Origin of the sequence: Bacteroides faecis MAJ27 (genome assembly GCF_900106755.1) — a bacterium.
GTDB lineage: Bacteria > Bacteroidota > Bacteroidia > Bacteroidales > Bacteroidaceae > Bacteroides > Bacteroides faecis.
The window spans coordinates 173,014-230,684 of record NZ_FNNN01000006.1; the positions used below are offsets into that span (position 1 = coordinate 173,014).

Sequence of the window (57,671 nt, forward strand, 5' to 3'; positions counted from 1 at the left end):
ATAGGCGGAGGCATCAAAGGTGGAAAGAAATTCAAAGCCGTACAAACAGGTGGTCCGTCGGGTGGGTGCCTGACGGAGAAACATCTGGATACTCCTATCGATTTCGACAACCTACTGGTAGCCGGCTCCATGATGGGATCGGGAGGGATGATCGTCATGGACGAAGATGACTGCATGGTATCCGTTGCCCGTTTCTATCTCGACTTTACGGTCGAAGAATCCTGTGGCAAATGTACGCCCTGCCGTATCGGTAATAAACGTCTGCTGGAACTGCTGAATAAGATAACGGAAGGGCGAGGTACAGAAAAAGACCTGGACACGCTTTCCACTCTCGGAAAGGTGATAAAGGATACGGCACTCTGCGGATTGGGACAGACTTCCCCGAATCCGGTTTTATCCACATTGGACAACTTTTACGACGAATATCTGGAACATGTCAGAGACAAAACCTGCCGCGCCAAACAATGCAAGTCGTTGCTGACCTACACCATTAATCCGGAACTTTGTATCGGATGCCATCTGTGTGCCAAGAACTGTCCGGCAGATGCCATCAGTGGTTTAGTACGCAAGCCTCACGTTATCAATCCTGAGAAATGTATTAAGTGCGGCATGTGCATGGCACGCTGTAAATTCAAAGCTATTCTTGTCTGCTAAAATCTATTGCTATGGAAGAAAAACAAATCACCCTCCAGATAGACGGTCACTTTATTACCGTACCCGAAGGAAGCACGATCCTCGAAGCCGCTTGTAAAATCGGCATCAACATCCCCACACTGTGTCACATCGACTTGAAAGGCACTTGTATCAAAAACAATCCCGCTTCCTGCCGTATCTGCGTAGTCGAAGTGATAGGGCGTCGCAATCTGGCTCCCGCCTGCGCTACCCGTTGCACGGAAGGGATGGTAGTAAAAACCAGTACGCTGCGTGTGATGAACGCCCGGAAAGTAGTAGCCGAACTTATCCTGTCCGATCATCCCAACGACTGTCTCACCTGTCCCAAATGCGGAAACTGTGAACTCCAGACACTGGCACTGCGCTTCAACATCCGTGAGATGCCATTCAACGGTGGCGAACTTTCTCCCCGCAAACGGGAAGTGACCTCCTCCATTGTACGCAATATGGACAAATGCATCTTCTGCCGACGATGCGAAAGCGTCTGCAATGATGTACAGACAGTCGGAGCACTGGGAGCTATCCGTCGTGGATTCAACACAACGATAGCACCGGCATTCGACAGAATGATGAAAGACAGTGAATGTACCTACTGCGGACAGTGTGTAGCCGTATGCCCTGTAGGAGCATTGACCGAACGCGACTACACCAACCGCCTATTGGATGACCTGGCCAATCCCGATAAAGTCGTAATTGTTCAGACAGCTCCCGCCGTACGTGCCGCCTTGGGAGAAGAATTCGGGTTACCTCCCGGCACGTTGGTAACCGGAAAAATGGTTTACGCCTTGCGCGAACTGGGCTTCGACTACGTATTTGATACAGACTTTGCCGCTGACCTGACCATCATGGAAGAAGGTTCTGAGATTCTGAACCGACTGACACGCTACTTGGATGGCGACAAATCCGTTCGGCTACCAATCTTGACTTCCTGCTGTCCGGCATGGGTGAATTTCTTCGAACATCATTTCCCGGATATGCTGGATATCCCTTCTACCGCACGTTCTCCCCAACAGATGTTCGGCTCCATCGCCAAGTCTTACTGGGCAGAGAAAATGGGAATCCCCCGCGAGAAACTGGTAGTCGTCTCCATCATGCCCTGTCTGGCTAAGAAATATGAATGTGACCGTGACGAATTTAAAGTGAACGGCATCCCCGACGTTGATTATTCCATCTCCACCCGCGAACTGGCACGACTGATAAAGCGTGCCAACATCGGTTTTACCCTCGTACTGGACAGCCCGTTCGACAATCCTATGGGAGAATCTACCGGTGCCGGTGTCATCTTCGGTACGACAGGTGGTGTAATGGAAGCCGCCCTGCGCTCCGTTTACGAAATCTATACCGGAGAACCGCTGAAAAATGTAAATTTTGAACAGGTACGCGGACTGAGCGGTGTGCGGCGTGCTACCATCCATCTAAACGGATTTGAACTGAAAGTAGGCATCGCCCACGGACTAGGCAACGCACGGCATTTGCTGGAAGATATACGAAACGGACAGAATGAATATCATGTAATCGAAATCATGGCATGCCCCGGCGGCTGTATCGGAGGTGGCGGACAACCGTTGCATCACGGCAATTCAGACGTTCTTTATGCACGTGCCAACGCCCTTTACCGTGAAGATGCCAACAAACCTTTACGCAAATCTCACGAAAATCCGTATATTCAAAAACTGTATGAAGAATATCTCGGCAAACCACTGGGCGAGAAATCGGAAATGCTGTTACATACGCATTATTTCAATAAATCGATCGATTAACTTTAAACAAGTAGTATTATGTCAGATATAAAGCTAGCCTGTGATGTGGTGGAACAAGTCAAAACGATTTGCGACAAGCATGGAAACAATCCGGGCGAATTAATAAATATTTTGCATGAAGCGCAACATCTGCACGGCTATTTGCCTGAAGAGATGCAGCGTATCATAGCCTCGAAACTCAGAATTCCCGTATCCAAAGTCTACGGGGTAGTGACATTCTATACCTTCTTCACTATGACTCCGAAAGGAAAGCATCCTATTTCCGTCTGTATGGGCACGGCATGCTACGTACGGGGGTCAGAGAAATTATTGGAAGAATTCAAACGGGTACTTGGCATCGAAGTCGGAGAAACCACTCCCGACGGAAAATATTCATTAGACTGCCTGCGCTGCGTAGGCGCCTGCGGATTAGCTCCGGTAGTGATGATCGGTGAAAAGGTGTACGGACGGTTACAACCGGTAGACGTAAAGAAAATCATTGAGAAACTGGAATAAAACAAAAAGAAGGTCATCTCAAGATAAAGCTCTCACTTTGAAAATTTTATCTTGAGATGACCCTTTGCTTTTTATCTATATCATCTATCTAAAACCGGACTTTTTTAGCTCAGCTTTTTTCCGTCATATCCCCACTTCACGTAAACGGCTCCCCAGGCAAATCCTGCTCCGAACGCAGTGAAAATCAGCTTATCGCCTTTTTTCAGTTTATTTTCAAAATCCCAGATACAAAGCGGAAGCGTGCCGGCACTCGTATTGCCATAACGCTCAATGTTGACCATAACCTTTTCCGATGGCACTTCCAGACGCTGTGTTACAGCAGTGATTATACGTTGGTTGGCCTGATGAGGAATCACCCAGTCAATATCTTCCTTCGTCAAATGATTTCTTGCAATAATGGCCTCGCATGCATCCGACATATTGGCTACAGCATACTTAAATACAGTACGGCCTTCCTGATAAATATACTGCATATGATTATCCAAAGTATAATACGAATGCGGACATACAGACCCTCCGGCTTTTATATGCAGGAAAGGTAGCCCTTTACCATCCGTCCGCAAAACGGAATCAATGATTCCTACATCTTCTGTCGTTGGTTCCAGCATGAAAGCAGCCGCACCGTCACCGAAGATAGGACAAGTTGCGCGGTCTGTATAATCAATGATAGAAGACATCTTATCAGCCCCCACTATGATTACCTTTTTATACTTCCCCGAACGGACAAAATTCGCTCCTGTCTCCATTGCATACAAGAAACCACTGCAAACAGCCTGCATATCAAAGGCAAAAGCATGTTTTAATCCCAGTCTTTCGCAGAGGATAGATGCTGTAGAAGGAAAACGATAATCAGAAGTAGTAGTGGCAACAATAATCAGGTCAATATCATCCGGATTGGTATTCGTGCGTTGTATCAACTGCTTTACAGCCTTACGAGCCATGTAAGAAGTCCCGAGTCCTTCCTCATTCAAAATGTGTCGTTCTTTGATACCAATACGCCCCATAATCCATTCGTCAGTGGTATCGACCATTTTAGAAATTTCATCATTAGTCAGCACATAATCGGGCACATATCCTCCGACTCCAGTAATTACCGCATTTATTTTATCCATCAAGTCTATTTTCAGAATTACAAAAATGTGATATCTCAAAAATATCGGGCGCAAATATACAGAAAAGAGAATGATATACAAGAAAGGATTACTAAAAATACCAGTCTCTTTTACCTATGAAAAGAACTTTTGGCTAAAGACCGAGAAGTTTTGACTAAAATTCAGATAAGTACATAATTGAAAAACAAACGAAAAGAACCCCGCATAGCATAAAATGGTTTCATATTCTGCGGAGAGAGCGGGATTCGAACCCGCGATACACTTTTGGCGTATACACGCTTTCCAGGCGTGCCTCTTCAACCACTCGAGCATCTCTCCTTTCAAAACTCAATAAAAACATTGGAAACACCCCGTTTCCGTTTCAGAATATCGGAGTCATCACCCTCCATAAAAACAAAAAAGCAGCCGAACAGCTGCTTTCCAGCGGAGAGACAGGGATTCGAACCCCGGGTACCTCGCAGTACAACGGTTTTCAAGACCGCCGCAATCGACCACTCTGCCACCTCTCCAGAACTTCCTTATCAGAAGTGCTTTTCGTTAAAAGCGGTGCAAAGGTACAAAGATATTTTAAACTTGCAAGAGTTTTCTCTCAAAAAATAATCGAATCTTTTCCTAAGGATAGCAATTAATAGGTATTTTATGTTGAAAAGCATAAAAGAGAGCATATTTATGCTGATTATATGAAAAATGATTGTAACTTTGTGCGCTCTAAAGAAAAGGATAACTACAACCTCTAATTTTATCATTTTATGGAATTAAACAAGATCTTTAAAGACGGTCTTTGGAGCAGCGAAATCAACGTTAGAGATTTCGTAAGTCACAATATCACTCCGTATTACGGAGATGCTTCTTTCCTCGAAGGACCTACTGAACGTACAAAAGCCGTATGGAACCGCTGCCTCGAAGCATTGGCAGAAGAAAGAGCAAACAACGGTGTCCGCTCGCTAGATAATGTTACCGTATCTACTATCACATCTCACAAAGCCGGATATATCGACAAGGAAAACGAACTGATCGTTGGTCTGCAGACAGACGAACTTTTGAAACGTGCCATCAAACCTTTCGGAGGTATCAACGTAGTAAGCAAGGCTTGCCACGAGAATGGCGTAGAAGTAGACGATCGTGTAAAAGATATCTTCACTCATTATCGTAAAACCCATAATGACGGAGTATTCGACGTATATACCGAAGAAATCCGCTCGTTCCGTTCACTGGGATTCCTCACGGGACTTCCCGACAACTACGCTCGCGGACGTATCATCGGTGACTACCGCCGTATGGCTCTTTATGGTATCGACCGACTGATTGAAGCTAAAAAAGAAGACCTCCGCAACCTGACTGGTCCGATGACTGATGCCCGTATCCGCCTGCGCGAGGAAGTAGCAGAGCAAATCAAGGCACTGAAAGACATGAAGGTAATGGGCGAATACTACGGACTCGACCTGAGCCGTCCTGCCTACACTGCGCAGGAAGCTGTGCAATGGGTATACATGGCTTACCTCGCTGCCGTAAAAGAACAAGACGGTGCTGCCATGTCACTGGGCAACGTTTCTTCTTTCCTCGATATCTATATGGAATATGAATTGAGCAAGGGAACCATTACAGAATCTTACGCACAAGAACTGATCGACCAGTTTGTCATCAAACTGCGTATGGTACGCCACCTGCGTATGCAATCATACAACGACATCTTTGCCGGCGACCCGACTTGGGTGACCGAATCTCTGGGCGGACGTCTCAACGACGGACGTACCAAAGTGACAAAGACTTCTTTCCGCTTCCTGCAAACACTGTACAACCTCGGTCCTTCACCAGAACCGAACCTGACTGTACTGTGGAGCCCGGAACTGCCGGAAGGATTCAAGGAATTCTGTGCCAAGGTTTCTATCGACACTTCATCTATCCAATATGAAAATGACGACTTGATGCGCGAAGTACGCCAGTCTGACGACTACGGAATCGCTTGCTGCGTATCTTATCAGGAAATCGGAAAACAGATCCAGTTCTTCGGCGCACGTTGCAACCTCGCAAAAGCCTTGTTGCTTGCCATCAACGGCGGACGTTGCGAGAATACAGGCACCGTGATGGTGAAAAACATTCCTGTGCTGACAAGCGACACGCTGAAGTTTGAAGAAGTAATGGACAACTATAAGAAAGTGCTGACAGAAATTGCCCGCGTATATAACGAAGCAATGAACATCATCCACTACATGCACGATAAGTATTACTACGAGAAAGCCCAGATGGCTCTTGTAGATACCAACCCGCGCATCAACCTGGCTTACGGTGTAGCCGGACTTTCCATTGCACTCGACTCATTATCGGCTATCAAGTATGCAAAAGTTACTGCCCGCCGCAACGACATCGGCCTGACAGAAGGTTTCGACATCGAAGGCGAATTCCCATGCTTCGGTAATGACAATGATAAGGTAGACCACTTGGGTGTTGACCTGGTATACTTCTTCAGCGAAGAATTGAAGAAACTGCCGGTTTACAAGAATGCGCGTCCTACCCTTTCCTTGCTGACCATCACCTCGAACGTCATGTACGGAAAGAAGACCGGCGCTACTCCTGACGGACGTGCCAAAGGTGTCGCCTTTGCTCCGGGTGCCAACCCGATGCACGGACGTGACAAGAATGGTGCCATCGCCTCTTTGAGTTCTGTAGCGAAACTTCGTTACCGTGACTCACAAGACGGTATCAGCAACACCTTCTCTATCGTTCCGAAATCACTGGGAGCTACCGACGAAGACCGTATCGAGAACCTCGTAACGATGATGGACGGCTACTTCACCAAAGGTGCACACCACCTGAACGTGAACGTTCTGAACCGTGACATGCTATACGATGCGATGGAGCATCCTGAAAAATATCCGCAGCTGACAATCCGTGTTTCCGGTTATGCCGTAAACTTCGTGAAACTGAGCCGCGAACACCAACTGGAAGTTATCAGCCGTAGCTTCCACGAACGTATGTAATCTTATATACTCTTATGATGATAAACGTACATTCATACGAAAGTATGGGAACATTCGACGGGCCGGGCTTACGGCTCGTCGTTTTTCTTCAAGGATGCAACTTCCGTTGCCTGTATTGTGCCAACCCGGATACGATAGCAGGAAAGGGAGGTACGCCTACCCCACCGGAAGAAATTGTCCGCATGGCAATGAGCCAGCGTCCCTTCTTTGGCAAACGCGGGGGAATCACTTTTTCGGGAGGAGAACCGACCTTTCAGGCAAAGGCACTGGTACCATTGGTTCGCGAACTGAAAGAAAAGGGAATCCATGTTTGTCTGGACAGTAATGGAGGAATCTGGAACGAAGAAGTGGAAGAACTGTTCAAGCTGACCGATCTCGTACTGCTGGACATAAAGGAGTTCAATCCCAACCGGCATCAAGCGCTGACCGGAAGAAGCAACGAACAGACACTACGCACCGCTGCCTGGCTGGAAGAACATGGGAAACCTTTCTGGCTACGCTATGTACTAGTGCCCGGATACAGTAGTTTTGAAGAAGATATCCGCGCATTGGGAAAAGCATTGGGAACGTATAAAATGATTCAGCGTGTAGAGCTTCTGCCCTATCACACCTTAGGAGTACACAAGTACGAAGCCATGGAGCAGGATTACAAACTGAAAGATGTAAAAGAAAATACCCCCGAGCAAGTAGAACAAGCTGCGGAGGTATTCAAGGAGTATTTCACTACTGTAGTAGTCAATTAGAACGGAAATTCGTCACTTACTTCAAAACAGGGACATTCCTTGATCCGTTCCCAAGGATCTACAATCCCGTTGTAGTTAGTATCCGGACTCAAATCGCGGTGCCCTACCACCTTTGCTTCCGGATAACGCTGCAACAATTCCTTTACCAGATGATGTAACGCCTCTTTCTGACGGGGTGTACGTGTATCCGCAGCCTTACCGTTCTCATCCAGTCCGCCTTCGTAGCACACTCCCAGACTAATCGCATTATAGCCTCTCGCATGCGCTCCCGCTGTATCCTCATCCCGCATCGGTTCCACTTCTCCCGACTTGCGTATATAATAATGATACCCCCAGCACGAGAATCCACGATACCGATGTGCAGTATCCACATCTTTTGCCGTAAAGTCACGGTCAACACGAGTAGCCGAACAATGAATCACAATCAAACTAATCTTTCTCATCGTCTTTCTCCCTTTCAGTAGTTTTCACTTCACATACCTCCTTACAGGAAGCATTATAACGTACCTCTCTCACCACCCTATTCCGTTTCCTCTTACCGAAGAAAGGTATAAGATACATGATCACATCCAAAATCTTGCTTACTAATTCTTTCATTTCACATCTTCATTTAATTGCTTACCACTAAAAAAATCACACTGTAGGGTCCGGAGCCTCATCGTCATCCGATCCGCTGCCACCGGAACCTTTGTCCGGATCATCCCCGCTGTCGCCTCCTGCACCGGACTGTGCCACAGCGCGGGTCAAAACCTGCTGATAACTCAAAATCTTCATCAGCTCCGCCAAAGTTTTCCCCGGACGGAAAATGATATGCGCCCCCTTGATCAATGAACCGGTAAATTCCTTCACCGATGTAGCCCCCTCACTATTCAACCCGATCTGCAAACTGCCCAAATCGCCCAAGCGAACAATGCGTCCGGCTTTCAACGCACGTTTTACCTCATAAAGAATACCTGAAATAGCAGCACGCACATCTGTCTCCGTACAAGTGGAACGACTCGTAATCGCCTCACATAACTCTTCAAAATCCAATTCACCCGATGCTTGCGCTTGCGCATAGTACTTTGCCGGTTCACTCTTCTTTGCCGGGTTCTTACGCGGCACTACTGAATAAGAAACTGTCATTGCCATAATAAAATAATTTTAAAGTTATAAACATTAAGAATGCATTCCTCTTTTGTTAACAGTACAAAGATACACAACTATCAACAGTCCACATTCTCCAACGAAGTTCACTGATTTTCAGCGAATAAAAGTGAAGTTATTTCTTTGTCAAGTCCTCTTTTTTCAGTAACTTTATAGCATAAAACAAGAAAAAAGAATCATGAACTACAACGAAAATTATTTTATTATCCGCACGTATACCAAAGCGGAATTGGCCCATCTCTACAACCCCAATGTTTGCCTCAAAGTCGCCTTACAAATTCTGCGCCGCTGGATTGTCTGTAACCTCCCGCTGCTGAATGAACTCGAACATGAAGGCTATCGTGCACGAAACCGCCTGCTCTCTCCGAAACAAGTGGCGACCATCGTACACTATTTAGGCGAACCATAGTAACTTATTGCCATTACAGACAAAGTTCCTTTACAACTTTTCAAAAACAAGTTCTTTTGCACCGACAAATAACAACTACAATCAATATGAAACATTTCACCATATTCCAAAACTTCTATTATGTAATAGCAGAAATGACTGAAGAAGAAATAGTATCGGCCATCGCCAGTTCCACCTACCGGAAAAGAGTCGAAGAGATACGTCACATCTTTGCAGAGCAAGGAGAAAAGGCTGCCAATGAAAAGAAAAAAGAGTTGCCGGCCATCGCCTTTTCTGCCTGTTACAGAGGCAGGCGTACCAAAGAGAATCTCGTCAAATACCTGGGACATATTGTGATAGATATCGACCATCTCAGTGAAGAAGAATTAGCGCGGATTCTCCCTATAATCAGAGGATGCAGGTACACCCGCATCGTTTTCATCAGTCCCAAAGGGATGGGAGTGAAAATTGTAGTGCGTGCATGCCATCCGGATGAAACCTTGCCCGAAACCCTTCAGGAAATAGCAAACTTCCACCATGCAGTTTACACCAAGCTTGCCTCTCTGTATGCCCAGCTCTGTCAGATAGAAATCGATACCTCCGGTCAGGATGTGGCGCGTACCTGTTTGTTCTCCTACGACCCGGACATTTATTTCAATCCGGATGCCGAGGCTTTCCTCATGGCACAACCTCCTATGTCCTACAAGACTTCAAAAAATAAAAGTGCCTCCGCCCCCAAACAACAGAATCATCCGAAGGACAACCCGATGAATGAGGAAACAGCGCTCAACTCCCATTCCGACAACGCTTCTCTGGTATTGACTTTAACCTACTATCACAACAAGTCCGAAAAATACACAGCAGGAAACCGGAACAATTACCTGCATCATCTCTCATGCATATTCAACCGTTACGGCATTCCGCAGGAAGAAGCGTCCGTTTTCATCAAAAGCCAGTTTACAGACTTTCCGGCGGACGAAACAGACTCTTTGATAAATAGTGCCTACTCTCACACCGATGAATTTAAGACCTATAAGTTGAATAGTACACAGAAACGGATATTACGGATAGAGCAGCATATCAGCGAAAACTACGAGACACGCTACAACGAAGTGCTGCATATTATGGAATATCGCAGAAGGCATCCCGCCTCAGAGCAACCGGAACCTTTCCGCATTCTGGATGAAATGATGGAAAACAGTATCTGGATAGAAATTAATGAGCTGGGATATTCCTGCACTGTCAAAACGATCGAGAATCTGATCTACTCCGATTTCAGCCAGACGTACCACCCTATTCGCGAATATTTTGAATTATTGCCCGAATGGGACGGAACCGACTATATCCGTATCCTTGCAGATAGTGTCCAGACGAATCATCAGGAGTTCTGGGCAGAATGTCTGGAGCGTTATCTGGTAGCAATGTGCGCAGCCGCTACTCAGGAGAACATTGTCAATCACACGGTACTTTTGCTATGCAGCGAGATACAGAACATAGGGAAAACGACTTTTATCAACAACCTCCTGCCTCCCGAACTGCGTGCTTATCTTTCTACCGGATTAATCAATTCGAACAATAAAGATGATTTGGCAAAAATAACACAGGCTATGCTGATCAATCTCGACGAGTTTGAAGGCATGAGTGGTCGCGAACTGAATGCATTCAAAGATTTGGTAACACGCAAAGTCATCAGTTTCCGTCTGCCTTATGCACGCCGTTCGCAAAATTTTCCTCATACGGCTTCTTTTGCAGGAACATGTAATTATCAGGAAGTGCTTCACGACACGACAGGTAATCGTCGTTTCCTTTGTTTTCATCCCAATTCCATCCAATTTATTACCATCAATTATCCGCAGCTCTATGCTCAGATCAAATATCTGCTGAACAAACCGGGATATCAGTACTGGTTCACGCAGGCGGAAAATGAACGTCTTGAAGAGAATAACGAGGCTTTCGTCTTCCATTCACCGGAAGAAGAATTGGTACTTACGCATATCCGCAAGCCGGACCGTTTCGAGAAGATTCATTATCTGACTGTCAGTGAGATTGCGGAACTGATACGTGAGCGTACCGGTTACCAGTATTCCATCGGGTCAAAAATACAGTTGGGAAAGGTGATGACCAAACACCACTTTGAGTCAAAAAAAGGAAATAACGGGCGCCGCTATGCTGTGTTTATTATAGATATCGAACAGGTAAAATCAAACAGACTGTATGAGTAGAAGCGGGAAAGACCTATGAATTATGAATATAGCAAAATGCAGAGTCATCTTGACGGATACTCTGCATTTATTGTTTTTACAAAATCTTTGAAAATTCTATTTTACAGCCTAACGCATTCATTATGCGATAGAAAGTAGATACTTTAGGTTCCGTCTGACCACTTTCTACTCTTGAAATATAAGAACGGTCAGAACCGATACGCCGGGCTAATTCAGCCTGAGTGATTTTAGCCTTTTTCCTCGCGTCTCCGATAATCTGCCCTGTGTAAAAGGCGTATGCCTTTTCTTCTGCCTCTGCACGTTCGGAAGTACCTTCTGCACCAAATTTGGCATCAAGGACAGCATCATAATCTACTATTTGATGATTGTTTATCTGCATAATATTCCTCCTTTATCTTTACTGCTTTATCAATTTCATGACTGGGTGTTTTTTGTGACTTCTTTTGAAAGCCATTGAACAACACGACAATATTACCATCATCAAAGATGAAAAAGACCCGGTATATATTGTTATTATACTCTGTACGAAGTTCGAAAACTCCATCCCGAATAAACTTCACAAATTTAGCGGAGAGTCTTTCTTGTGTTTTCAACAAGAGTAATCCATATTGAATTTTATCTTGTTCCTTTTCGGTTAAAGTCTCCATGAAAGCCTCAAAGTAACCTCCGTATGTACGGATCTTACGTTTCTTTTCCATAACGCAAATATACGAAACGTTGTTCAACTATACAACACATTTTTTCGTTTTATATTATTTTTCATCATCTTCACCTACAAAAGTGAGAGGAGTGAGAGAGGAATTGAAACTTTTTCTATTTTATTTCTTTATTTCTACTTTCTATATTTCTCTAAAAAAAATACGAATGTTAGAAATCCTCTCTCACTCCTCTCACTTTTTGCCTTTTCTTCCTCCAAAAAGACGGCGGGAAATCAGAAAAACACAACTGTCTTTTTTCGATTTCTCACCGCATTTTCAAATCAGCCTGTCAATTGAAGCAGACTTCAGGAAATATTTGTTATCTTTGATGTGCAAAAGATCAAAAGAATCAGATATGGACAACTTGATGCGTAAACTTCCTATTGGAATACAAACCTTTGAAGATATACGAAGGAAGAATTATCTTTATGTAGATAAGACTGCATTGGTATGGCGGATGGCTAATTTAGGAAAACCTTACTTCCTGAGCAGACCGCGCCGATTTGGCAAAAGCCTGCTGTTATCTACCTTCGAATCCTATTTTCTAGGTAAAAAAGAACTATTCGAAGGTCTTGCTATCGAACAAATGGAAACAGAATGGACAGAACATCCGGTACTCCATCTTGACCTGAATGCAGAAAAGTATGATAAGCCGGAGAAACTAAATGATATTCTCAGCAATCATCTCACCCAATGGGAACTTCAATATGGAAAAGGTCTTGACGAAAAGACTCCTTCCGCACGTTTCGGAGGCGTCATTCGCAGAGCATGCGAACAGACCGGACATCAAGTAGTCGTGCTGGTTGATGAATACGATAAGCCACTACTGCAAGCCATCACCAACCTCGAACTGCTTGAAGAATATCGTCAATCGCTGAAAGCTTTTTACGGAGTACTAAAAAGTACGGACCGTTATCTGAGATTTGTATTCCTGACCGGAGTTACAAAATTCTCACAAGTCAGCGTATTCAGCGATCTGAATCAACTGAATGATATTAGCCTGGACTACTCTTATGCAACACTTTGCGGCATCACCCGTGAGGAACTGATTGCAACATTTAAACCCGAAATAGAAACTTTCGGGCGGAAAAATCATCAGACTCCGGAAGAAGTAGTAACTGCGATGGAACGCAATTATGACGGTTACCATTTTCACCCGGATGGCGATGGGGTATTCAATCCATTTAGTGTATTGAATGCTTTCAGCAAACTGGAATTGGGAAATTACTGGTTTCAAACAGGTACACCTACTTTCTTGATCGAACTTTTGCAAAAAAGTGACTATGATCTGCGTACTTTGCTTAATGGCATCGAAGCTCCTGTTTCTTCTTTTGCAGAATATAGGGTAGACGCGAATAACCCTATTCCATTGATTTACCAAAGCGGATATTTAACAATTAAGGACTACGACAGAGAATTCCAAAATTATCTGCTTGCCTTTCCTAATGATGAAGTGCGCTATGGATTCATCAATTTTCTTGTGCCGTTCTATACACCAATGAAGAACAATGACCAAGGATTTTACATAGGCAAATTTGTTCAGGATTTACGGACAGGCGACTACGACTCTTTCCTTACCCGCCTTGAAGCTTTCTTTGGAGACATTCCATACGAATTAAATGACCAGACCGAACGGCATTATCAAGTGATCTTCTACTTGGTATTCAAATTAATGGGACAATTTACCGAAGCCGAAGTACGCAGTGCCCGTGGACGTGCCGACGCTGTAGTAAAAACACCGAAATATATCTATGTATTTGAGTTTAAGCTGAATGGAACAGTCGAAGAAGCACTAAAACAAATTGATGAAAAAGGATATTTGATTCCTTATCAGGCAGATCATAGAGAGATTATAAAGATCGGAGTGGAATTTAGTGCAGAAAGCCGGAACTTAAATCGTTGGTTAATAGAGACCATTGAGTAATGAAACCTAAGTGGCGGCAATCTGCACAAGTATTCATTCAGATTTCCGCCACATTTTTTATCAGCCCATCAATAAAAGCAGGCTATTCGGAATTTCCTTTCGAATAGTCCGAAAACTCTCCGGCACGTTCTTTCTTCTCATACGAGACCAACGTTTCCACACTTAGTGCTTTCCCGTTCTTAGGACTTATAACATCTATTACACCCGACAAAGAGCGGAATGTCTGCTCGCAGTTTGCATCTCCATTATAAGTCAACCGGCCCCTGTCAATAGCGCCCAAGACTACAGAAATGTACCGTTTCGGATCTCCCCGATATTCGATAATGGGGGGCGTCATATGTTCTCCTTCCCGAATCAGTTGGATGACAATTCTTTTTTTTGGTCAAGCAGATCCATCAGTTTTTCACTATGCACATCGATTTGCGCGTTTACTTCACGAAGTTCATTTTTCAATGAACAAAACAATTCATCATTCAATGAATTTTCCATAAAACTATTTTTATTGATTATAAAAAAGCCATTCCGGAAAGCACAGCTACTGCCTGCTTCCCGAAATGGTGACTAATACCTCCAAAACACTACGCTGTATTGCTCTCCACGGAACAATACGATATTTAAAATCTAAGGTTAGTTATCTTTCTGTTCCTTCAACCATCTTTCCACTTTTTCTACCATCGGCATTTCATACAGAAATATCCAGTCACTGTTGTTACTTAAAGCAGACAAGTGATGATGGTGGTTCTGGTCGGCAATATACCCCTCCGGACTCTCCATAAAACGAGTTTGCGAATAAGTCTTTTCAAATTCAGCACGCATACTTTTGAAGGAGTTACAAACGTCACCTATCCTTACTAATGCTTGAAGACGTTCTTCATCGTTTTTTGTACTGTCATAAACCTCTAAAATTTCCAACAATTTCACCGGATAGTGAAACAGTTCGTTCGTCTGCTTATAAATATCCAACGTGTAGCGATTGCGTAAAGCTGCCTGTTCAGCTACTTTCAAGCCTTTACAAATCTTCTCATAACGCGCCGATTCAATGCGGACGGTATCCAGTCTTCCCTGATATTTCCGCTTCCATTCTCCCGGTTTCTCCGAATCCGGCAAATCCAGCAACCGGAATGTTTCCGATACTCCCCAAGCAGGATTTCGCGTGCCGGAAACGACTAATGCCTGATCAAAGAAGAAAGCAGCTTTCTCCATTTCCGTCAGAAACTCCATTTGCTGACCGGACAATCCGAACTCCCTCCGGGCGTGCGCCCGGATAAACTCATCCACAGTCCGCCCGTCCGGATGCCAACTATATTCGCCCTGTGCTATAAGTCCGCGCATCACCGTTTCCCAATGGGCAGAGGCATCATCCCAAGCCGTGGCAAGGATGCCCTTCAACTGATTCTGAGAAACAAGTTTGCAGAAATCTTTAATATATTGTGCCCTGGAGTTGTTTCTGGGCATGAATGGGGTCTCGCCGGTCGCTGCGGCGGTAGCTCCCATTACATTCAGTCCATTCTTATGATACCATTCCAGGAGCATCTGATGGGACAAGACGGTAGGGTCTTCGTAATGCCAACGCATATAGATGCAATTCTTCGGGAACATCTTGATAGCTTCGTCCAGCCGGGAGGTATTCCAGTTCTTACGAATTTCATCATCGGTGAGCGGGCGATGCAACAACCACCAAAGGTCGGCATATTTCAAAGGCATATCATCCCAGAAGATGGGAGTTCTGCCATGTTCCACAGCAAAGTCACAGACCTTTTTGAGCCAGATCATCTGCAATTCAAAAGCTGTTTTTCCGGTCGCTTTACAACGTTCGTCTATGCCGATAGCCGTTATTTCATCTCCACCGATATGAAGATACTTGCCATCAGGCATGGCTTCCATCGCATCCCGGTAAAGATCAAACTGTAACTCATAGGTACGCGGGTCGGAAGGACAGAACTCCCAGTCACTATACGGATTTTCCCGCAGTTCCCAATGGCGTTTCAGGATAAAGCCGGCGTGTCCCAATCCTTGTACTAAGGGACTGATTTCAATATTACGTTCTTTGGCATAGCGACTGATAGCCTGCATCTCTTGTTTGCTGATGGCATTGGGGGCGCCCACTTCGGGACGGCGGGTATAGCGCAGCTTGTCTTCCACTTCCCAAATGATGGCATTTACCTTATAGCGGGCCAGTTTATCAATGGTCCGATAGTAGTATTCCGCCCGGTCCAGATGATGCTTCGTATCAAAGTGAACGGCACGGTAAGAGATTTCGGGATAATCCGTCATTCGGAGACATGGAATAGGGATACGAAGGTCACGACTATCCTCCATTAGTTGTTCCAAGGTCTGACAACCGTAGAACAATCCTGCTTGTCCACGCGATTGGATCGTTACTCCCCGGGATGTGATTTCCAGCGTATATCCTTCCGGAGATTCGGGTGTGTTCTGTTCCGACAGGGAAAGTGTAATACCTGCTCCTTGTTTTTCAATGCGGGGTAAAGCGTCCAGCAATGTTCCTAAAACGGGGATTTTACTTTCGCCTTTCGATACGATATATCCCAGTTCACTACCTGCTATCCCCTGCCCTTTCAATATCTCTATGTTCTGGGGTAAAGGGAGTATCTGAAAACGTGGGTCCAATCCCTTTGCCTGCGACATGGCGGAGACAAGTATAAACAGCAGTACGAAAGCTATTTTATTCTTTAATTTCTTCATTATCTATTTCTGTTTAATCATTTGCAGATAGTTCTTTCAATGTTCCTTCGGCTATTCCTACCCACTTGGCGGCTTCACGCCCCGAAGCAGAGGTGAAATTGCGGATAGCTGCGTCCAGTTGTCCGTTGTTCAGTATACGTGCCTTCTCAAAATCCTGAATGCCTTCCCGCAGCAGTTCCAGACGGATGCTGGAGATGGGAACAGCGGCGGCGGTATTTTCGCTGCGATAAATCATATTGAAGTCGCCGGACGCATTACTTCTATCCTGTGCACTGGTAGGGTCAGACTGTGTCCAGTAATCGTATGCCCAGCGCAGATATCCGTCAAATCCTTTTGCCAGCGCATACCACGCCATCCACGACATTTCTGCCGGATTGGTTTGCGCCGTAACGTAGTTGTTCGGGTATTGCTGCGAGCAACTGGTGTAGAAGGTAGAAACGGCATTGTCCGACTGGCGCTCGTAGCCTAAAATGGTCGAATAATCATACAGGCTGTTCTCTATCCCGCTGTCGACATTTCCTCCCGACAGTCCTATTTTCCAGTTCGCATCGTTCTCTTTGATTAAAGCTATGATTGACTTCATACCGTCTTCTTTAATCTCATCCATATAAAGCACGGTTTTGTCAAACCAGCCTTTTTCTTGCAGATGCGTCTTGAAAGAAGTCAGGAAAGCAGACCACACTGTCTTGTATTCTTCCGTACCGATGGTGAGTTCCAATGTCCGGTCCGTGCCCGACGCGTCTTTATATCCGACAGACGTCTTCCATCCGGCCAAAGAAAAACAGCTGATCTGTTTATTGATTCCCCATTCCATCATTTTCCCGACATATTTATCAAAATCGGTATAGTCGAATATCCACTCGTCGGAACTGTTTTTCGACCACTTCACCATCGTTTGTCCGCTATTGAAAGCACCGTCCTTGATATACGTGGTGATTACCTTCTGCCCGGCATCTGCCAACAGTTGATAAAACGGCTTCATCATCGCAAAATATTCGTCGGAGAAAGGAACGACATTTTCTCCGTTGTCCCGACACAGAGTTGTCAATTGGAAAGGGAACTGCCATAAATCAAGATGGAAACTCCAATCGGCTACCGCAGGCAACTGATGATCTACGACAAGCAATTCCAGATTAAACTTCTGCTTCACTTCATTGGCTGATTTCACCTGAATGGTTCCGGTATATATGCCCGGTACGGCATCTGCCGGCGTGTTTATGGTCACCCATATCTTAACGGGATCTTGAGTGGTGAGCGTTGTGACGGGTACTTCGGAAAGGGCATCGGCAATCAAGGTAGTGGTGCGGCTCTCATAATTTCCACAATCGAGTGCCTGATCGTCTCCCTTTATATAAGAAGGGAAACGAAGTCGGATATTGGAGGCAGAGATGCTGTTCGCGTCGCTCACCAGATCCGAAACTTCATAAGTGAGGTCGTCATATTTTTTATCTCCTGACCATAACACTATCTGTTTGTGTGTACGGTCGTTCTGCCAAAGGGTGTCTTTCCAAAGGGTGACGATCTTCGCTTCTTCCATCTGAGCTTCGTGTTGCTGACCTTTGGAGTATCTCACAAACTTACTTTCGAACGAACCCCGCAGGGTAGTAACGGCAGGATCTACGGGAACGACAGGTTCTTCCCAGTTGTCGGTTGGCAACCCCTCGGTACAGGCTATTACTCCATAAGCCAGTGAAAACAAAAATATACTGCTTAATAAGAATTTCTTCATAATTGTTGATTTATCTCGTTATAGTATAATCATAAAAAGGTGTACTCAAGTCTAATTCTATCCGGTACGTGCCAGCTTCGTCGATAGTAATATCCGTCCCTGTCTCCGACAGTCTGACAATACCATCGGACGCCCCATACGTTACAGTCGGATCACCGGCAGAGACCGGAATAGTGGTAAATTTCAATTTTCCGGCTGCAAGTTCTGTCGTCAAAGACCACTTGCGGGTGTCAGAATTGTAGACCATTGCTTTCACCGTTCCTGCGGCTGTCCCCGTAACAGCCCATTGTGTCTCCAGTAAAACGATCTGACGGGTAGTGAGGTCAAAATTAACTTTCCAGATGCCGGGAGAAACAATCGAGGCATTACCTCCAGTAGTTGTCCAGTCTCCCCAAGGCCCGTCACACGGATAATAGCCGGTTCCCGGAGAGGGTTTCTCCACCATCGCTAAAGTACCATAAGATTGTCCGCCGCCCAATCCGGCGCTAACATCAAAATAGGCGGACTGGTCGGATTGCACCAAGCCGATGTTGTTCCAGCTCGTATTTGTCAAGTCTATATATCCTTCAAACAGATTATTATAGGTAATGGAAGCAATGGTCTGTGCCGTTTCTGTATTCAGGCCATAGTAATCTCCTTTCTCACCCGACATTACCAAATACATTACCGGAGGAGGATTATAACTCATCTCCAGTAGAAAAGTCTCAGCTTGTGTCCCCTTCGTCCATTCCAATGCAAATTGGTTATTCCTGAAAGTAATCACATCTCCCACATTTATATTGACCGTAGCCGAAGGGTCGGAAACGTCTATCTGTTTCACTATGGCAGTAGTGGAAGGCTGATTGACTGCCACCAACAATGTTTTACTCAACAAACCATCCTCCTGCAACAGAGGGGTAGCCACATAGTCCGTTCCGTTCACTTCCAAGACTAATCCCGAAATAGGCGAAACAAGGGTAGGATTCTCCGGATAAGAATCTTCACTGCAAGCAACGACTCCTATCGCCAGACACAAAGTGGTTAAAATCAAAGTTATATTTCTTTTCATATCATTCTTTCTTTTCGATTATGTTATTGACGTTTAATTGTATCCGGGGTTCTGAACAATACCGGTCATGATAGTCATCTGGTCGCTCGGTTTCGGTAGAAGATAATTGTGGTCGTCAATCTTTGCCTCCGGATAATAAGCTTCCAAAGTCTCCTTCAGAATATGACGACGGCACAAATCGAACCAACGATTACATTCAAAAGCCAATTCCCAGTTACGTTCGTCCAATACCGCCTTGTCAAACTGTGCCGGAGTCAGTCCCGATAGTTTAGTCAGTCCTGCCCGTTCGCGGACTTCATTGATAGCATCGTATGCTGCTTTTGAAGGGCTGCCCTCTGCCAGATTAGCGGCTTCCGCGTAGATCAGCAACACATCGGCATAGCGTAACATACAGAAAAATCCGTCCGCTTTATTAGCTGTAGCTATCCCTGAATATCCTCCGCTCTTTGGACCCGCATCCCGGTACTTTCCCACATAAGGCTGTGCCACATTGGTATCTTCCCACGAAGCACCGTCTCTCATCCGAGTATAAAAAGTCCCGCTCAAACGGCTGCCATCTCCTACGGGAAAAGTTTCCAGAAAGCGTTTGTCACTGGTCCAATCTGCCCAACCGTTTTCTCCGTGATCCGTAGGACGCACGGCCTGATGGATATAACTGCCTGTTGCATTGTCCGAACTGGCATAAAGCGCAAAGATAAATTCGGAGTTTATTTTACGGTTGCTCCATAACCACAATTGGGAATATACTTTTTCTAAGGTATAGACCTTTTCACTAATTACTTCATTAGCCTTATCACGTGCCAGCGCATAACAGGAAGTCTCATTCAACGGAAATCCCGCCATTGTCAAATAGACTTTTGCCAGCAACGCTTTTGCCGCCCAACGGCTGGGACGGCTCGGATCATCCTGTGAAAGAGGCAATGTCAACTCTGCATTCTTCAAATCAGAAACTATCTGCTCGTAAATCCGGGCAACACTCGCCTGAGGCTCTTTTGCCGCATTATCCTGATTTTCCTCCGTCAACAATGGCACTTCGCCAAACCAACGCACCAACTGGAAGTAATTAAAAGCACGCAAGAAATGGGCTTCCCCGCCAATCGGGGACAATTCGTCGGGAGATAATTTCGTGTTCTCACCGATAATCTTTATCAATGTATTGCACGCGCTAATACTTGTGTAATATGAGTTCCATAACTCATCCGTCACTTCGTCCGGATTTCCTACTGTGTTAATGTTAACCTGTTCGAATCCTTTCCATCTGATGACGGGGGTATTTACATCTTCGGCACCTGCACTGGCCGCATAGGGCATATCGGTACCATATAAAAGGATTAAGGGGGTATAGGCTCCTGTGATATAGCTATTGAAGTCGGTCAGTGTCTGGAAGAACTTATCGACAGTTGGCTGTCCGGTAAGATTCTCTGTCAAATCGGCACAACTCGTACTTAATATTATCGCCAATAATCCGACGCAGCTCTTTTTTATAAGTGTACAATTCATAGTCTGTTATTATTAAATGATCATTAAAACGAAATATCCAACCCTACAAGGAAACTCTTTGACGAAGGATACACACCACGGTCCACGCCTGCCGCATCCGAGTCTGCTCCCATACTTGCTTCCGGATCAAATCCCGAATAATTGGTTATTGTCCATAGATTATTGGCACTGACATAGATACGGGCGGAAGAACATCCTATTTTTGACAGTATCTTGTGCGGAATACGATAGCCCAATGTGATATTTTTCAAGCGCAAATAGTCTCCCTTCTCCACCCAACGGGAAGAATTAACATACTCTGCTCCCGAAAAAGCAGGAATATTTGTCGGATTTTCCGGTGTCCAATGATTTTTCATAACCGTACTGGTCGGGAATGCATCTGACGAATAAGTCTCACGCCGGATACGATTCTGATTATAAATGTCATTACCGGATACTCCCTGACAGAAAATATTCAGGTCGAAATCAAAAATCGTAAATGTATTGTTGAATCCGAAGCTCAACTTCGGCTGGGCATTACCGATAATGCCTATATCATCCTTATCTATTTTTCCATCACGGTTGATATCTACATATTTGGCATCTCCGGGCTTTGCTCCGTAAAGCGCAGCCGTCGAAACTTCTGATTTCTGCCAAACACCGGCAAAGGTATATCCGAGGAATGTGCCCATCGGTTGTCCCACCATCTGGACATAAGAACCCACCAATCCCGGATAATCGGCACCGGTTGTAATAAGCGTATTGGAGAGCCCGTCCAGTTCGAGAATCTTATTTTTATTGATATTCAATGTATAATTTATGTCCCATTTAAAATGTTTGGTAGAGACAGGAATGCCACCCAACATGATATCAAATCCTTTATTGGACACGGAACCGACATTGGTAAGGATGGAACTGACACCCAATACCGAAGGTACTTTCTGCCACATCAACAGGTCTGTGGTTTTCTTGTTATAATATTCGGCTGAGAAACTCAAACGCCCTCCCCACCACCGACTGTCTATACCGATGTTCAACTCACGGGTACGTTCCCATTTCAGATTTTCATTGCCTAAATCTGATATGGCTAAAGTCGGGTTTCCGCTATCGTCCATGCCCGGATAAAACTTTAAATGAGAAGAGTAAGCGGGCACTGCCGCATTGCCTACCGTACCGTAACTCCCGCGAATTTTAAACTCCGGTACCATATCTTTCAGCCTTTTCATAAACTTCTCTTCCATAAGATTCCATCCTAATGAAAATGCTGTAAAATTGTCGTATTTGTTTCCTTCTGCCAACTGGCTGGCTCCATCATAACGAACCGATCCGGAAAACATGTATTTATTCTTATAACTATAATTCACACGACCCATAAAAGACTGCATCACTGTAGTAGAATACTCCACCCAAGGGGCCTGCAAAATAGAACCGAACTGCACTCCATTATATCCCATTCCCACCGGGATTCCTCTGGAAGATGCAGATGTGCTCTGATAATTATCCTTCAATACTTCGTATACTCCGGTAGCCTGAACGGTATGATCGCCAAAAGCCTTATCAAAAGTCAGAATACTGGTACTTTGCAAAGCAATATAGCGTGATTGGGCCTTACTTCCGTTAATATCTCTAATATCGCCATTATTGACACGCTGATTATCAAAATACCCATTGGTATCGCTATGAGTCTTATATGAAAACAAAGAAGATAATTTGAGGAAATCCCAGAATTTATATTCTCCCATTAAAGAAGCATTAAAAGAAGCAACGGATTTATCGTCCACTATCTCCAAAGCATACCCCACCGGATTGTACAATGAAACCGGTCCTATTCCTCCACCCGGCTGTGTATATCCTCCTTCACTATCGGGATCATAGATGCGTTTCGTAGGCGACCATTGAAGTGCTGCATTAATAGCCTGTTCATAATCTCCATTGTGCGTCTCGTCATAAGAGGCAAACGTATTCAGCGACAAATTCAAACGGGATGTAGCCTGAACTTTAAAGTTTGCACGAAAAGTATATTGTTTAAAATTGGTATTCTGCACAATGCCATCTTTATTGGTATATCCTCCAGCTATGAAATAAGAAATGCTTTCTTTCGCTCCACTGATACTGATGTTATGTGATTGGGAAACCGCATTCCGAAAAATCTTATCCTGCCAGTCCGTACTGTTTCCTTCCAACGGAATCTCATCCGGCCCAAAAACAGGATTGAGCCCATTCTCTTCCTGAGCCTCATTCATCAGCAGGGCATATTCTTTTGCATTCAATGCAGGCAAGGTTTTCCGTACTTCATCAAATGAAACAAAACCGTTGTAAGACACCTGCGGCTTTCCGGTTTTCCCATTTTTAGTTGTCACCAGAATAACACCGTTCGCACCTTTCGAACCATAGACAGAAAGGGCTGCGGCATCTTTCAATACTTCTATGGATTCTATCTGATTAGGATTCAAGCTCCCGATATTCCCATCTTGAACACCATCGATTATGATCAAAGGATCATTTCCATAAGTCAGCGAGTTGGCTCCACGGATGCGGATCGTTGCCGATCCCGAAGGAGCACCACTGGAATTCTGCACAACAACACCTGCCACACGTCCTTGCAATGCCTGCGCAGTACTGGCATTAGGAGCTGACAATAGCTCTGCTGACTTTACGGAAGAAACGGAACCGGTGATATCACTTTTCTTTTGTACACCATACCCCACGACAACTACTTCATCCAATACTTTAGTGTCTTCCTTCAGGACAATCCGAAGCAGATTCTTACTATCGGCAGCTCGAAGTTCCACACTCTGATAACCGATATAGGAGACTGAAATCCAGGCATCTTCCGATACCTCATTTATAGTGTAGTTTCCGTCAAGGTCCGTAATTATTCCGGTTGAAGTTCCTTTCACTACCACGCTGGCCCCAATGATCGGTTCGCCCTTATCATCCACGACGGTTCCTTTGATGTTCTTCTTTGTACTGCCGTCATGAGGTTTCTGCGTCTTTTTCAAGATGACTATCATCTTGTTTTGCAACTTATAAGTCAAATCCTTATCCAAGACTTTATTCAGCACCTCATCCAATGATGCATTTTTGAAAGTTGCCGTAATTCTTTTATTCTCGTTCACTTCATCTGTCTTATAGATGACAGATAAACCTGTTTGTTGCTCAACTTCTTTCAATACTGTCTTCAGTGTTTCATTCTTGAATGTCTTGTTGATGACCTGGGCGTGCAAAGTCACTGTCGCCAGACAGAATGAAACTAAAAGAAGCAGCCGTAATAAGCTCTTTCGGTTGTTCATAGTTTTTCTCGATTTAATTTAATAATAGTTGTTACGAAATGGAAATTATTCTCTGATATATATATCCTTGCCTTTACGTTCGACGGCTATCGGGATAATCTTTTGCAAAGCCGTCATCACCTCTCCGATTGTTTCTCTGTTGCGCAGAGAAATACGGAATGTCTTGTCTCCTACAGCTTCCGATTCCAGCCGAATATTCACATCATATTGTCGGGATAGTTTTGCAACCAGTTCCTTCAATGTAATGTGATCAAATTCTATACGGTTCTCCGCCCACGCTTTTGATTGTGAAGCGTTTACTTGGGTACGGATGAATTTTCCAGTTTCTACGTTCAATCTCATGGACTCTCCAGGAGACATCATTATCGGACTGCCTTTATAATTCAGTTCGACCGACCCTTCGAGTAAAGTGGTGGAAATGAAAGGATCATCATCATAGGTGGATACGTCGAACTTCGTTCCTTTCACAACGATGTCATATCCATGTGTCTGCACGATGAAAGTAGCTCCCGCTTTCTTGGTGACTTCAAAATATCCCTCACCGTTCAGTTCGACTCTGCGATTGGCGGTATTGAACTTGTTCGAATACTTCAGTGTGGAGCCTGCATTAAGCCAAACGACTGTACCGTCAGACAGAATGACTTTACTCTTCTCTCCATAGGGAGTTTCGCATACAAAATACGTTTCCGGTTGCAATGAAGAAGAGAGTTGCCATACACCGAGGGTTCCTCCTATAGTCAGAAGTACGATAGCTGCAACAGCAGCCACTTTTCGCCAGACGGAAAATCTCGTTTTCGAAATACCCAGCATCGGGATAATGGCTTCCTGCGTGCGGATTTTGCGTTGTAATGTCTCCCACTCCTTCGTGGTATTGGAATCGGTAATGCCCGAAGCAATCCATTCCTTTTCCCACTGTCTGAATGCCGTGCGATTTGCTTCACTTTGTCCGACATACTCAAACAATAGTTTTTCGTCTTTTCGCCGGATTCTTCCTTCGAAATACTGAACGGCCAACTCACGAATGTTTTTCTTTTCTTCCATAATTTCACTTTCTATAAGATGTAACAACTATTATTTCTTTTACCCAACCACCCATACAAAGAAAAAAGCAGGAATTTTTCAGTTCCTGCTCTTCCAATCTAATTATCAATGGTTTATATTTTCCTCTTTTATTTATTATTCATAATCACCCAAGCAACAATCATAATATAAATGTCTACCGGATACTTGTCTTTGAAGTGTTTGGAGAAGCTTTTCAATGCTTTCGCTATGTGCTTCTCGACTGCCGTAGTCGATATCTGAAGTTTATCTGCAATTTCACGATTCTTCAGTCCTTTGAAACGGCTCATCAGAAAGATTTCCCGCGAACGCTCGGGCAGCTGCCCAATGACAAGGTTGATTTGTTCCTGTAATTCGTCATATAGTAGTTTGTGCTCTGCATCTAGTGTGAAGTCGGCATAATAGAGCCTTTCTTCACCATCAATGGATGCAAGATATTCTATCTGATGTTTCTCGACAATGGAAAGATGCTTCAAATAATTCAGGCATCCATTGCGTACCATTGCAAAAAGTAAGGAGGTGACCGATACAGCCGACAACAACTCCCGCTTCTCCCAAAAACGCAGAAAACACTCCTGAATAATATCACGAGCCGTCTCTTCATCTTCCACGAAACGAATAGCATAGCCGCGCAAACGGGGATAATAAGCCTTAAAAAGATATTCAAATGCCTGATTATTACCTTTTCTGATCTCGTCTAATAAGAACTTTTCATCTGAAAAATCAACCATAGTGTCGTATTTTGAAACAAAGGTATAAAGTTACAGATGACAATGATATTAATATTTTCTCAGATTTCCGATTTTTCAGCAGAGTTTCTGCATATAAAACTTTAAAAGCGATATTTTAACCGTTATTGGTAAAATATCGCTTTTAAAATATATAGCTCAACTATATTGACTAATAAGTAAGTCGGATACCCGCCTGAATATTGAAGTTGAACGGATTTTCCTTACGGATGGTCTGTACATCAGAACCGTCATCAAAGAAATAAGCAACACCGGGTTCTACGTATATACCTACCCGTTTGGTGGCATTAAACTGTGCGCCGACTGCACCGGAGACGGAGAATTGCAAAGGTTTCACAGTTTCCTTCTCTGTGCCCAGCTTACCATAAACACATTTCTCAATCATACCTCCACCGGATACATAAAGAGTAAACAGTTTCTTATCAAGGAAGTTCCAGTTTGCTTTTAACGGAATACCCAGATAATGCAGTTTCTGTTCTGTCTTCTGGTCGCTGTCCGCAAACTTTGCATCCGAAGAAAGCAAAGTGTAAGTCAACCCTGTCTCAACAGAAAAACCTTTCGCCAGACTCTTACGGACGGATAATCCAAAAGAGATAGGCTGATGGTGTTTCATATCAACCACCTGATTGGCCTGACGCAAATAAGGCACTCCATCTTCAAAGACCAACGTCTGGTCACTTGGTATGCTCAGCAAACCATTCGAAACCGATACCATGCTCACACGGGACATATAAGAAGGAATGCCCGATCCCAACTCTGTAGAAGCACCACCGGAGTTACCTACCGAAAGTCCCATCGACCATGTGCCTTTCTGTGAAGATGCCTTTTCTGCCGGAATATGCAGTTTGTCTCTGCTGGAAGGGCGGCGTGGCTTATTTCTCGGTTGTTCCGTATCTGCGGGCTTATGCTGGGCGGCCTTCGTTTCTTCCACCGGTTCCACTTCTTCTTTTTCTTTCTGGTCGCCGGTCTGAGCGTTCAGTTCCGAAGGTTGCTGCTCTTCTTTCTTCACCGGTTCGTCGATATTTGCCGTCGGCTGGGGAATGTTCCGTTCTGCTTTCGCGATACGGTTCTTCACTACCGGACGCACTACCGGTTCTACCGTTGTTCCTGTCATATCCGGTTGCTGCGCATCCGGCAAAACATCCGGTACAGAGGCTAACGCCGGAGTCTTGGCATGACGAATTTCATCAGCAGCAGGAGTCCCGAGGAAATACAGGCTGACCGATGACACCAAAGCCAATAAAATGACAGCCGCAGCGGCTACCGTCCATTTACGATAAGGATATATCTTCCTCTCCACAGGAGGCATAAGTTCTTTTTCCAGTTGTTCCCAACCGGAAGCAGGAAGCGGCTCCGAGTAATCCCCGAGCTTCTCCTTCAACTTATTCATCCATAATTCTTTCTCTTCCATATCTCTACCTATCCGTTATTCATTATCCATTCTTTTACTCTCTTAGCCAACACGCTCTTCGCCCGAAATAATTGCGAAGCCGAAGACTTTTCATTAATACCTAATAACTGTGCTATTTCCTTATGCGACTTTTCCTCGAAGGTATAAAGGTTGAACACGGTACGGTATCCTGCCGGCAACTCTTCGATAAATCGCATCAATACTGCTTGCGGAATCATCTCAACAGCCGAAGCGTCGGGTCCCTCGTAGTCTTCGGGAACTTCCTCCAAAGGTGTCGACTGACTGATTACATCACTTTTGCGAAGATACTGTAAAGCAGTATTGACCATCACCCGTTCCATCCAAGCCCGTAATGAGCCTTCACCCCGCCAGGCGAACTTGTCGAAAGAACTGAATATTTTTATAAAACCATCGTGAAGCAGGTCCTGAGCTGTATCACGGTCGCCTGTATAGCGCAGACAGACGCCAAGCAAACGCCCTCCATAGTGCTCATACAATTCTTTGCGGGCTCGATTATTTCCCAGCCTGCATTGTTCCGACAACTCAAATTCTTCCATTTGCTTATACACGTGTTTACCTTATAAATGCAGCAAAGATAGAAATACTGCACAGAGAGAACAACTCTTTTGCAACTTTTGTTTCTTTAACAGATCCAAATGCAATATTTTCTCCCCTTCTGCATTTTCAAAATACAAAGCAACTAAATAGTATCAATTAAAAATCATTTTTATAGTATATGAAGAAATTTAAATTCATTGCATTTATAATTGCTGTTATGACCACCATGCCGATATTTCAGTCTTGTCTGGATGATGACTCTCCATCCGATTCGCTGGTCATCAGCACCATTAATCTGATCAGCCCGGATAGCAAGGATTTCTATTTCACCCTGGACGATGGAAAAACAATGTTCCCGAGTAATGGAAATGGATGGATCAGTGACAAGAGTAAAGACGGGCAACGCGCCTTTGTCATATTCAAAGAACTGGAAGAACCGGTGAAGGGATATGACTATAATATTCAGGTAAGAGAAATAAAAGAGATCCTGACCAAAGAAATCGTAACTATGGGAGAAGGAGAAAATACGGAAGAGAAGATCGGAGACGATAAAATCAATTCCACTTATATGTGGATTACCCAAGACAAGAAATATCTGACAATCGAATTCCAATATTACGGTACGCATAGCGAGGATAAGAAACATTTCCTGAATCTGGTCATCAACAACAAGGAAGCTGAACCTGCTGCCGATGATGCCAACGATGAGTATATCAATCTTGAATTCCGGCATAACGACGAAGGCGATACCGCCGACCGTCTGGGCGAAGGGTATATATCTTTCAAACTGGACAAGATTCAAGATCAGATGAAAGGTAAGAAAGGACTCAGAATACGTGTCAAAACCTTATATAACGGGGAAAAATTCTATGAAGTGAAATTCCCCTCATCCAATTAAATCTAGTAATTATAGAAACACTCTTTTTATTATAATATATAATTACGCAAAAGAGGGCGACAGTTGTGAAACTCTCGCCCTTAATTTTATCATGAAGTGATCCGTTTATTTCTTCTTATTATTTCTTTTCATTTTTGTCACCGAAATAATTCCAGACGAGTGCACTGACAGCCGCTCCTACAAACGGTGCTACAATAAACAGCCACAACTGCGACAACGCTTCTCCACCCTGGAACAATGCCGGACCGATACTACGTGCCGGATTGACGGAAGTACCCGTAATAGGGATACATACGATATGTACCAATACCAGCGAAAGCCCGATAGCAAGCCCTGCGAAAGCGCCCGCCCCTTTCCTCGGATCGGTAGATCCCAGCACCACTAATACGAAAATGAAAGTAAACACGACTTCTGCAATGAATGCCTGTAACATTTCGCCATCACCGAAACCATTGGAACCGGTAGCTGTCGGTCCGTCGTGCCCACCGGTAGTCACTAATGCGTAAAGAATAGCCGAACCGATAATCGCTCCTATCACCTGGAAAAGCATATACATGCCTGCATCTTTTCCATTCATACGTCCCGAAAGGAATACCCCTAACGTAATAGCAGGATTGATGTGACATCCCGAGATACCTCCGATAGCATACGCCATCGCCACTACTGAAAGTCCAAATGCCAAAGCAACACCGACTGTTCCTACTCCGGCTCCTACAGTACCGGCCATACTACCGGCAAAAACAGCACTTCCACATCCCATCAGAACGAGCACCATCGTCCCAATCATTTCTGCAATGTATTTTTTCATATTACTAAATAAAAATGGTTGATTCCTCAAATATAAAGAATTAAGACCAGAATTCAAAACGTATATGCCTAATTATTACTATCTTTGCGACATTTTTGAATAAAACCATCCAAACGATCCAATGAAAAAAGGACTATTTTATGCTATATTGGCCTCTGTACTATGGGCTATCGTCAATCCGTTCATCAAACAAGGGTTGAGCTATGACTTTTCTCCTATGAACTTTGCAGGTATCCGATTTACTACCGTAGGTATCATTCTTTTCGCTTATACCTGGCACAAGGGTATGTGGAAGGAGATTCGGCAACACAGTAAATTGTTTCTGAATTTGATTCTGATTAATATGTTTATGGGGTACACAGCTTTCTATTTTGGTGTCGATTTCGTAAGCGGAGCTATTTCTTCCATTATTATGGGAATGACGCCACTGATCAATGTACTGTTAGCTCATCTGCTGGCAAGCAATGACCGGCTGAATATTCACAAAATCATTAGTCTTATTATCAGCCTCATCGGCCTGTTACTTATCGTAGGTATGGGCAGCAATGGCGCACCACTGGACTGGAAAGGGATCACGGGTATTGTACTTTTACTGCTTAGTATCATTTTTCAGGGGTATTCCGCGATTTCCGTATCAGAAGACAAAGGTAAGGTAAACCCTATTTTCCTGAATGCTGTACAGATGTTCTTCGGGGGACTGCTTATCTACATGGTAGGACTAGGTACGGAAGGATATCACTCCTTTATCGGGAAACCTGCCGGATTCTATATCAGCCTTTCCATTCTGGTATTTATCTCGGTTTTTGCGTTCAGTTTCTGGTTTATCGCTTTGCAAAGTAAAGGAGCTAAAGTTAGTGATATCAATATGTGCAGGTTAATCAACCCGATATTGGGTGCCGTACTGAGCTGGATAATGCTTCCGGGAGAATATCCGACATTCAGTACCGTTGCCGGAATGATTATTATAGTCAGCTCCCTCATTATTTATTTTAAGGGAGCCGAAATAGCTCAATGGCTGAAGCACAATAGAGCCAAAAGCGACATACAGGGATAAGGAATCTTACAATAAATATTGAATGGATTGCAAAGACTGCATTTCTTTGGGTATAGCTGCCAGAATCTCTTCTTTCAGAACATTCAGCAAGCTATGCCTGATAAAATCCCTGCTGGTTGCCAGTACAATCTGCCGTGTAGGACGGGGAATAGCAAATGGGCGTACTAATTTCTTTTGTTCTTCTGTCAGTTGTGAAACAGCCAACTCGGGAATAAAAGTAATCCCTTTTCCACTTTCCACCATACGCATAAACGTTTCCATGCTTCCCAAATGGTAGGCCATCTGATTGACTTTTACCGTTTCCATCTGACAGAAACGTACCAGCTGGTCACGGAAACAATGCCCCTCGTCCAACAGCCAAAGGCGTTCGCCTGTTATATCGGAAGTACGGATCATCTCATGCTTGAACAGAGGTTCCTTGCAAGATACATACCCGAAGAATGTTTCATAGAAAAGAGTTTCTTCTTTCAGGAAGGTATCCTCCAGTTTGCTTGCTATGATTGCGGCATCAAGTTCTCCGGCATGCAACGCCTGCTGAATATCCTGTGTTTTCATTTCCGTGACACGGATGTCCAGTTCCGGATGCTTTTCCATCAGTTGAGGAAAGAAACGAGGTAGTAAATAAGGAGCTATGGTTGGCAATACTCCCAAACGGAATACACCTGCCAGCGACTGCTTTTCTTCACTGATTATTTCTTTCACCTGCGCAGTCTGTGCCAGGATAACACGTGCCTGATCAATTATCTTTTCTCCAATCGCTGTGGGACAGACAGGCTGTACGGTACGGTCGAATAACTTTACTCCTAATTCCTCTTCCAATTTCTGAATCATTGCACTCAACGTAGGCTGTGTCACCCGGCAATATTCGGCTGCCCGGGCAAAATGACGAAACTGGTCCACTGCTAAAATATACTCCAATTGTTGTATTGTCATCTATCAAATCAGATTAAGTTATAGATTTCTTCTATGCAAAGATAGAAATTTTCAGTTTGACAACAAGCATTTTCCGCCTTATCTTTGCAGTACAGAAAAAAAGAAAACGAATATAAATCATTAAAAACAAATAGAATATGAAAACTTTAGAATTTATCAAATTGAATGAATCGGGAGCAAACAACGTAGTAGCATCTTTGCAGCAATTACTGGCAGACTTCCAAGTGTATTACACCAACCTCCGCGGTTTCCACTGGAATATCAAAGGACATGACTTCTTCGTACTTCACAGCCAATTCGAAAAGATGTATGACGACACCGCTGAAAAGGTGGACGAAATCGCAGAACGTATCTTAATGCTGGGAGGAACTCCGGCTAACAAGTTCAGCGACTATCTGAAAGTGGCAAACATCAATGAAGTGGATAAGGTAAGCAACGGCGAACAAGCATTGAATAACATTCTGCAGTCTATCAGCTATCTGATTGGTGAAGAACGTAAGATTTTGTCTATCGCTTCGCAAGCCGGAGACGAAGTGACAGTTTCGATGATGAGTGATTATCTGAAAGAACAGGAAAAGATGGTTTGGATGCTGACGGCTTATAACAGCAAGTAAATATAAGGTTTAGGTTTTAAGTGAAAAAGCGGGTGCCTCAGAGTTATATCTGATACACTCGCTTTTAATTTATAACCTTATCTCAGGTTCTTACTTCCGGACACAGACTTCACCGAAATATGAGTTGTTAGTCTTATGTCATCCGAAGAAGCACCAATCATTATCCGGAAATCTCCAGTTTCCACCACACGCTTCATACTCCGGTCGATAATGGACAAATCTTTTTCGGTTAGGGTGAAAAGAATTTCTTTCTCCTCTCCTTTTCTCAGAAAGAAACGTTCAAAATGCTTTAATTGCTTCAGGGGCTGGACTACCGAAGCGTACTCATCTTTCAGATAAAGTTGCGCAACTTCTTCACCGTCATAGTTCCCGGTATTTTTTACCTTAAATGAGACTTCGAAATGACAAGGGGATTTCTGTGTTATTTGCAAATCCGAATATTCGAAAGTGGTATAACTCAAACCATAGCCAAAACCATAGAGCGGAGAAGCGGCCATTTCGACATAATCATGATTGCGAGGAGCTTTTTTATTATAATAAACAGGTATCTGTCCAACAGAACGGGGAACAGAAACCGGTAATCGCCCGGCAGGATTATAGTCACCAAACAAGACATCGGCTATTGCATCCCCTCCTGCCTGCCCCGGATAAGAAGCGGTCAGCAATGCATCGGCACACTCGGATGCCCAGACTTTGTCTAACGGGCGCCCTTCTATATAGACAACAATCAATGGTTTTCCGGTGGTTTTCAGTGCATTCAGCAAGTCCTGCTGTTTTCCCAGTAAGGTCAGAGTAGCCCTGTCAAAGCCCTCACCACATTCCATATCGCTGATGCTCTTTTCGTCTGCGATTGCCGCGCCCGTTTCTTGATAGCTCGTCTTGAAATCACGTGCGCTGGAGCCTCCTACTACCGCTATTATGACTTCCGAACGGTGTGCTGCTTCAACTGCCTCCGCTATCTCATTCACAGTAGTATCACGGATAGCACATCCACGCACGTACTCCACTCTGGAGGGAGAGAGTTTAGAGATAACTCCATCCAATACGGTTCTTATGTCCTTATCTTCTTGTGGTGCTGTATAGTCTCCCAGCATGTTATAACGATTGTCTGCATTCGGTCCGACGACCGCCACTCTTTTTATTTTCTTACTTAAAGGAAGAATAGAATTCTTATTCTCCAACAATACTACAGACGATTGCGCTACTTTGCGTGCCAGTTTGACGTGCTCCTTATTACGCACCATTTTCGTAGTCGTTTTCGGATTTACATAAGGATGTTCAAACAATCCCATTTCAAACTTCATCCGTAATATCCGGTCTACAGCTGCATTAATCTGCGTTTCATCCAGTTTTCCAGACCTGACAGCTTGCAACAGATTCATAAACGCATCACCACCCAAATCTATATCGACTCCGGCAGATAGTGCCTGTACAGCCGCTTCTTCCATAGTGGAAGCAACGAAATGACTTTCGTGAATACCTTCGATACTATATAAGTCGGAAACAACAAATCCACGAAATTTCCACTCATTACGTAATAATTGTGTCAGCAAATAATGATTTGCCGTACAGGGAATACCATCTATTGAATTGTAAGAAGTCATCACAGAGAGTGCTCCTGCCTCTATCGCTTCCCGAAAAGGAGGAAGGAAGTTCTCATGCAGGTCCCGGGCCCCTACTGATGCATAGTTTCCGTTTTGTCCGCCTTCCGGCACCGCATAAGCCAGAAAATGCTTCAAAGTAGCTATGGTAGCATGCTCCCGGGATAAATCTCCGCTTCCTAATCCCGTGACCATCGCAGCTCCCAAGCGTCCACTCAATACGGGATCTTCGCCGAAGGTTTCCTCTACACGCGACCAGCGAGGGTCACGAGACAAATCCAGTACAGGCCCATAACTTATATGCGCACCCTGTGAACGAATCTCTTTAGCAATCGCCTTTCCCACTTCTTCTATCAATGTCGGCGACCAAGTTGCCGACATCCCTATGCCGGTAGGAAAGACTGTTGTCCCAATCGCCATATGTCCATGAGGTGCTTCTTCAGCCAAAAATACGGGAATACCCAAACGGGTATTTTCTATTGCATATTTCTGCAATGCATTACCGGCTTTGGCTGCCAGTTCGGGGCGAAGTCCGTTCTCCAGGGTCTTCCTAGTCCAGGGATCAGCACGATAAGTCGCCCACAGCATACCTGCGTTCTTTTCTTTTATTAGTTTTTTAAACTTTTCAGAAGGGTACACTTCATCGTCCTTTATTTCGTACATTTCCCAGCCAAGAGGAGATAATAGTTGTCCGACCTTTTCCTCTAAAGTCATGCGTGAAAGCAAATCTTTCACCCGTTCGTCAACAGACAGGAGCGGATTTTTATAAAGTGGCAGAGAGGATTGGGCAAAAGCCCCGATATTCATTATCAATCCTATGATTAAAATAGATAATCGCTGTGTCATAATGCTATATGATATAATATAAAAATAACTTCCCGCAGGTTCCATTGTTGTTTCATGCGATGGAACTTTAGTTTCCAAGCAGGAGAAACTTTAGTTTCATTGGGAAGAAACATTTAGTTTCATTACTTGAAACTTTTGGTTTCAACGCTTGAAACTATTAGTTTCAAGGCATGAAACTAAATGTTCCTCCGGTTGAAACAAATCAAAGGTACTATTCATTCAAAAAGAATGCACCAAGAGACCGCACTGAGATATAACAATCCCTTATGTTGCAGATAATTTATCTGCAACACATCTGCAACAAGTATCTGCAACACTATACACCACATTAAATCAAACCAATAAAAAGGCTGGTGACAGATGGTGCAGATAAAACAAAAAGTATTCTAGAGAGAGATTATTGACATCCTATCTCCGCTATTCCCAAAGAATCGCTTTCATCCACCATTCGAGTCGCTTTTAACCTAAGATAGCGAGCCTCAACCGGACTAAAGTACACATTCTGAAGAATCGGATTATTACGGATATTCGAAAATTCTCCCTGAGCTACGACTTGCATCGTCTCTTCGGTAGTACCGGCAGACAGTTCGTACGATGAAATCAGCCCTTTACTGTATTCACTTTGGTCAGGCAAATAGTAAAATGAATGAATGGTACGATTTTCGCCAAGGTCAATCACGATTTCTTTCCCTGAGATAAGAGCGGTAGTCTGATCGTTTTTGTCACTGCATTTCTTTGCTTCTTCTGCATCCACCCCTAAAATCGCAAAGGGGAAAGTCCTCAATTCTGAAGTTGCCGATGTATAATTCTCCGTTGCATCGGGTGCATAATAAGCTCCTGCCTCACTGATACACAAGCATCCGCGGGCATCGGTAAACCTTATGCGCAGTTCTTCCGTTTCGACCGTTTCAAAGCGTAACAGACGTTTGTAGCCTACGGTGGTAGTTTCCTCGTTACATTTAACCGGCAGCCATTGGTCTCCCTCCTTGTATTCTACAACAAAAGACTTCACCCGTTGCCCCAAAGGTATGTACTCTTGAATCATCACCCGGTTCATCTTCGTCGGCTGAGTGAAAGTAAAAGTCAGATCAGCGGAAGTCACTCCGTCGTTGGTCGCCCAATAAGTTTCATACTGTCCATCCGTTGCGGCACGAACCTTGAATTTTCCTCCACGCTCATCGGAAGCTACGACTTTTGCACTGCTCAACAAATTATCTGCCAACTCTTTCTGAACTCTTTGATGGAAAGAAACTGCATTCAATGAATCGGTCGGATGAATCAAACCGTTACGATCTACCGGGAAGTTCAATAATAAAGTCGCATTATGCCCCACACTACGATAGTACAAGTCCGTCAGTTGATCGACTGTTTTTACTTTATCATCTTCTTCAGGATGATAGAACCATCCCGGACGGATGGAAACATCACATTCCGCTGCTACCCATTGATTACCGTCGGCATGGCCATACTGCAATTCTCTATATTTGGGATATCCCGGATATACCTCGCCTGCCCGAAGGAAAGACCAGTTGGTAGCTCCGGCAAATCCACTCTCATTTCCTACCCAACGGCACCCCGGTCCGCCATCCGAGAAGATCACCGCCTGTGGTTGCAGTTCATCAATCATCTTGTAAGCACGCGGATAATCATAGTACGTTTTACGGTCGATGGTACGTACATCTTTTGCTCCTCCGTACCAACCGTCGCCTCCATTGGCTCCATCGAACCAGATTTCAAAGACGTCTCCATAATTAGTGAGCAATTCATTCAACTGCTTATAGAAATAATCCACATACTCCAGCGTACCATAATTTGCCTGATGCCTGTCCCATGGAGAGAGATAAACGGCAAACTTGATACCGTACTTCTTGCAGGCATCAGAAAGTTCGCGTACAATATCACCTTTACCGTCTTTGTAAGGAGTATTCCGGATGCAATATTCTGTCAGTTGTGTAGGCCACAGGCAGAAGCCGTCATGATGTTTGGCTGTCAGGATCACTCCTTTCATACCGGAGTTGACAAAGGTCTGCACCCATTGCTCACAGTCCAGACGAGCCGGATTAAACGTTTTCGGATCGGAGTCGCCATAGCCCCATTCCCGGTCATTGAAAGTATTGAGACCGAAATGCACAAAGGCATAAGTTTCCATCTTCTGCCAATTTACTTGCTTTTCCTGAGGAACAGGTAAAATAGCTTCCGGTGCGGGAACACTCTGACATCCTGCCAAAAATAGACTAAAGACTGCTGTAGAAATGCTGGTTACGATTGGGGGTTTCTTCATGGTATTTGATTCATTTATAGTTTTATCTTTTCAGATGATTTTATTTGTCGGTGCTAAGATAGGAAATATTATATTACTAATCAACCGGATCGGCACATGTTATCACCAACGGTTTCACGAGTGCCCGTCCGTTGATCACGGGATAGACACGTGTTACAGCCGGAAACCTGCCGGAATATTGATATTCAACAGGCATCACACCTTCTTCACGGGCTTTCACCATGCGGGGACTGGTAAACTTAATATCCGTATTTCCACCTATCACCACAAACATCAGTTGCATATCATGATCGGTATCATTTACATATTTCAATTTCATCGTTTTCGTACCACCTTTGCCTATCGTGCCGAATGCCATTACTTCAAAGTTCATCCAAAGTCCGCTACCATACTCATACGGATAGTTCTCCGATACCGGATGTTGGCAGGGAATGACAGTACCCTTTACCCAGATGCGGTTGTAGTTCGCATTGTTATTGCTCAAAACAACGACTTCCTTACTGAAGAATCCCGGTCGGTAAGCCGGATTGTAAGTCACTTTCACTTTCCCTGTGGCATTGGGGCGAAGCGGTTCTTTAGGATATTCAAACTGTACACAACCACAACCACTCGTTACCCCATTGATAGAAAGAACTTTCTGACTGACATTCCTAAACTCAAATTCATGTGAAACCAATCCGTCTTCTTCCTTTATTTCTCCAAAATCAAAGACGCGCTCTTCAAACACCAGTTCGTCAGAAAGCCGGGGCTCTTGCGCCATCGAAGGAAAGAGCACAAGGAATAAAAAGGTAATGGATAGAATCAATATTTTCATAATCTACAAGTATGGTACAAACATAATATTTTCCAAAGATAAGAGGGGACAAATAATTCTCTTTTCTCCATTTGACTTTGTCCCCTCCTCTATCAGATACGAAAATTCCGTTTATTCAGCATAAACGTCCAGCTCGTTGAAGGTACGGTAATATCCCCCCCATGAACCGCTACCATTGCTCCATTGCAAAGATAACCTCACATACCGTGCCGGAACCGCACCATAAAGTATGATATACTGATCTGTATTGTTCTCCACTACGGGAGCAGCAGCTCCCACATCTGTCCAGTTGTTTCCATCAGTACTCAACTCTACTCCAATTCTGCTAAAGTTATAGTAAGAACCCCAACTCGAGGATGAATTTTTAAAATAAAGAGCAGTTACATTATTTGTAGCGTTCATATCAAGCGTAAAAGTAGGATTCTCTTCATTGGAGAATGACGCGCCAGAACCGGTATTTCCATCGAAAATGCGGGCTATCGAATTCGCATCTACCGAAGAATCGGTAGTTGTAGCCGTCCATGCAGAGCGGTCACTCACTTTTGCGCCTTTTATATCATCGGAGCCGGCATCTTCCTTAATCAGCCTTTCCTCCAGATTTACTACCACATAAGCCAGGTTTTTAGTAACGGTCACCTTTCCCTTTGTTGTCGACTCAAGACGTACAGGTATCAAGTAAGCTCCCTTTTCTGCCATACCGGAATACTTTTCTTCCGGTATGACGACTTCTATAGAGTCAGATGATAAATAAGAACCATTACCGACACTGACAGATGCCCTCTGCAAAACAGCTACAGAGGTCGTTTTATACTCCGTACCATTTTCCGTATTGAAAGCTTCCACCAAACCATTATCAATAACAGCAGTCACCGTTGCACTCCCATCCATGGGACGAGTAGCAGATACTCCAAACTTGGCGTAAACTTCATCACCAAAATATCCGACAGGCGTAGAAACCACCGTAAAGGTTTCGACTGCTGCTGAAGTATTATTAAACTGGCCTTTCGGAGGGAAATAAATTAGATTATCAGGATTACCCACAACATCATAACTCTCATCATCGCATGATTGAAAGCTAAATAGTCCGGCTACCGCCAGCAATCCTAAGATATATGTATTTATTTTCATAGCTATTCCATATTTTATTACTCGTTACACCTATTATTATCGTCACTATCCCATGCAATGGCACTGCTATAATTTAAGTTATAAGTCAGTCCGGCCCCTTCATTTATTTCACGGGCTGTATTGGTCCAGTCCATATCATAGCCATGTCCTGTTGCATCTTTAAAGATGTGTCCTTCGCCTTCATTCATCTTCCAGTATGCAACCAGACCTTCCGATTGTGAATCAACGCCACAAAGATTCATCTGTAGTTCGCCTGTACTCAAAGCACGGTTCCAGACACGAACTTCGGCAATACGGCCACGGAAATACTGAGATCCGCGATATCCTGTCCACGACATTCCCAGTTCAAAACGCTGGAAATCGACCGGTTTACCGTCACCATCACCTTGCGCATCTTTCACTCCGTCTACATACATAGTCAGTTTACTGCCATCATAAGTCAAAGAAATCATATACCAGCGGTCGGTACTAAAACGGGTGCTGGACACAATACTGCCACTGGGGCTTACCCACTGCAAAGCATTGATATCTAATCCATTCTCTCCAAATCGCAGCATGCTTGAACGCTGTTCGTCCGCAGAAGTGAAACTACACAGACGAGCTATACGATGCCACTCCTGAGAATAACATTTGATCTCATAGGTGAAGTTGGATAATTCCTGCTTCTTATCATCCGAGAAAATAAAGTTACTATAAAGATTCGTGTTACTGATATTCAATGAGGTGAAATGAATCACACGGGATATCTGCAGGAAAATAGTTTTCGATGGTTTCAATATGTCAAGCCCCTCCACTTGCGTCATAGTGACAGGAATGACATATACACGCCCTTCGGCAAAATCTTCCGTAGAAGTAACCTTGACTGTAACCGGTGTAGAGAAGGCTTTGCCTGCCTGAATCACGGCATCGGCATTTTCGAGAACCGCGGCACCATCCGGTATTGCATAATACTTAGTATTATGTTCTTGATTATAGGACTCTACCAACGATCTGTCAATAGCAAATTTCACATTCACATCCTTATCTACTTTGTCTGTGGTAGAGGCAGTAATTGCATACGAAGAAGGGGTATCCTCCACTACAAACTTTGTTACGGGCGTAGTTTCCGTTCCTGTGATAAAAGCTACATTTTTATTATAATCAAATTTATCACCCTCCGTACAACCCAGAATGGATAAACCTACTATTACTCCCAATAAGGAATGTTTAAATATATATGTTTTCATCATGATTCTTATTTATTCATTATTTATTCACTTATTGCAGGATTCATTATCTGAATGGCTTCCCTGAACTCATTGTAAGGTATACCTGACGATGAGTAATAGTTTCTTCCCAAGAAGAAAACTCCACAGCCGCCTTTACGACCTTTCGATGGCTCCCAACGTGCATAGTTCATCAGTTGGCCTCCGTCTGCATAGAACACTCCGAATGATTCACAATAAATCATCTTCTCGGGTGGAAAGTTGCTGGGTTGAGTCAAGAACCCGACCTGATTACTATAAGCTTGTTGAACGATATAATCACAATAAGGTATGATGTCTGTCGGTGGTGTTCCACTGAAATAGTCAACGATAAGCAACTTGTCCGGTTGTTCGCCTTCGGGACCAAAATACTTGCCAAGTTCCTTTATCAACCTTACCAGATCGGAGCTGCTCCATCCTTCCCAGTCGACGTCTACTCCATCAAGTCCCGGCTCCAACACTTGATTTACAATCCATTTGGCGTATGCAGCCATCGCTTCATCATCCTTATTTTGACTCAGATCATAATCAACACCATCAATGGTAAACTGGTGTCTGTAATGAGAAGCATCGGCATGCATGACAAAACGTGTACCCAGTTTCTGCTGACAGTATTGCATATCCGCATATGCTATCGGATGTGTCTCTGCTGTCGGTATTCCCATCCATAGGTTTACGATGTCTATACTGTCTGGCAGTCCTACCATACGTTCACCCCACGATGCGGGATCTTTATAGCCTGTCACACCTTCAATTGGTGACCACGCTTCGTAATAAGCATAACTTATCTCATGATCGCTTTTCTTGAAGGCACGCAGATTCTCAAAATACTGCTCGTCGTATGTCTTCAGCTTCTGAATTTCTAACGCTTCCACATCGGTATCACAACTATAGAAAAAGAATGTTCCGATAAGGAAAGTCAGTAAACCTGTTATTTTTGTTTTCATTGTAATTAGTGTTTTTAAAATTAAACAATGTCCATTTTCCTGTTATCGGGATCTTTTGTCCCACCAGAGTTTAGTTCCACCCGTATCCTGACCACCCAAAGCCGATATACCACTGGCAACGCCGCTGGCATTGTTGATCTTCTCGTCACGTGTATAAGGCAGACGGCGGACTTGCAATTCGGTATCAATCGTTCCATTACTGCTATTTCTCACTACAGGAATAACTTCCGGATAGCCTGTACGACGATATTCACTCCATCCTTCAGGACCGTCGGGATAAATGGCAATCCACTTCTGTGTGATGATACGTTCCAACTGTCCCTCAAAATCGGCATTATCATCCCATGCAGGAGTAACCTTGCTGCTGAAAGTATAATTATCACTACCTACATTATCTGCAAAAGCACCCGGAGTCGAGGTGTTGTCGGCCAGATAATCGTCTACACCGGCAGCATTGTTCTCTTCGAACGACATACGTACACCTTGTTCATAGAATGATTTGGCTGTACCACCCATCGTCCAGCCACGTAATGCACCTTCGGCACGCAGGAAGAACGATTCGGCAGCAGTCATCCATACTACCGGAGTGGAAGCACGGTTGATATTCAGGTTAGAGATCTTATTACCCTGATAGTTGCTCATGTTGCTTGTGGTGATACCGATACGTACGCCATGATATTCACCGTCGCCGGCTGTTGTAAAATAAGAGCTGATTCGTGAATCATTCAGTCCGTTCAAGTAGGCTACGATGGTAGCACCCGGACGACAGTCGCCCGAATTGAAGTTATAGGCGATCTCGTGCAACGGATGATGATATTCCAATGAGTTATGCGAAAGCTCGGCACGTTCCGCTTTACTTTCGATAAAGCCAAACATATTTTCCATCGATTTCTTTGCCTGTGCTTCTGCCAAAGTAGGATTCGCATAAGAGACACGTATAGCAAGACGCAAACGCAGTGTATTGGCAAACTTCACCCACTTCTCTACATCACCCCCATATACACAGTCATAATCGCTCATCAGCTTGGCATCCACATTTCCGTTCACATAATTGCTCAATACTTCGATAGCATTATCCAGTTCCTCAAAGAACTTATTATAAACCAAGTCCAATGCGTCGTATAAGCTGGAAGAGCCATAGTTTACATACGGAATAGGGCCGAAAGTATCAGCAATACGATGCATCCCTTCCACTTTTACGATAGTAGCCAATGCGTCAACTTCCGGCAACTCTTGCTCGGTAGCTATCTTGTGAATACTTTGCCACGGCGCCATAATGCCAGTATAGGCATAATCAAAAGTGGCATTTACCCATTGTTCCTGAAAGTTATACTGTCCGTTATGGTTGGTAGACCCTAAAGTAGCGGCTATGTAGCCCGAATAGAGATCGTGCGATAAGTTCTGGGCAATCTGATAGTCAGAATCGAGCTTGTCGCCATCATTTACGATAACAACCCGGCGCAGCATTTGCGAAAAGAAAGCACCTGTCTTCAGGTTGTCTGCTTCCATCATTTCCTCGGTGACTTCATTCGGATTTACATTATCCTCATAGTCGATACACGAAATGTTATTCAATAACATCAAAGATATCCCGAGAATGGAAAGTTTGTTCCATGACCGTATTTTATTTAATATCATATCTTCTACAATTTATAAGTTTGATTAGAAATTAACTTTCACAGAGAATCCCAAATTACGCAGACTTGGTGACATAAACATGTCAATACCTTGAAAGTAAGTACCTGTACTTGCTGTCAGTTCCGGATCGAACGGAGCTTTTCTATAAAGGAAGAAGAGATTCTTACCGATGAAGGATACGTTCAACCCCTTAATCCAGTCCACATACTTGTTGATAGGAATATCATAGCCTAATGATAACTCAGCCAGACGGACATTAGTCGCACTATACGTATACATAGAGCCAATTCCCCCCTGAGCACCGGCGCCTCCAATCTTCGTATAGTAATCTTCCGCGCCGATAGGACGACCGTTGACAATAGCTCCGCCATTATCACGGGCATCGGCTGTAGCCTTTGAAGAGCCGTATGCATCCATTGTTGCCTGTGTCTGCGATACCACTACGCCACCGACACGTGCCGTAAACAGGAATCCTAATGAAAGACCTTTATAACTGAATGTATTGCCCCAGCCGAGGTTGTATTTAGGAGCACTGTTACCGGCTTTTACAAACTCGTCGGGCTGAGTGACTACGACCTGGTCCGAAGGATGGACATAGATAGCTCCATGTTCGTCCGTGCGAAGCGTATTCACATAAATATCACCGATAGATCCGCCTTCTGTCAGTATCATCTTATACATACTGGTTCCTCCCATATCGATTCTGTCCAGAGAAGTGAGTTCATGTGTATAAGGATCTTCATAGTTGCGCAGCAATTCCACTACCTTATTCTTGTTTAATGAATATGTCAGATAAGAACTCCAGCCAAAATCTCCCCATTTATCTTCAAAGCGCAAAGACAATTCAATACCTTTATTATCTACACGACCACCGTTGACAACTTCCGACTTATAACCGGTAGTGGAAGAAAGGGTACGCTCGAAGAACTGATTATAAGTGCGTGACTGATAGATAGATCCGTCCAGCCTCAAACTGTTCTTGAAGAACACAAAGTTAAATCCGGCTTCCCATGATTTGGTACGTTCCGGCTTCAGATTGGGGTTAGGACGGCGGGACTGGGTAACAGGAACTCCATCGACCAACGCATAAGTCGGAATGGCCAGAAATACGTCCGGAGAATTACCGACTTCCGAATAGGATACACGTACTTTCATGTACGGCATGATATCCGTACTGCAACGGAATATGTCTGTGATAATCCCCGAAAGACCGATAGACGGATAGAAGAAAGAACCGGTATTCGTGCCTTTGAAGGTAGACGACCAGTCATTACGAGCCGTCACATCCAGATAAGCCATAGATTTATAGCCGATTTGCGCGCTGCCGAATATAGCACGTTTCTTCAAATGATAGCCATATTGATTAGCCAGGTTCTTCTCCGAAGTGTCCACGTTTCCAAAAGTAAAGAGGTTGGCCACTGACTTCAGCTTACCTCCGAAATAATCGGACTGATAATCATTGTTTTCGAAGTTTGCTCCCACATTGGCCGTTAAATTAAGGGTATTGTCAACAAAGTACTTATTGATATTCAGTAACAGTTCGCCGTATATCTGCTGATTTTCAATATTACTCTTGGAGTAGTAACCATATTTTGAAGCAAACAAGGTGTTCGTTCCTGCATCATACATACGTTCACGGCGCTCGTTGTTGCGGTCCATCTTGGCACGGGCTGTCACATTAATCCAGTCAGCAAAATCATATTTTGCCGATGCAGTAGCCATATAACGGTTCTTATGATTAGGTATTTTGATATGCTCGGTAATCCAATACGGGTTCTGCAAAGCCAGACTGGTACTGTAAGGCCAATACTGGGTCAGTAAGTTTCGCTCTGAATCGTAACGCTGATATGCCTGAACCTTCGAGAAATCATCTCCCGCGGGAAACAGATAAAGAGGAACCAGCGGGTTATAATAAAGTCCCTGAGAGGTCATGTTCTGCTCTTTTACAGAGCTAAGCATAAAACTCAGGTCGAGAGTCAGCTTATCTTTCAACATCTTGGCAACATTACGGACGGTAACATTATAACGCTCGTAGTCATTATTATGAATAATACCGTTGGCATTCGTAGTACCTAAAGATAAGTAAGTCTGATTCTTGTCAGTACCTGTAGAAAGACTGGCCGCATTGGTTACATTTACGCCCGTCTGAAAGAAATCTTTAGGATCATAGCTGCTCGGTGTATTCAATTTGCTGCCCCAACTGTAGTAACTACCTACTTCGGTCTGCCCATAAGTATTCTGGAACTCAGGCAAAACAAGAGGAGCTGAGAAAGTCGTATTATTGGATATGCTGACCGAAGTACGCCCTTCTCTTCCTTTTTTAGTAGTAATCATTACTACACCATTGGCAGCGGCACTACCGTAAAGAGCAGCAGCTGACGGTCCGCTCAAAACGGATATGCTCTCGATATCCTCGGGATTCAGACCGGAAATAGGATCACCGGACTGACCGGCACCTTCGTATGAATCCGTAGGCTGCGTAGAAGCTGCACTCATATCACTCATCGGAATACCATCGACTACATAAAGAGCATTGTTATTACCATTCAAGGATTTGGTACCACGCATCACAACACGTGAAGAACCGCCTACACCGGCTGAAGATGAGTTGATCGTAACACCGGCAACCTTACCATTCAGGTTGTTGACGAAGTTGGCATCGGCAATGCGTGTAATCTCATCATTACTCACTTGCTGTACATTGTAAGACAATGATTTGGCTTCCTTCTTGATGCCCAGTGCAGTAACAACGACTTCATTCAGTACTTCCGTATCCTCAGTCAGCACAATATTCAAAACCTGCGCATTCTGAACCCTTACAGTTTTCGTGGCATATCCCACATAGGATACTTCCAGAACATCTCCCTTTTTAGCTTGCAACGAGAAATTTCCGTTTATGTCAGTAATAGTACCGACCGTAGAATCTTTCACTTTAACATTCACACCAATCAACGGATCTCCGCCAGCATCCTTCACAACTCCTTTTACCTGGATTTGTCCTTCCTGCTGAACAAGTTGCATCTTATTGGTCGACAAAATAATCTGTTTGTCAACTACGGTATACGTGATATCGGTTCCCTTAAAAATATCATCCAGAATATCCAGAATCTTACCGGATTTATTTCTCACAGAAACAATGCGATTCTTCTGAATCGTTTTGTCATTGTAAAGGAAAACATAATCGGAAGTTTCTTCTATTTTATTCAGTATCTGTTCTACAGATACATTGTTCATAGAAATGGCAACATGCGTTCGTTGAGCATAGCCATTCTCTGCAGGAAGTTGTAAAACGACTGCAAAAAGTAGTGCCAGACTAATCCTCATAACTAAAGGTAGTTTTAGATTTAAAGCATATTTAGGACATAATGCAATAAATGAATGATTTTTTTTCATACATTTGCGGTTAACTAAAGTTTATTACTATAATGAACTATGGTTTGATTCCGGTTAGCGTTTGCAAGACTCCTTACCGCGAATCTGAAAATTTGGAGGGAAGACAGCTGTTGGTAGCAGCTTTCTTCCTTTTTTTACGATCTTTGTGTTATCTCATAGGCTATTCTCATTTTTATGGTTACTAATATAAATCTACAATTATTTTTTTCTTTGTAAATGTATCATCTGCCTGTTGTACCGCTTCCTCGGTTCTCCATTTCAAGGCAGCAGACTTAGCCAGATAATCCAATATTTGCGGCAGTGTTTCATTACGGAAAGTGGCGCGGTATTTATACTCCTTCCCTGATATATTATTAAACTGAATATCTACATTAAAATGCCGTGCCAGCCGTTTGAATATCTCATCCAACTCAGCATTTCGGAATATCAGTTTACCGTCTTTCCACGCCACCTTTTCATACACATCCACTTTTCCTTTCATCAACTTCTGATCCGCCTTGTTATAAAGTAATCGTTCTCCCGGAGCCAACTGAACAGTCGTCTTTCCATCAGGTGAAATAACGTTTACTTTACCTTTCTCCAATACCGTCTCTATACTATTATCATCTTCGTAAGCATTTACATTAAATTTTGTTCCGTAAACATACACGCTTAAACCGGCAGGAGTATTTACGTAAAAGGGCCGTTCCCGGTCTGCCTCTACCTCAAAATAGGCTTCACCCTTCAATTCTACATTACGGTTATCTTTCTTAAAAACGGTAGGATAACGGAGAGTACTACCGGAGTTTAACCAGACCACCGAATGGTCAGGAAGTTCGTAGCGAATAATCGAGCCTGTAGCTGCCACAACTTCCGCATATTTTTCTTCGGCATCTGTCGCTCCCCAATATAAATATCCCAAAACCAAAGAAGAAAGCAACAAAGGTATAGTCAAGAATGCAGCATAACGCATCAACTGATTATACATACTCCTTCTTCTGTTGATCTTTATTTTGGTTTGTGCCTGTTGATAGGCGCCCAGCACATCAATGGACTCCATTTCTTTAATGTCTTCTCCTAATGCCTGTGCTTTACGGAGCAATGATTCCGGATTCATATTTTCCATATTCTCTTTCAAAATCTTATCTTTTAATTGCAATTACACTAATAGTACAACTGAAGCAATCGAAAAGGGACAGGCAAAACAAAGTTTTTTTTTATTTTATTTTTCAAGCTAACTTATTTTCTACAGCTTCATACCAAAAACAAAAAAAGAAAGGATATTTTAGGTAATGATGATTATCTTATTATATATTTGCAGCAAAATGAAAAACTACAGAATCTCAATATAATGAAAATATCTTTTTCCAAACAGACGAAAGAAAGGGCCTTCAAGCAGCTTTATGAGGAGTATTACGCCCCTTTCTGTCTGTATGCAAAAAGATTTGTAGATGATAAGGAAACCCGCGAAGACATCGTTTCGGATGTATTTACCTCTTTATGGGACAAGCTGGATACAGACTCTTTCGATTTGCAATCAGAGACAGCCTTGGGATATATAAAGATGTGTGTAAAAAACAGTTGCCTGAACTTTCTGAAACATCAGGAGTATGAATGGAGTTATGCCGAAACAATCCAGAAGAAAGCTCCTCTCTATGAAACAGAATCAGATAGTGTATATACACTCGATGAGTTATACAGAATGCTATACGATACTTTGAACAAACTCCCGGAAAACTATCGCACAGTTTTTCACAAAAGTTTCTTCGAAGGTAAAACACATGCAGAGATTGCAGAAGAAATGAACCTCAGTGTAAAATCCATCAACCGGTACAAACAAAAGACTATGGAACTTTTACGAAATGAATTGAAAGATTATCTACCTTTACTCTTATTCTTCCTTTCCCCCGAGATGTAAGTTCTGTGCCAAAATGCGGCACTCTGCACGATTAATCTTACCATTTTCCGTCCGAGGGATATGATTAACCATTCGGATATATTTGGGGCGATAATACGGTTCCAACACAGCCTGTATCCTGCCTTCTATCGCTGTCAAATGCAACCGTCCTTCTATTAATAAAGTTACAGCCTGTCCCAAACGCCGGTCCGGAACCGAAGTGATGACAAAGGGTACATCAATCAATGACTGGAGTCGTTTCTCCATTTCTTCTGCTTGAATTTTAATTCCTCCACTGTTGATCACATTATCTTTCCGTCCTAAAATCATAAAACTTCCATCGGAATAGATACGTGCCATATCATTTGTCTGCAAAACCTCATCACAAACAAGAGGTGCTTCAATGACCAACGTGTTTTCAGAAGACAGAGATAACCTGACGGAAGAAAAAGGATAATAGTGTTCTGAAGCTGATGCTCCGTTCAACCGGCGAAGGGCTATATGAGATAATGTCTCAGTCATGCCATAAGTAGAATAAACTGCTCCCGGAAGTCTTTTGATTTCTGCTTCTAAAGCACTGTCAACTGCTCCGCCACCAATAATCAGAATATCCGTTTGCTGTAACCGTTCTTTTTCTACAGAAACTTGAAGCGTATTATAAACTTGTAAAGGGACCATGGCTGCAAACTTCAATGATTCGTTGATATCCGCCAATGGATGACCGGTAGCAGGACGGACAAATAAATTCAGACCTGCAATCAAAGACCGCACCACTACCATCATTGCTCCTATATAACGAAGATTCATACACAGCAGCGCTTTATCTCCCGGTTGCAAATTTAAAAATTCGCAGGTAAGACGTGCACTCTGCATCATCTGCTCCTTACGAACGGTTAATTCTTTAGGCGTACCAGTGGAACCGGAGGTATGAACCTTCATAAAGGGTGAATCATTAAACCACTCACGAAGAAAAAGGAACAAATCTCGTATGGCAGAAGGATATGCATTTTCGCCCTCTGCCAGAAGTCTGCTTATATCATCGGGAGTATATTCTCTTCCCTCTAACAGTAAACGTTGTTTTTGCCGGTCAAATATCATTGTCGGGAGTCGTCATTTACAAAACCACAAACAGTCTTTTCTTATTTCAAGGGACATGTCTACATTGTCAGTAAAAAGCATTCCTGTTCCCAATCCTTGTGGAAGCGGATTGTTAAAAGTTGCGCACCATTGTGCGATGGCATTCAGACCTATATTCGACTCTAAAGCAGAGGTTATCCACCAGCCTATATTTCGCTTTTCTGCCTCTGCAATCCATTCTTCTCCCCCTGTAAACCCACCATGAAGGGAAGGTTTGAGAATAATGTACTGCGGACGGATGGCTGAAAGAAGTCTTTGTTTTCCTTCCAAGGTATTACAGCCTATCAACTCCTCGTCCAATGCGATCGGTAACGGGGATTCTGAAGTCAGACGTGCCATTTCTTCCCATTGACCGGCGCGGATCGGTTGTTCAATAGAATGTATGTCAAGTTCGGAAAGACGTTTCAGCTTTTCCATTGCATCAACCGGAGAAAAAGCACCATTGGCATCTACACGTAACTCAACTTCTCCAGCTGAAAAATGGGCACGTATATGACGGAGCAAAGCCAACTCTTCTTCAAAGTTAATAGCTCCTATTTTTAGCTTGATACAGCGAAATCCCCCTTTCATTTTTGCTTCAATCTGGACAAGCATTTTATCAAAATCTCCCATCCAAATAAGTCCGTTTATAGGAATACCTGCCTCTCCACGTGAGAAAGCTGTATTCCATAAAGCCCAAGTACCTTCAAAAAAGTGCCGGATAGCAGTCTCCAGTCCAAAAAGAATAGAAGGGTAATCACGTAAAGCCTCTCCATCCAACTTTCCTCCTTGTTCTTCTACCCATCGGCATACGTCAGCCAGTCTTTTCCCGTAGTCCGGGAGATCGTCACAACTCAATTTGGGTAACGGAGCACATTCCCCCACTCCCACACGTCCGGGAAATTCTGGCGAAGTAAAATGAACATACCAGACTTTCCGCGTAGTATATACGCCTCGCGAGGTTCCTGCAGGTTGCTTGAAATGAAGCAACCGAGGAACAATTTCTATCTTACAATTCATTTTCAATAAAAAAGAATGCTATAAAAAATATGATTACTATCTCAGCAGAATAACTCCAAACAATAAAAACATGTTTTCCCTTTTACAATTTATAAAGGGAAATTATTAAAACATAAAGAGAAATTCTCAAAAGATAACCATGTTTTTATTTAGCCCGGAAGCTGACCTCATACATCTTTTATAGCATAAATTGTTTTTTAAATTAAGGGAACTTCGGATATTTCTTAAAGTTGGGTTTGCGTTTCTCCAAGAATGCATTCTTTCCTTCCTGAGCCTCATCTGTCAGATAGTAAAGCAATGTCGCATCTCCTGCCAGTTCCTGAATACCTGCCTGACCATCCAGTTCCGCATTCAGTCCGGCCTTAATCATACGCAAAGCCAACGGACTGAGCAGCATCATTTCTTCCGCCCATTGCACATATTCATCTTCCAGTTGCTCCAATGGGACGACTTTATTCACCAATCCCATATCCAAAGCTTCCTGTGCATTGTACTTGCGGCAGAGGAACCATATCTCGCGTGCCTTTTTCTGTCCTACCACACGCGCCAGATAAGACGCTCCAAATCCGGCATCAAAGCTACCCACGCGAGGGCCGGTCTGTCCGAAGATTGCATTTTCCGAGGCAATGGACAAGTCGCATACCACATGAAGTACATGTCCGCCTCCGATAGCAAAGCCGTTGACAGCAGCAATTACCGGTTTAGGAATACTGCGGATTTGCTTCTGTACATCCAAAACACTCAGACGAGGAACACCGTCCTTGCCTATGTATCCGCCACGCCCTTTCACATTCTGGTCACCACCCGAACAGAAAGCTTTGTCACCGGCACCTGTGATCACTATCACATCAATATCCGCTTCTTCCCGGCAAATACGCAGTGCATCACTCATCTCTGCCGTTGTAGTCGGAGTAAATGCATTTCGATAACGTTCACGGTTAATAGTAATACGGGCAATTCCATTATAGTAATCAAAGAGAATATCTTCGTATTCTCTGATGGTTGTCCATTCTCTTTGTGTTGGCATAATCTATTTTTGTTTTAGTTGATGATAATAATCTTTCAAAATACGCGCATCTTTGTTCTTATTGGTGAATACTTCCATCAGAACCGGTTGTTCCAAGGCCTCCGGTTGTGCGAAGGTCTTCATCGCTTCGGCGAGTTGTTCATCGTTCTCTACCCGTTGGTAAAGGAATCCGCGTTCTTCTGCCCATCCTTTGGCTGATGTTTTATGAACAGCTGTGATGTACTTATGCGAAGTACCCGACATATCCAGTCCGGGTAATGTATGGAATATCTCCCCCCCTCCGTTATTCAACAGAAGAATACGTAAATTGGGACGGACATTGATGTTCCACAAAGCATTCATATCATAGAAGAAGCTAAGATCGCCTATAGCTATAAAATTCAGTTTATCCGAACCTGCGGCATATCCTATTGCCGTAGACAATGATCCTTCGATACCGCTGGTACCCCGATTGCAGCACACTTCAATCGTAGAAGGCAGCGAATACAACTGGGCATAACGGATCACAGAACTGTTTGCCAGATGTAATGCACAGGATTCCGGCAATGCTTTTATCAATGCACCGATAGCCGACATCTCGGAATATCCGAATTCCGGTTCGGGAATGGTCTTACAATAATTTTCCCATACACGAGGATATTCCGGCACACGGTTATCGAGCAAAGGAGCTATTTTCTCCAGAAACTCAAATGGGTCCATTTCGATGACGGTAGTCAGAGAACCATAAAGATCAATCACTTCTCCATCAGCAGATACATGCCAGTGTTCTTTAGGCGGATGTCGGCGAAGATATTTTTTCAATCGCTTGGAAACGACATGTCCACCATAGGTAATCAGCAACTCGGGAGTCATCTGATCGATCTTCTCTTCGGGCATTGCATAAAGCGCCGCATCGAAATTCTTTACCGGAATACCGGGCACTGTCTGATTACCAATGTGCTCCGTCAGCCAGGCGAAGTGTTTATACAATAATTTGGTATGCCGCTTCTCAAACAAGTAAATCAGATTCATCTGACCGACAATCATCATCCGCTTCTGATACCTGTTCAGCCGTTCGATCAGATCATTATAATCCCGGTCGTATACATTCAACCCCTGATAGCGCGTGATAACTCGTACTTCGGGCAGCGATTCCACCGTAAACTGGAATAAGGGTTCGGAAATAGGAATATTAATATGTACCGGACCTTTTCCATGATGGTTCGTCTCCAGCAGAGCTTCATTTACCAGGCGGTTGCAGTACCATTCATCTTCTTCTGTCTGAATCTCCGGCAGGTTTACCGACTTCTTGACCAATGTCTGAAAAACACCGGGTTGTGGCAAAGTCTGTCCGGCCATCTGTCCGATCCAGGCAGCAGGACGATCGGCAGAGATAACGACTAGAGGAATATTCTGATAGTACGCTTCTGCCACAGCAGGATGAAGATTGAGCAACGCCGTACCGGAAGTACAACAAATGGCAGCAGGATGCCCGCCATGCAGTGCAAGACCCATTGCAAAATAACCGGCACTCCGTTCATCCGTCATAGCATAACAAGTAAAACCCGGATGAGTAGACAATGTATGCACAAGAGGTGCATTACGGCTACCGGGGCACAACACTACTTTCGTAATTCCATGCGCCTCAAGCAGTGCAACTAGTTGAAGTATATTTTTCTTATCCGAATACATATTGATAGTGATTAGCTTGTTAGTGATTAATCATTATGGGGGGCAGACACAAGAATACGCCTCATCGTCTGCAATTTTTTTTCCGTTTCCTGCCATTCATCATTCAACTCCGAAGAGGATAACAATCCGCCACCCGCATAAAGTGTCAGCTGTTCGTCTTCAATGTGCATGCAGCGCAGATTCACATATAAATCAGTCCGTCCTTCCGGATCGAGCCAGCCTATAAAACCGGAATAGTACTTGCGGTCATATCCTTCATTTTCCAGAATAAACCGATAAGCCTCCTCTTTAGGCAGTCCGCATACGGCAGGAGTCGGATGAAGAACTTTCAGAAGATCGCCCAGATTTCTATTATCTTTCAATGAGAAATGAAAATCGGTTTTCAGATGCGACAAAGCACCGGCATAAGCCGGATAAGGTCCCTTCTCTGTAGAATGAATACCCAACGAGAGAAGCTGGCGACGAATATAAGATGCTACATAATCTTGCTCCTGACGGTTTTTATCATCCCACTCTTGCGGCAGTTTACCATCCAGCAAAGGTTGGGTTCCTGCCAAGGCGACTGTGTTCCATTCATTTTTTTCGCCCGACAATATGATTTCAGGAGTACTTCCCAGCCAAATGCCAGTCTGAGGAGTGTAACACAGATAAATATAAGAATGAATATAGCGTTGACAGGCAGCACGAAAAACGGCTGAAGGGGAAAACTCCGGATGCTTTCCAATAGTAAGACTTCGGGAAAGCACCAGTTTATCAAAAGTAGCATCACGCAAGGCTTCGATAAATGTATGAAAACAGGTCGCATACTTCTCTGAACAAAGGGTTAAAAAAGATTCCTTCGGATAGGTTTGCAAGTTTAGTTCTTCCTCTTCATCCGTATCGGTTTCCACAGGCAGTGGCTGCCCTGTCTTATCCGACTGTATCAATACAATCGGACATGACTTCTCTACACAGAACGGAGCAATCACAAATCCCCTTTGTCCGTTCAGTTCTTTCAAATCGTAAATCAAGCGGACGGCTCCGGTGTCTTCTGTCAACAGACGAGGAAATCTCTCCCCCGGAACACGATAAACAGCAAATGGCTGTTTCCGCTGAATGAGTGCATCAATAGTTGTCAAGTTCTTTTTTTCGTCGGTCATTTTTTTTTCATCACACTGTTGACTACTCGTATGGAGGACACCAGTTTATTGGTTGAAGTAAAAACGTCCACATTCCACACATGGGAAGAACGTCCTTTGTGTACGATCGTCGCTACCGCCCGTACCGTATCACCCTCGTGTGCAGAAGAAATATGATTTCCGCTGACCTGCATTCCTACCACGATTTCATCCGGCTGGCAGAGAATCATCGAGCCAAGTCCGGCAACTGTTTCTCCCAACGCAAGTGTAGCTCCTCCATGCAAAATGCCGAAAGGCTGACGGGTCCGGTGATCTACAGGCATCGTTGCCTCTACGCGGTCTTCATCGGCATATGTATATTGAATACCTAAATTACCCATCAACGCATGGCGTGCCTGCGCATTCAACTGATCCAACGGAATCTCCGCTGCACGAACTTCCGCTATAATTGCCTTCTCGACAGCTACAGCCACTCCGTCTTCCTCATTGGAAGCAGTCACATAGTCCGCACATACCTTTACAGAATCCTGAGAATGCCCCATGGCTACTCCCAATCCGGCCAGTTGAATCATGGTTACATCGCATACCCCATCACCGATAGCTATGACTTCTTCACGCTTCACATCCAGTTGCTCCAATAAAGCACCCAGTGTATTGGCTTTATCAATCGCACATGGTACTACTTCCAGAAAATAAGGTTCGGAACGGAAAACATCCAAAGCACCGTTCAACCGTCTCTTCCAATGTCCTTCCAGACTGACCAACGATTCTTCATCATCGCTGACCAGCATACACTTACAAGGAGCAAAGTCGATTGCCGCAGAAAACTCTTCTTCCTTTATCACTTTCAGGTTATTCAGCCGGGCCTCATTCCGGATATGTTCATTCTCCGGAGTATCTGTAATAATCGTATCATCATGATAAGTGAACAGTGCGAAATTATTCTTTCTTGCCTTCTTTTCCAGATAAGGCAACATTTCCGGATTAATCCGCCGTTCAAACAAAATTTCTCCGTTTTGCGCATTAATTATCTGACAACCATTATAAGAGAGAATAAAACCACCATAATTTCCAAGTTCAAGGGATTTGGCCAAAGGCATCAGACCGTAAGTAGGTCTGCCGGATGCCAGCACGATACGTACTCCCATCTGCTGAACCTTCAGCAAGGCAGCTAACGTACGTTTACTAATTTCTTTTGCATCATTGAGAAGCGTTCCGTCTACATCAAGAACTAATAATTTATACTTCATGGATACACGATTTTGATTTAGATTACAAAGGTAGGAAATTGAGTGAACGACTGAAAGCGGAAAGAGATAAAAATTACTTTAATTTCACTCTTTCAGATGTATTTCCAGATAATCACGAAGGATTCGGGCATGATTGTACACCGGTTCCTTGGACGCATAAAGCAAAGTCACCACCGGATGAGGTTTGATAAGAGTCAGAAAATCGGCAACAGCCTGAGAGGCTTCCAGTTCTTTTTGATACATCACAACAAAGTCATTCCAGTGTCCCGGAATATCCTCATGAAACCAATTGCGCAATGCAGCGGAAGGCGTTATATCTTTTGCCCAGTAGTCGTACTTCAACCATTCTTTTTTAATTCCGCGCGGCCATAGCTTATCTACCAGCACCCGATATCCATCTGTCTCTGAAAAGTCTTCGTACACTCGCTTTATCCTAACTTGCACCATTTCCGTTTATATTTAAGTTTATTGTTAGAATAAACCGGGAAAACGGAAATTTGTTTAACGAAAAAGCCAAAATCAACCTAAGGACTCCTGCGCTTTCTTAAATTCATAGGGAGTCATACCCGTTTTTTTCTTAAACATACTATACAAAATAGGCGTACTATTAAACCCGGCTTCATCGGCTATCGCACGAATGGTATAATTGGGATGCCGTTTCAATAATTTAATTGCATAGTTAATACGAAGTTCGTTAACATATCCATTGAAATTGGTTCCGGTATTTTCCTTTATCATCCGGGCAAAGCGCGCATTGTTCAAGTGTACAATCTGAGCCAGATCCTCTCTTGACAGTTTCGGAGAAAGATACAATTGATCCTGAACCACGATACGATTCAAGTCTTTGAAAATTTTCTTATTCTCAGCCTCTTCTTCATCATGGTTTTCGGAAACTTCATCTAAAGACAAATCAATTTTCTCTGATGATTCCTCGTCTGGTTCCAAGTCCAACGGAACAACTACCGGATCTTCAGTTTCCTCCTCTATCAATAATTCATCAGCGTCTTCTTTCCGAGCCAGTTTTTCATTAATAAACTTCGCCAGCATTTTGTTCTTATACTTGACTATCGTGCTATGCCGCCATATCCGCCATAACATAAATAATGTCAGAAAAGTAATGCATCCCAAAAACGCAAGTGATATGTTTCTGACTCTTAGCTGAAAAGTCTGTTCGGCGATATATTCCTCCTGCTCAGTAGCCTTATAAATAGCGTCTAATTCCAAAGCTGCATTTTGTTTATCCTTACTATTTACACTATCAGTAATAGATATAATAGACTCACGCAAAGCGGCTACTTTTTCAAAATCCTTCAGTCCTAAATAAGCTTTTACTTCTTTTTGAAGAATACTAATATACTGTAAGTTAACAGTATCCTGCTGCTGCTGCATAAGCTTCTTAAAATCCTGGCATCGATCTACTACTTTCCGATATTGTTTCGATTTCAACAGATAAGGGATTCCATAGGTTTGACCATCAGGGGTATATGCATTCTTTGTAGACAAATACTGCTGGTAATATTTTTCAGCCTGTTCATACTCCCCTTCCAGATAGCAAATATATGACATTTTAGCATACAAATAAGTATATTGCAAATCCAGAAAGGCTTCATTTTTTTCAGGTAATCGAGCTATACTTTTCAGCAGTTTTTCACGTTTCAGCCCCACCTCCAATGCTTCTTCAGTCCGGGAATCATTTAGCAGATAATCCATTTTCATCCCATAGAAGTATGAAAGCATAGCCATTTCCAATTTGGTTTCCGCACCTTGAAGCTGTTTGATAGCTTTGTCAAAATAATCATACGCCTCTTCCTTGAAAGATAATTGCCATTTATTTTCACCAATACAAAACAGCAACTTACCCTCCGCTCCTTTATCTTTCTCTTTTTGTGCCAATTTAAGACCACCAAGAGCGTATCTCATACTCTCTTTATGATCACTCATCAACAGAGCCAGTTCTGCCAAATCAACTGTCATCTTCAGCAAATGCTTAGGATCTTTCTGAGATATGGAATCTAATAAATATGACTTCCTTGCATACACAAAAGCTAATTTAGTCATATACATATTACGATAAGCCTTACTGCGTAATTCATTTATAATACGCAGAGGCAGAGTCTTTTTACTTTCAGCACCTTCCAACAAATTTAAAGCACGTTCAGGCTCTGACATATAGATCCCATTTATATACTTATAGGTATATAGTGAATCACTTTCCATAGTTTTGTCG

Annotated in this window: 48 protein-coding genes and 2 tRNA genes (2 of these 50 only partly in view); 12 read left to right on the plus strand and 38 right to left on the minus strand. The window is 43.6% G+C overall.

Annotated elements, in window-relative coordinates; translation table 11 throughout:
• The 3 genes in view from BLW31_RS07410 to nuoE are tightly spaced (at most 18 nt apart) and all read left to right on the plus strand, a layout consistent with a single transcriptional unit that may run on beyond the window.
• Positions 1–654: the final stretch of an NADH-quinone oxidoreductase subunit NuoF gene (locus BLW31_RS07410; RefSeq protein ID WP_022302129.1), read on the plus strand. Its footprint begins 1,254 nt before the window's first position; the window shows 654 of its 1,908 coding nt (coding positions 1,255–1,908); its start codon lies beyond the left edge, outside the window; the stop codon is at positions 652–654.
• An 11-nt stretch (positions 655–665) separates the two neighbouring features.
• Positions 666–2,432 (plus strand): NADH-dependent [FeFe] hydrogenase, group A6, encoded by a 1,767-nt coding sequence (locus BLW31_RS07415; RefSeq protein WP_010537425.1) that lies wholly within the window; start codon positions 666–668, stop codon positions 2,430–2,432.
• 18 nt (positions 2,433–2,450) lie between these two features.
• Positions 2,451–2,927, plus strand: coding sequence for an NADH-quinone oxidoreductase subunit NuoE (nuoE, locus tag BLW31_RS07420; RefSeq protein ID WP_010537424.1), 477 nt, complete (start codon positions 2,451–2,453; stop codon positions 2,925–2,927).
• Between the two features lie 104 nt (positions 2,928–3,031).
• Here the strand turns inward: nuoE and BLW31_RS07425 are convergent, their stop codons facing one another.
• The 3 genes from BLW31_RS07425 to BLW31_RS07435 all read right to left on the minus strand — a co-directional run bounded on the left by BLW31_RS07425 (position 3,032) and on the right by BLW31_RS07435 (position 4,548).
• Complete coding sequence (locus BLW31_RS07425; protein WP_010537423.1) at positions 3,032–4,039, minus strand: beta-ketoacyl-ACP synthase III; 1,008 nt, start codon at positions 4,037–4,039, stop codon at positions 3,032–3,034.
• A 230-nt stretch (positions 4,040–4,269) separates the two neighbouring features.
• Positions 4,270–4,357, minus strand: a tRNA-Ser gene (locus BLW31_RS07430).
• A gap of 106 nt (positions 4,358–4,463) precedes the next feature.
• Positions 4,464–4,548: transfer RNA gene (locus BLW31_RS07435), tRNA-Ser, on the minus strand.
• A gap of 240 nt (positions 4,549–4,788) precedes the next feature.
• On the opposite strand from BLW31_RS07435, the gene pflB reads away from it, so the two are divergent.
• Complete coding sequence (gene pflB / locus BLW31_RS07445; RefSeq protein WP_010537421.1) at positions 4,789–7,017, plus strand: formate C-acetyltransferase; 2,229 nt, start codon at positions 4,789–4,791, stop codon at positions 7,015–7,017.
• Positions 7,018–7,031: 14 nt separating this feature from the next.
• On the plus strand, positions 7,032–7,760 hold the full coding sequence (gene pflA / locus BLW31_RS07450) for a pyruvate formate-lyase-activating protein (protein ID WP_029425459.1): 729 nt from the start codon (positions 7,032–7,034) through the stop codon (positions 7,758–7,760).
• On the opposite strand, the gene BLW31_RS07455 is transcribed toward pflA, so the two are convergent.
• The 3 genes from BLW31_RS07455 to BLW31_RS07460 are packed head-to-tail and all read right to left on the minus strand — an operon-like array spanning position 7,757 to position 8,891.
• Positions 7,757–8,203, minus strand: a complete 447-nt coding sequence (locus BLW31_RS07455) for an N-acetylmuramoyl-L-alanine amidase (protein ID WP_010537419.1) — start codon at positions 8,201–8,203, stop codon at positions 7,757–7,759. The genes pflA and BLW31_RS07455 overlap by 4 nt on opposite strands.
• Entirely contained in the window at positions 8,190–8,357 is a 168-nt protein-coding gene (locus tag BLW31_RS24390; RefSeq protein WP_167321002.1) for a hypothetical protein, read from the minus strand. The genes BLW31_RS07455 and BLW31_RS24390 overlap by 14 nt, the downstream gene beginning before the upstream one ends.
• A gap of 36 nt (positions 8,358–8,393) precedes the next feature.
• The gene (locus BLW31_RS07460; RefSeq protein WP_010537418.1) at positions 8,394–8,891 is read right to left on the minus strand and encodes an HU family DNA-binding protein; all 498 of its coding nucleotides are present in this window, start codon (positions 8,889–8,891) and stop codon (positions 8,394–8,396) included.
• Positions 8,892–9,084: 193 nt separating this feature from the next.
• Here BLW31_RS07460 and BLW31_RS07465 point away from each other — a divergent pair, with 193 nt between their 5' ends.
• Positions 9,085–9,315 carry a DUF4248 domain-containing protein gene (locus BLW31_RS07465; protein WP_010537417.1) on the plus strand — a complete coding sequence of 77 codons (231 nt, stop codon included), beginning with the start codon at positions 9,085–9,087 and terminating at the stop codon, positions 9,313–9,315.
• An 86-nt stretch (positions 9,316–9,401) separates the two neighbouring features.
• On the plus strand, positions 9,402–11,516 hold the full coding sequence (locus tag BLW31_RS07470; protein WP_010537416.1) for a virulence-associated E family protein: 2,115 nt from the start codon (positions 9,402–9,404) through the stop codon (positions 11,514–11,516).
• 76 nt (positions 11,517–11,592) lie between these two features.
• Here BLW31_RS07470 and BLW31_RS07475 read toward each other — a convergent pair whose 3' ends face one another.
• Both BLW31_RS07475 and BLW31_RS07480 read right to left on the minus strand, forming a co-directional pair.
• The gene (locus tag BLW31_RS07475) at positions 11,593–11,895 is read right to left on the minus strand and encodes a helix-turn-helix domain-containing protein (protein ID WP_010537415.1); all 303 of its coding nucleotides are present in this window, start codon (positions 11,893–11,895) and stop codon (positions 11,593–11,595) included.
• Positions 11,861–12,214 (minus strand): type II toxin-antitoxin system RelE/ParE family toxin, encoded by a 354-nt coding sequence (locus BLW31_RS07480; RefSeq protein WP_029425458.1) that lies wholly within the window; start codon positions 12,212–12,214, stop codon positions 11,861–11,863. The genes BLW31_RS07475 and BLW31_RS07480 overlap by 35 nt, the downstream gene beginning before the upstream one ends.
• 355 nt (positions 12,215–12,569) lie before the next feature.
• Between BLW31_RS07480 and BLW31_RS07485 the strand changes: the two genes are divergently transcribed.
• The gene (locus BLW31_RS07485; protein WP_010537413.1) at positions 12,570–14,138 is read left to right on the plus strand and encodes an ATP-binding protein; all 1,569 of its coding nucleotides are present in this window, start codon (positions 12,570–12,572) and stop codon (positions 14,136–14,138) included.
• 82 nt (positions 14,139–14,220) lie between these two features.
• On the opposite strand, the gene BLW31_RS07490 is transcribed toward BLW31_RS07485, so the two are convergent.
• The 11 genes from BLW31_RS07490 to BLW31_RS07535 all read right to left on the minus strand — a co-directional run bounded on the left by BLW31_RS07490 (position 14,221) and on the right by BLW31_RS07535 (position 28,166).
• A complete protein-coding gene (locus BLW31_RS07490) occupies positions 14,221–14,475 on the minus strand; it encodes a hypothetical protein (protein WP_010537412.1) in 255 nt (84 codons plus the stop codon).
• 17 nt (positions 14,476–14,492) lie between these two features.
• A complete protein-coding gene (locus tag BLW31_RS24695) occupies positions 14,493–14,627 on the minus strand; it encodes a hypothetical protein (protein ID WP_022301701.1) in 135 nt (44 codons plus the stop codon).
• Between the two features lie 138 nt (positions 14,628–14,765).
• Positions 14,766–16,841 (minus strand): family 20 glycosylhydrolase, encoded by a 2,076-nt coding sequence (locus tag BLW31_RS07495; protein WP_010537411.1) that lies wholly within the window; start codon positions 16,839–16,841, stop codon positions 14,766–14,768.
• A 13-nt stretch (positions 16,842–16,854) separates the two neighbouring features.
• Entirely contained in the window at positions 16,855–18,570 is a 1,716-nt protein-coding gene (locus tag BLW31_RS07500) for a DUF4091 domain-containing protein (protein ID WP_010537410.1), read from the minus strand.
• A gap of 10 nt (positions 18,571–18,580) precedes the next feature.
• Positions 18,581–19,618 carry a cadherin repeat domain-containing protein gene (locus BLW31_RS07505; protein WP_010537409.1) on the minus strand — a complete coding sequence of 346 codons (1,038 nt, stop codon included), beginning with the start codon at positions 19,616–19,618 and terminating at the stop codon, positions 18,581–18,583.
• A 33-nt stretch (positions 19,619–19,651) separates the two neighbouring features.
• Entirely contained in the window at positions 19,652–21,118 is a 1,467-nt protein-coding gene (locus tag BLW31_RS07510) for a RagB/SusD family nutrient uptake outer membrane protein (protein ID WP_022300919.1), read from the minus strand.
• Between the two features lie 23 nt (positions 21,119–21,141).
• Complete coding sequence (locus tag BLW31_RS07515; RefSeq protein WP_010537407.1) at positions 21,142–24,390, minus strand: TonB-dependent receptor; 3,249 nt, start codon at positions 24,388–24,390, stop codon at positions 21,142–21,144.
• A 45-nt stretch (positions 24,391–24,435) separates the two neighbouring features.
• Positions 24,436–25,431, minus strand: a complete 996-nt coding sequence (locus BLW31_RS07520) for a FecR family protein (protein ID WP_022300921.1) — start codon at positions 25,429–25,431, stop codon at positions 24,436–24,438.
• 128 nt (positions 25,432–25,559) lie between these two features.
• A complete protein-coding gene (locus BLW31_RS07525) occupies positions 25,560–26,180 on the minus strand; it encodes an RNA polymerase sigma-70 factor (RefSeq protein WP_008760424.1) in 621 nt (206 codons plus the stop codon).
• 169 nt (positions 26,181–26,349) lie between these two features.
• The gene (locus tag BLW31_RS07530) at positions 26,350–27,609 is read right to left on the minus strand and encodes an outer membrane beta-barrel protein (protein WP_010537405.1); all 1,260 of its coding nucleotides are present in this window, start codon (positions 27,607–27,609) and stop codon (positions 26,350–26,352) included.
• 8 nt (positions 27,610–27,617) lie between these two features.
• Entirely contained in the window at positions 27,618–28,166 is a 549-nt protein-coding gene (locus tag BLW31_RS07535) for an RNA polymerase sigma factor (protein WP_010537404.1), read from the minus strand.
• Positions 28,167–28,345: 179 nt separating this feature from the next.
• Between BLW31_RS07535 and BLW31_RS07540 the strand changes: the two genes are divergently transcribed.
• The gene (locus tag BLW31_RS07540; protein ID WP_010537403.1) at positions 28,346–29,065 is read left to right on the plus strand and encodes a NigD1/NigD2 family lipoprotein; all 720 of its coding nucleotides are present in this window, start codon (positions 28,346–28,348) and stop codon (positions 29,063–29,065) included.
• Positions 29,066–29,183: 118 nt separating this feature from the next.
• Here BLW31_RS07540 and BLW31_RS07545 read toward each other — a convergent pair whose 3' ends face one another.
• Positions 29,184–29,873, minus strand: coding sequence for an MIP family channel protein (locus BLW31_RS07545; protein ID WP_010537402.1), 690 nt, complete (start codon positions 29,871–29,873; stop codon positions 29,184–29,186).
• 121 nt (positions 29,874–29,994) lie between these two features.
• Between BLW31_RS07545 and BLW31_RS07550 the strand changes: the two genes are divergently transcribed.
• Positions 29,995–30,927, plus strand: coding sequence for a DMT family transporter (locus BLW31_RS07550; RefSeq protein WP_010537401.1), 933 nt, complete (start codon positions 29,995–29,997; stop codon positions 30,925–30,927).
• 6 nt (positions 30,928–30,933) lie between these two features.
• On the opposite strand, the gene BLW31_RS07555 is transcribed toward BLW31_RS07550, so the two are convergent.
• Positions 30,934–31,860, minus strand: coding sequence for a hydrogen peroxide-inducible genes activator (locus BLW31_RS07555; protein ID WP_010537400.1), 927 nt, complete (start codon positions 31,858–31,860; stop codon positions 30,934–30,936).
• Between the two features lie 137 nt (positions 31,861–31,997).
• Here BLW31_RS07555 and BLW31_RS07560 point away from each other — a divergent pair, with 137 nt between their 5' ends.
• Positions 31,998–32,474 (plus strand): Dps family protein, encoded by a 477-nt coding sequence (locus BLW31_RS07560; RefSeq protein WP_008760417.1) that lies wholly within the window; start codon positions 31,998–32,000, stop codon positions 32,472–32,474.
• 77 nt (positions 32,475–32,551) lie between these two features.
• Here the strand turns inward: BLW31_RS07560 and BLW31_RS07565 are convergent, their stop codons facing one another.
• The 9 genes from BLW31_RS07565 to BLW31_RS07605 all read right to left on the minus strand — a co-directional run bounded on the left by BLW31_RS07565 (position 32,552) and on the right by BLW31_RS07605 (position 47,471).
• On the minus strand, positions 32,552–34,921 hold the full coding sequence (locus BLW31_RS07565; RefSeq protein ID WP_029425454.1) for a glycoside hydrolase family 3 N-terminal domain-containing protein: 2,370 nt from the start codon (positions 34,919–34,921) through the stop codon (positions 32,552–32,554).
• A gap of 397 nt (positions 34,922–35,318) precedes the next feature.
• The gene (locus BLW31_RS07570) at positions 35,319–37,202 is read right to left on the minus strand and encodes an alpha-L-fucosidase (protein ID WP_010537398.1); all 1,884 of its coding nucleotides are present in this window, start codon (positions 37,200–37,202) and stop codon (positions 35,319–35,321) included.
• A gap of 76 nt (positions 37,203–37,278) precedes the next feature.
• Positions 37,279–38,016 (minus strand): DUF1573 domain-containing protein, encoded by a 738-nt coding sequence (locus tag BLW31_RS07575; RefSeq protein ID WP_010537397.1) that lies wholly within the window; start codon positions 38,014–38,016, stop codon positions 37,279–37,281.
• Positions 38,017–38,127: 111 nt separating this feature from the next.
• Positions 38,128–39,144 (minus strand): discoidin domain-containing protein, encoded by a 1,017-nt coding sequence (locus tag BLW31_RS07580; RefSeq protein ID WP_010537396.1) that lies wholly within the window; start codon positions 39,142–39,144, stop codon positions 38,128–38,130.
• A 17-nt stretch (positions 39,145–39,161) separates the two neighbouring features.
• Positions 39,162–40,373 (minus strand): DUF1735 and LamG domain-containing protein, encoded by a 1,212-nt coding sequence (locus tag BLW31_RS07585; protein ID WP_010537395.1) that lies wholly within the window; start codon positions 40,371–40,373, stop codon positions 39,162–39,164.
• Between the two features lie 20 nt (positions 40,374–40,393).
• The gene (locus tag BLW31_RS07590; RefSeq protein ID WP_010537394.1) at positions 40,394–41,335 is read right to left on the minus strand and encodes an endo-beta-N-acetylglucosaminidase; all 942 of its coding nucleotides are present in this window, start codon (positions 41,333–41,335) and stop codon (positions 40,394–40,396) included.
• A gap of 42 nt (positions 41,336–41,377) precedes the next feature.
• The gene (locus tag BLW31_RS07595) at positions 41,378–42,973 is read right to left on the minus strand and encodes a RagB/SusD family nutrient uptake outer membrane protein (protein ID WP_010537393.1); all 1,596 of its coding nucleotides are present in this window, start codon (positions 42,971–42,973) and stop codon (positions 41,378–41,380) included.
• 24 nt (positions 42,974–42,997) lie between these two features.
• On the minus strand, positions 42,998–46,297 hold the full coding sequence (locus BLW31_RS07600; protein WP_010537392.1) for a TonB-dependent receptor: 3,300 nt from the start codon (positions 46,295–46,297) through the stop codon (positions 42,998–43,000).
• 250 nt (positions 46,298–46,547) lie between these two features.
• The gene (locus BLW31_RS07605) at positions 46,548–47,471 is read right to left on the minus strand and encodes a FecR family protein (protein WP_010537391.1); all 924 of its coding nucleotides are present in this window, start codon (positions 47,469–47,471) and stop codon (positions 46,548–46,550) included.
• A 225-nt stretch (positions 47,472–47,696) separates the two neighbouring features.
• Between BLW31_RS07605 and BLW31_RS07610 the strand changes: the two genes are divergently transcribed.
• The gene (locus BLW31_RS07610; RefSeq protein ID WP_010537390.1) at positions 47,697–48,263 is read left to right on the plus strand and encodes an RNA polymerase sigma-70 factor; all 567 of its coding nucleotides are present in this window, start codon (positions 47,697–47,699) and stop codon (positions 48,261–48,263) included.
• Here the strand turns inward: BLW31_RS07610 and BLW31_RS07615 are convergent.
• The 8 genes from BLW31_RS07615 to BLW31_RS07650 all read right to left on the minus strand — a co-directional run.
• Positions 48,237–49,340, minus strand: coding sequence for an AMP-binding protein (locus BLW31_RS07615; RefSeq protein ID WP_010537389.1), 1,104 nt, complete (start codon positions 49,338–49,340; stop codon positions 48,237–48,239). The two genes, BLW31_RS07610 and BLW31_RS07615, sit on opposite strands and share 27 nt — an antisense overlap.
• Positions 49,341–49,352: 12 nt before the next feature.
• Complete coding sequence (locus BLW31_RS07620) at positions 49,353–50,378, minus strand: o-succinylbenzoate synthase (RefSeq protein ID WP_010537388.1); 1,026 nt, start codon at positions 50,376–50,378, stop codon at positions 49,353–49,355.
• A 202-nt stretch (positions 50,379–50,580) separates the two neighbouring features.
• Positions 50,581–51,405, minus strand: coding sequence for a 1,4-dihydroxy-2-naphthoyl-CoA synthase (gene menB / locus BLW31_RS07625; protein WP_010537387.1), 825 nt, complete (start codon positions 51,403–51,405; stop codon positions 50,581–50,583).
• Between the two features lie 3 nt (positions 51,406–51,408).
• Positions 51,409–53,076, minus strand: coding sequence for a 2-succinyl-5-enolpyruvyl-6-hydroxy-3-cyclohexene-1-carboxylic-acid synthase (gene menD / locus BLW31_RS07630; protein WP_010537386.1), 1,668 nt, complete (start codon positions 53,074–53,076; stop codon positions 51,409–51,411).
• 26 nt (positions 53,077–53,102) lie between these two features.
• The gene (locus BLW31_RS07635; RefSeq protein WP_010537385.1) at positions 53,103–54,215 is read right to left on the minus strand and encodes an isochorismate synthase; all 1,113 of its coding nucleotides are present in this window, start codon (positions 54,213–54,215) and stop codon (positions 53,103–53,105) included.
• Positions 54,212–55,444, minus strand: a complete 1,233-nt coding sequence (locus BLW31_RS07640) for a Cof-type HAD-IIB family hydrolase (protein WP_010537384.1) — start codon at positions 55,442–55,444, stop codon at positions 54,212–54,214. Before BLW31_RS07640 ends, BLW31_RS07635 begins: the two co-directional genes overlap by 4 nt.
• 84 nt (positions 55,445–55,528) lie before the next feature.
• Positions 55,529–55,891, minus strand: coding sequence for a DUF488 domain-containing protein (locus BLW31_RS07645; protein WP_029425452.1), 363 nt, complete (start codon positions 55,889–55,891; stop codon positions 55,529–55,531).
• 72 nt (positions 55,892–55,963) lie between these two features.
• A protein-coding gene (locus tag BLW31_RS07650) for a helix-turn-helix domain-containing protein (RefSeq protein WP_010537382.1) crosses the window boundary here: on the minus strand, positions 55,964–57,671 show its 3' portion. Its footprint extends 68 nt past the window's final position; 1,708 of the gene's 1,776 nt are visible here — the last part of the coding sequence; its start codon lies beyond the right edge, outside the window; it ends in the stop codon at positions 55,964–55,966.

Coding starts and splice junctions, on each gene's coding strand:
- BLW31_RS07550 (WP_010537401.1), top strand. CDS start 29,995: ATGAAAAAAGGACTATTTTATGCTATATTGGCCTCTGTACTATGGGCT.
- BLW31_RS24695 (WP_022301701.1), bottom strand. CDS start 14,627: ATGGAAAATTCATTGAATGATGAATTGTTTTGTTCATTGAAAAATGAA.
- BLW31_RS07595 (WP_010537393.1), bottom strand. CDS start 42,973: ATGATATTAAATAAAATACGGTCATGGAACAAACTTTCCATTCTCGGG.
- BLW31_RS07415 (WP_010537425.1), top strand. CDS start 666: ATGGAAGAAAAACAAATCACCCTCCAGATAGACGGTCACTTTATTACC.
- pflB (WP_010537421.1), top strand. CDS start 4,789: ATGGAATTAAACAAGATCTTTAAAGACGGTCTTTGGAGCAGCGAAATC.
- BLW31_RS07555 (WP_010537400.1), bottom strand. CDS start 31,860: ATGACAATACAACAATTGGAGTATATTTTAGCAGTGGACCAGTTTCGT.
- BLW31_RS07560 (WP_008760417.1), top strand. CDS start 31,998: ATGAAAACTTTAGAATTTATCAAATTGAATGAATCGGGAGCAAACAAC.
- BLW31_RS24390 (WP_167321002.1), bottom strand. CDS start 8,357: ATGAAAGAATTAGTAAGCAAGATTTTGGATGTGATCATGTATCTTATA.
- BLW31_RS07570 (WP_010537398.1), bottom strand. CDS start 37,202: ATGAAGAAACCCCCAATCGTAACCAGCATTTCTACAGCAGTCTTTAGT.
- BLW31_RS07635 (WP_010537385.1), bottom strand. CDS start 54,215: ATGACCGACGAAAAAAAGAACTTGACAACTATTGATGCACTCATTCAG.
- BLW31_RS07515 (WP_010537407.1), bottom strand. CDS start 24,390: ATGAACAACCGAAAGAGCTTATTACGGCTGCTTCTTTTAGTTTCATTC.
- BLW31_RS07585 (WP_010537395.1), bottom strand. CDS start 40,373: ATGATGAAAACATATATATTTAAACATTCCTTATTGGGAGTAATAGTA.
- BLW31_RS07485 (WP_010537413.1), top strand. CDS start 12,570: ATGGACAACTTGATGCGTAAACTTCCTATTGGAATACAAACCTTTGAA.
- BLW31_RS07590 (WP_010537394.1), bottom strand. CDS start 41,335: ATGAAAACAAAAATAACAGGTTTACTGACTTTCCTTATCGGAACATTC.
- BLW31_RS07535 (WP_010537404.1), bottom strand. CDS start 28,166: ATGGAAGAATTTGAGTTGTCGGAACAATGCAGGCTGGGAAATAATCGA.
- BLW31_RS07580 (WP_010537396.1), bottom strand. CDS start 39,144: ATGAAAATAAATACATATATCTTAGGATTGCTGGCGGTAGCCGGACTA.
- BLW31_RS07480 (WP_029425458.1), bottom strand. CDS start 12,214: ATGGAAAAGAAACGTAAGATCCGTACATACGGAGGTTACTTTGAGGCT.
- BLW31_RS07470 (WP_010537416.1), top strand. CDS start 9,402: ATGAAACATTTCACCATATTCCAAAACTTCTATTATGTAATAGCAGAA.
- BLW31_RS07605 (WP_010537391.1), bottom strand. CDS start 47,471: ATGGAAAATATGAATCCGGAATCATTGCTCCGTAAAGCACAGGCATTA.
- BLW31_RS07540 (WP_010537403.1), top strand. CDS start 28,346: ATGAAGAAATTTAAATTCATTGCATTTATAATTGCTGTTATGACCACC.
- BLW31_RS07475 (WP_010537415.1), bottom strand. CDS start 11,895: ATGCAGATAAACAATCATCAAATAGTAGATTATGATGCTGTCCTTGAT.
- menB (WP_010537387.1), bottom strand. CDS start 51,405: ATGCCAACACAAAGAGAATGGACAACCATCAGAGAATACGAAGATATT.
- BLW31_RS07525 (WP_008760424.1), bottom strand. CDS start 26,180: ATGGTTGATTTTTCAGATGAAAAGTTCTTATTAGACGAGATCAGAAAA.
- BLW31_RS07575 (WP_010537397.1), bottom strand. CDS start 38,016: ATGAAAATATTGATTCTATCCATTACCTTTTTATTCCTTGTGCTCTTT.
- BLW31_RS07565 (WP_029425454.1), bottom strand. CDS start 34,921: ATGACACAGCGATTATCTATTTTAATCATAGGATTGATAATGAATATC.
- BLW31_RS07545 (WP_010537402.1), bottom strand. CDS start 29,873: ATGAAAAAATACATTGCAGAAATGATTGGGACGATGGTGCTCGTTCTG.
- BLW31_RS07615 (WP_010537389.1), bottom strand. CDS start 49,340: ATGATATTTGACCGGCAAAAACAACGTTTACTGTTAGAGGGAAGAGAA.
- BLW31_RS07520 (WP_022300921.1), bottom strand. CDS start 25,431: ATGGAAGAAAAGAAAAACATTCGTGAGTTGGCCGTTCAGTATTTCGAA.
- menD (WP_010537386.1), bottom strand. CDS start 53,076: ATGTATTCGGATAAGAAAAATATACTTCAACTAGTTGCACTGCTTGAG.
- BLW31_RS07530 (WP_010537405.1), bottom strand. CDS start 27,609: ATGGAAGAGAAAGAATTATGGATGAATAAGTTGAAGGAGAAGCTCGGG.
- nuoE (WP_010537424.1), top strand. CDS start 2,451: ATGTCAGATATAAAGCTAGCCTGTGATGTGGTGGAACAAGTCAAAACG.
- BLW31_RS07600 (WP_010537392.1), bottom strand. CDS start 46,297: ATGAGGATTAGTCTGGCACTACTTTTTGCAGTCGTTTTACAACTTCCT.
- BLW31_RS07610 (WP_010537390.1), top strand. CDS start 47,697: ATGAAAATATCTTTTTCCAAACAGACGAAAGAAAGGGCCTTCAAGCAG.
- BLW31_RS07455 (WP_010537419.1), bottom strand. CDS start 8,203: ATGAGAAAGATTAGTTTGATTGTGATTCATTGTTCGGCTACTCGTGTT.
- pflA (WP_029425459.1), top strand. CDS start 7,032: ATGATGATAAACGTACATTCATACGAAAGTATGGGAACATTCGACGGG.
- BLW31_RS07490 (WP_010537412.1), bottom strand. CDS start 14,475: ATGACGCCCCCCATTATCGAATATCGGGGAGATCCGAAACGGTACATT.
- BLW31_RS07465 (WP_010537417.1), top strand. CDS start 9,085: ATGAACTACAACGAAAATTATTTTATTATCCGCACGTATACCAAAGCG.
- BLW31_RS07460 (WP_010537418.1), bottom strand. CDS start 8,891: ATGGCAATGACAGTTTCTTATTCAGTAGTGCCGCGTAAGAACCCGGCA.
- BLW31_RS07620 (WP_010537388.1), bottom strand. CDS start 50,378: ATGAATTGTAAGATAGAAATTGTTCCTCGGTTGCTTCATTTCAAGCAA.
- BLW31_RS07425 (WP_010537423.1), bottom strand. CDS start 4,039: ATGGATAAAATAAATGCGGTAATTACTGGAGTCGGAGGATATGTGCCC.
- BLW31_RS07495 (WP_010537411.1), bottom strand. CDS start 16,841: ATGAAGAAATTAAAGAATAAAATAGCTTTCGTACTGCTGTTTATACTT.
- BLW31_RS07645 (WP_029425452.1), bottom strand. CDS start 55,891: ATGGTGCAAGTTAGGATAAAGCGAGTGTACGAAGACTTTTCAGAGACA.
- BLW31_RS07500 (WP_010537410.1), bottom strand. CDS start 18,570: ATGAAGAAATTCTTATTAAGCAGTATATTTTTGTTTTCACTGGCTTAT.
- BLW31_RS07640 (WP_010537384.1), bottom strand. CDS start 55,444: ATGAAGTATAAATTATTAGTTCTTGATGTAGACGGAACGCTTCTCAAT.
- BLW31_RS07510 (WP_022300919.1), bottom strand. CDS start 21,118: ATGAATTGTACACTTATAAAAAAGAGCTGCGTCGGATTATTGGCGATA.
- BLW31_RS07505 (WP_010537409.1), bottom strand. CDS start 19,618: ATGAAAAGAAATATAACTTTGATTTTAACCACTTTGTGTCTGGCGATA.